Annotated in this window: 53 protein-coding genes and 1 tRNA gene (1 of these 54 running past the window's edge); 44 read left to right on the forward strand and 10 right to left on the reverse strand. The window is 56.5% G+C overall.

The annotated features are described in order from the left end of the window. Positions 1 to 192 precede the first annotated feature (192 nt). Entirely contained in the window at positions 193 to 978 is a 786-nt protein-coding gene (locus BOW52_RS04885) for a lipid-binding SYLF domain-containing protein (RefSeq protein ID WP_078482974.1), read from the reverse strand. 62 nt (positions 979 to 1,040) lie between these two features. Then, the gene (queG, locus tag BOW52_RS04890; RefSeq protein ID WP_078482975.1) at positions 1,041 to 2,129 is read right to left on the reverse strand and encodes a tRNA epoxyqueuosine(34) reductase QueG; all 1,089 of its coding nucleotides are present in this window, start codon (positions 2,127 to 2,129) and stop codon (positions 1,041 to 1,043) included. A 23-nt stretch (positions 2,130 to 2,152) separates the two neighbouring features. Here queG and BOW52_RS04895 point away from each other — a divergent pair, with 23 nt between their 5' ends. The 16 genes from BOW52_RS04895 (at position 2,153) to BOW52_RS04970 (ending at position 19,812) form a co-directional block, all read left to right on the forward strand. Next, a complete protein-coding gene (locus BOW52_RS04895; protein ID WP_078482976.1) occupies positions 2,153 to 3,637 on the forward strand; it encodes an NAD(P)H-hydrate dehydratase in 1,485 nt (494 codons plus the stop codon). Further along, a complete protein-coding gene (tsaE, locus tag BOW52_RS04900) occupies positions 3,634 to 4,092 on the forward strand; it encodes a tRNA (adenosine(37)-N6)-threonylcarbamoyltransferase complex ATPase subunit type 1 TsaE (RefSeq protein ID WP_236725644.1) in 459 nt (152 codons plus the stop codon). Before BOW52_RS04895 ends, tsaE begins: the two co-directional genes overlap by 4 nt. A 126-nt stretch (positions 4,093 to 4,218) precedes the next feature. Beyond that, entirely contained in the window at positions 4,219 to 5,541 is a 1,323-nt protein-coding gene (locus BOW52_RS04905) for an N-acetylmuramoyl-L-alanine amidase (protein WP_078483040.1), read from the forward strand. Between the two features lie 77 nt (positions 5,542 to 5,618). Then, entirely contained in the window at positions 5,619 to 7,427 is a 1,809-nt protein-coding gene (mutL, locus tag BOW52_RS04910; RefSeq protein WP_078482977.1) for a DNA mismatch repair endonuclease MutL, read from the forward strand. A gap of 4 nt (positions 7,428 to 7,431) precedes the next feature. Continuing rightward, the gene (miaA, locus tag BOW52_RS04915) at positions 7,432 to 8,370 is read left to right on the forward strand and encodes a tRNA (adenosine(37)-N6)-dimethylallyltransferase MiaA (RefSeq protein WP_078483041.1); all 939 of its coding nucleotides are present in this window, start codon (positions 7,432 to 7,434) and stop codon (positions 8,368 to 8,370) included. A 140-nt stretch (positions 8,371 to 8,510) separates the two neighbouring features. Beyond that, complete coding sequence (gene hfq / locus BOW52_RS04920; RefSeq protein ID WP_078482978.1) at positions 8,511 to 8,786, forward strand: RNA chaperone Hfq; 276 nt, start codon at positions 8,511 to 8,513, stop codon at positions 8,784 to 8,786. Positions 8,787 to 8,821: 35 nt separating this feature from the next. Continuing rightward, the gene (gene hflX, locus BOW52_RS04925; protein WP_078482979.1) at positions 8,822 to 10,141 is read left to right on the forward strand and encodes a ribosome rescue GTPase HflX; all 1,320 of its coding nucleotides are present in this window, start codon (positions 8,822 to 8,824) and stop codon (positions 10,139 to 10,141) included. A 57-nt stretch (positions 10,142 to 10,198) separates the two neighbouring features. After that, complete coding sequence (hflK, locus tag BOW52_RS04930; RefSeq protein WP_078482980.1) at positions 10,199 to 11,374, forward strand: FtsH protease activity modulator HflK; 1,176 nt, start codon at positions 10,199 to 10,201, stop codon at positions 11,372 to 11,374. After that, a complete protein-coding gene (gene hflC / locus BOW52_RS04935; protein WP_078482981.1) occupies positions 11,374 to 12,246 on the forward strand; it encodes a protease modulator HflC in 873 nt (290 codons plus the stop codon). Before hflK ends, hflC begins: the two co-directional genes overlap by 1 nt. A 71-nt stretch (positions 12,247 to 12,317) precedes the next feature. Then, on the forward strand, positions 12,318 to 12,509 hold the full coding sequence (locus BOW52_RS04940) for a DUF2065 domain-containing protein (RefSeq protein ID WP_078482982.1): 192 nt from the start codon (positions 12,318 to 12,320) through the stop codon (positions 12,507 to 12,509). A 49-nt stretch (positions 12,510 to 12,558) separates the two neighbouring features. Beyond that, positions 12,559 to 13,746, forward strand: coding sequence for an ATP phosphoribosyltransferase regulatory subunit (locus tag BOW52_RS04945; RefSeq protein WP_078482983.1), 1,188 nt, complete (start codon positions 12,559 to 12,561; stop codon positions 13,744 to 13,746). Positions 13,747 to 13,842: 96 nt separating this feature from the next. Continuing rightward, entirely contained in the window at positions 13,843 to 15,156 is a 1,314-nt protein-coding gene (locus BOW52_RS04950) for an adenylosuccinate synthase (RefSeq protein ID WP_078482984.1), read from the forward strand. A gap of 11 nt (positions 15,157 to 15,167) precedes the next feature. Next, positions 15,168 to 15,590, forward strand: a complete 423-nt coding sequence (locus BOW52_RS04955; RefSeq protein ID WP_078482985.1) for a hypothetical protein — start codon at positions 15,168 to 15,170, stop codon at positions 15,588 to 15,590. A gap of 591 nt (positions 15,591 to 16,181) precedes the next feature. Then, on the forward strand, positions 16,182 to 17,243 hold the full coding sequence (locus BOW52_RS04960; protein WP_172840170.1) for an ESPR-type extended signal peptide-containing protein: 1,062 nt from the start codon (positions 16,182 to 16,184) through the stop codon (positions 17,241 to 17,243). Continuing rightward, the gene (locus tag BOW52_RS04965; protein ID WP_078482987.1) at positions 17,159 to 19,477 is read left to right on the forward strand and encodes an autotransporter outer membrane beta-barrel domain-containing protein; all 2,319 of its coding nucleotides are present in this window, start codon (positions 17,159 to 17,161) and stop codon (positions 19,475 to 19,477) included. The genes BOW52_RS04960 and BOW52_RS04965 overlap by 85 nt, the downstream gene beginning before the upstream one ends. Next, the gene (locus BOW52_RS04970) at positions 19,420 to 19,812 is read left to right on the forward strand and encodes an autotransporter domain-containing protein (protein ID WP_172840173.1); all 393 of its coding nucleotides are present in this window, start codon (positions 19,420 to 19,422) and stop codon (positions 19,810 to 19,812) included. The genes BOW52_RS04965 and BOW52_RS04970 overlap by 58 nt, the downstream gene beginning before the upstream one ends. A 99-nt stretch (positions 19,813 to 19,911) precedes the next feature. Here BOW52_RS04970 and BOW52_RS04975 read toward each other — a convergent pair whose 3' ends face one another. Further along, positions 19,912 to 21,786, reverse strand: coding sequence for a cytochrome c/FTR1 family iron permease (locus BOW52_RS04975; protein ID WP_078482989.1), 1,875 nt, complete (start codon positions 21,784 to 21,786; stop codon positions 19,912 to 19,914). Positions 21,787 to 22,057: 271 nt separating this feature from the next. On the opposite strand from BOW52_RS04975, the gene BOW52_RS04980 reads away from it, so the two are divergent. The 3 genes from BOW52_RS04980 to lpdA are packed head-to-tail and all read left to right on the forward strand — an operon-like array spanning position 22,058 to position 27,603. After that, positions 22,058 to 24,937, forward strand: a complete 2,880-nt coding sequence (locus tag BOW52_RS04980) for a 2-oxoglutarate dehydrogenase E1 component (protein WP_320416283.1) — start codon at positions 22,058 to 22,060, stop codon at positions 24,935 to 24,937. A 10-nt stretch (positions 24,938 to 24,947) separates the two neighbouring features. After that, entirely contained in the window at positions 24,948 to 26,156 is a 1,209-nt protein-coding gene (gene odhB / locus BOW52_RS04985; protein WP_078482990.1) for a 2-oxoglutarate dehydrogenase complex dihydrolipoyllysine-residue succinyltransferase, read from the forward strand. 1 nt (position 26,157) lies between these two features. Then, a complete protein-coding gene (gene lpdA, locus BOW52_RS04990; RefSeq protein ID WP_078482991.1) occupies positions 26,158 to 27,603 on the forward strand; it encodes a dihydrolipoyl dehydrogenase in 1,446 nt (481 codons plus the stop codon). A 61-nt stretch (positions 27,604 to 27,664) separates the two neighbouring features. On the opposite strand, the gene BOW52_RS04995 is transcribed toward lpdA, so the two are convergent. From BOW52_RS04995 to BOW52_RS05005, 3 genes are all read right to left on the reverse strand, one after another. Beyond that, positions 27,665 to 29,149 carry a methyl-accepting chemotaxis protein gene (locus BOW52_RS04995; protein ID WP_078482992.1) on the reverse strand — a complete coding sequence of 495 codons (1,485 nt, stop codon included), beginning with the start codon at positions 29,147 to 29,149 and terminating at the stop codon, positions 27,665 to 27,667. After that, positions 29,125 to 29,394 carry an MCP four helix bundle domain-containing protein gene (locus tag BOW52_RS05000; RefSeq protein ID WP_135622045.1) on the reverse strand — a complete coding sequence of 90 codons (270 nt, stop codon included), beginning with the start codon at positions 29,392 to 29,394 and terminating at the stop codon, positions 29,125 to 29,127. Before BOW52_RS05000 ends, BOW52_RS04995 begins: the two co-directional genes overlap by 25 nt. Before the next feature lie 91 nt (positions 29,395 to 29,485). Beyond that, positions 29,486 to 29,572, reverse strand: a tRNA-Leu gene (locus tag BOW52_RS05005). 148 nt (positions 29,573 to 29,720) lie between these two features. On the opposite strand from BOW52_RS05005, the gene rnr reads away from it, so the two are divergent. From rnr to radA, 10 genes are all read left to right on the forward strand, one after another. Continuing rightward, entirely contained in the window at positions 29,721 to 32,135 is a 2,415-nt protein-coding gene (gene rnr, locus BOW52_RS05010) for a ribonuclease R (protein WP_078482993.1), read from the forward strand. Further along, on the forward strand, positions 32,132 to 32,842 hold the full coding sequence (locus BOW52_RS05015) for an OmpA family protein (protein ID WP_078482994.1): 711 nt from the start codon (positions 32,132 to 32,134) through the stop codon (positions 32,840 to 32,842). The genes rnr and BOW52_RS05015 overlap by 4 nt, the downstream gene beginning before the upstream one ends. After that, entirely contained in the window at positions 32,835 to 33,584 is a 750-nt protein-coding gene (gene rlmB, locus BOW52_RS05020; RefSeq protein WP_078482995.1) for a 23S rRNA (guanosine(2251)-2'-O)-methyltransferase RlmB, read from the forward strand. The genes BOW52_RS05015 and rlmB overlap by 8 nt, the downstream gene beginning before the upstream one ends. Positions 33,585 to 33,722: 138 nt before the next feature. Further along, complete coding sequence (gene rpsF, locus BOW52_RS05025; protein ID WP_078482996.1) at positions 33,723 to 34,130, forward strand: 30S ribosomal protein S6; 408 nt, start codon at positions 33,723 to 33,725, stop codon at positions 34,128 to 34,130. Next, positions 34,048 to 34,437: a primosomal replication protein N gene (gene priB / locus BOW52_RS05030; RefSeq protein WP_269087630.1), complete on the forward strand. Its 390-nt coding sequence runs from the start codon at positions 34,048 to 34,050 to the stop codon at positions 34,435 to 34,437. Before rpsF ends, priB begins: the two co-directional genes overlap by 83 nt. A gap of 25 nt (positions 34,438 to 34,462) precedes the next feature. Beyond that, positions 34,463 to 34,693 carry a 30S ribosomal protein S18 gene (rpsR, locus tag BOW52_RS05035; RefSeq protein WP_078482998.1) on the forward strand — a complete coding sequence of 77 codons (231 nt, stop codon included), beginning with the start codon at positions 34,463 to 34,465 and terminating at the stop codon, positions 34,691 to 34,693. Between the two features lie 96 nt (positions 34,694 to 34,789). Next, positions 34,790 to 35,239: a 50S ribosomal protein L9 gene (gene rplI / locus BOW52_RS05040; RefSeq protein ID WP_078482999.1), complete on the forward strand. Its 450-nt coding sequence runs from the start codon at positions 34,790 to 34,792 to the stop codon at positions 35,237 to 35,239. Between the two features lie 166 nt (positions 35,240 to 35,405). Next, entirely contained in the window at positions 35,406 to 36,803 is a 1,398-nt protein-coding gene (dnaB, locus tag BOW52_RS05045) for a replicative DNA helicase (protein ID WP_135622047.1), read from the forward strand. Beyond that, positions 36,803 to 37,891, forward strand: a complete 1,089-nt coding sequence (gene alr / locus BOW52_RS05050) for an alanine racemase (RefSeq protein ID WP_078483001.1) — start codon at positions 36,803 to 36,805, stop codon at positions 37,889 to 37,891. Before dnaB ends, alr begins: the two co-directional genes overlap by 1 nt. Next, positions 37,892 to 39,265: a DNA repair protein RadA gene (gene radA, locus BOW52_RS05055; RefSeq protein ID WP_078483002.1), complete on the forward strand. Its 1,374-nt coding sequence runs from the start codon at positions 37,892 to 37,894 to the stop codon at positions 39,263 to 39,265. Positions 39,266 to 39,280: 15 nt separating this feature from the next. Here the strand turns inward: radA and BOW52_RS05060 are convergent, their stop codons facing one another. The 4 genes from BOW52_RS05060 to BOW52_RS05075 form a co-directional block, all read right to left on the reverse strand. Next, positions 39,281 to 39,652, reverse strand: coding sequence for a PilZ domain-containing protein (locus BOW52_RS05060; RefSeq protein ID WP_078483003.1), 372 nt, complete (start codon positions 39,650 to 39,652; stop codon positions 39,281 to 39,283). Positions 39,653 to 39,677: 25 nt separating this feature from the next. Beyond that, a complete protein-coding gene (locus BOW52_RS05065; protein ID WP_078483004.1) occupies positions 39,678 to 40,352 on the reverse strand; it encodes an FHA domain-containing protein in 675 nt (224 codons plus the stop codon). A 66-nt stretch (positions 40,353 to 40,418) separates the two neighbouring features. Next, the gene (locus BOW52_RS05070; RefSeq protein ID WP_078483005.1) at positions 40,419 to 41,699 is read right to left on the reverse strand and encodes an HlyC/CorC family transporter; all 1,281 of its coding nucleotides are present in this window, start codon (positions 41,697 to 41,699) and stop codon (positions 40,419 to 40,421) included. Positions 41,700 to 41,736: 37 nt separating this feature from the next. Further along, on the reverse strand, positions 41,737 to 42,549 hold the full coding sequence (locus tag BOW52_RS05075) for a cytochrome C assembly family protein (RefSeq protein WP_078483006.1): 813 nt from the start codon (positions 42,547 to 42,549) through the stop codon (positions 41,737 to 41,739). Positions 42,550 to 42,776: 227 nt separating this feature from the next. Between BOW52_RS05075 and BOW52_RS05080 the strand changes: the two genes are divergently transcribed. The 15 genes from BOW52_RS05080 to BOW52_RS05150 form a co-directional block, all read left to right on the forward strand. Continuing rightward, the gene (locus BOW52_RS05080) at positions 42,777 to 43,544 is read left to right on the forward strand and encodes an MBL fold metallo-hydrolase (protein ID WP_078483007.1); all 768 of its coding nucleotides are present in this window, start codon (positions 42,777 to 42,779) and stop codon (positions 43,542 to 43,544) included. A gap of 59 nt (positions 43,545 to 43,603) precedes the next feature. After that, positions 43,604 to 44,962 carry a signal recognition particle protein gene (gene ffh, locus BOW52_RS05085; protein ID WP_078483008.1) on the forward strand — a complete coding sequence of 453 codons (1,359 nt, stop codon included), beginning with the start codon at positions 43,604 to 43,606 and terminating at the stop codon, positions 44,960 to 44,962. A gap of 131 nt (positions 44,963 to 45,093) precedes the next feature. Next, positions 45,094 to 45,345 carry a 30S ribosomal protein S16 gene (gene rpsP / locus BOW52_RS05090; RefSeq protein ID WP_078483009.1) on the forward strand — a complete coding sequence of 84 codons (252 nt, stop codon included), beginning with the start codon at positions 45,094 to 45,096 and terminating at the stop codon, positions 45,343 to 45,345. Between the two features lie 23 nt (positions 45,346 to 45,368). Next, positions 45,369 to 45,881 (forward strand): ribosome maturation factor RimM, encoded by a 513-nt coding sequence (gene rimM, locus BOW52_RS05095; RefSeq protein WP_078483010.1) that lies wholly within the window; start codon positions 45,369 to 45,371, stop codon positions 45,879 to 45,881. Between the two features lie 3 nt (positions 45,882 to 45,884). Further along, positions 45,885 to 46,634 carry a tRNA (guanosine(37)-N1)-methyltransferase TrmD gene (gene trmD, locus BOW52_RS05100; protein ID WP_078483011.1) on the forward strand — a complete coding sequence of 250 codons (750 nt, stop codon included), beginning with the start codon at positions 45,885 to 45,887 and terminating at the stop codon, positions 46,632 to 46,634. 38 nt (positions 46,635 to 46,672) lie between these two features. Further along, entirely contained in the window at positions 46,673 to 47,035 is a 363-nt protein-coding gene (gene rplS / locus BOW52_RS05105; protein WP_078483012.1) for a 50S ribosomal protein L19, read from the forward strand. A gap of 76 nt (positions 47,036 to 47,111) precedes the next feature. Next, positions 47,112 to 48,857, forward strand: coding sequence for a hypothetical protein (locus BOW52_RS05110; RefSeq protein ID WP_078483013.1), 1,746 nt, complete (start codon positions 47,112 to 47,114; stop codon positions 48,855 to 48,857). A gap of 39 nt (positions 48,858 to 48,896) precedes the next feature. Then, positions 48,897 to 49,373, forward strand: coding sequence for a methylated-DNA--[protein]-cysteine S-methyltransferase (locus BOW52_RS05115; RefSeq protein ID WP_078483014.1), 477 nt, complete (start codon positions 48,897 to 48,899; stop codon positions 49,371 to 49,373). Positions 49,374 to 49,441: 68 nt separating this feature from the next. Further along, entirely contained in the window at positions 49,442 to 51,337 is a 1,896-nt protein-coding gene (gene htpG, locus BOW52_RS05120) for a molecular chaperone HtpG (protein WP_078483015.1), read from the forward strand. A gap of 97 nt (positions 51,338 to 51,434) precedes the next feature. Next, a complete protein-coding gene (locus BOW52_RS05125) occupies positions 51,435 to 51,872 on the forward strand; it encodes a hypothetical protein (RefSeq protein ID WP_135622053.1) in 438 nt (145 codons plus the stop codon). A 146-nt stretch (positions 51,873 to 52,018) separates the two neighbouring features. Next, positions 52,019 to 54,076, forward strand: coding sequence for a methyl-accepting chemotaxis protein (locus tag BOW52_RS17860; RefSeq protein ID WP_078483017.1), 2,058 nt, complete (start codon positions 52,019 to 52,021; stop codon positions 54,074 to 54,076). 10 nt (positions 54,077 to 54,086) lie between these two features. Continuing rightward, positions 54,087 to 54,560, forward strand: coding sequence for a chemotaxis protein CheW (locus tag BOW52_RS05135; RefSeq protein ID WP_078483018.1), 474 nt, complete (start codon positions 54,087 to 54,089; stop codon positions 54,558 to 54,560). Continuing rightward, entirely contained in the window at positions 54,557 to 55,894 is a 1,338-nt protein-coding gene (locus BOW52_RS05140; protein ID WP_078483019.1) for a CheR family methyltransferase, read from the forward strand. The genes BOW52_RS05135 and BOW52_RS05140 overlap by 4 nt, the downstream gene beginning before the upstream one ends. Beyond that, on the forward strand, positions 55,891 to 56,595 hold the full coding sequence (locus BOW52_RS05145; protein ID WP_078483020.1) for a chemotaxis protein CheW: 705 nt from the start codon (positions 55,891 to 55,893) through the stop codon (positions 56,593 to 56,595). The genes BOW52_RS05140 and BOW52_RS05145 overlap by 4 nt, the downstream gene beginning before the upstream one ends. Next, positions 56,592 to 57,671, forward strand: partial view of a hybrid sensor histidine kinase/response regulator gene (locus tag BOW52_RS05150; RefSeq protein ID WP_078483021.1) — the 5' portion only. It continues 2,169 nt past the right edge of the window; only the first 1,080 of its 3,249 coding nucleotides appear in the window; the start codon lies at positions 56,592 to 56,594; its stop codon lies off the right edge, out of view. Before BOW52_RS05145 ends, BOW52_RS05150 begins: the two co-directional genes overlap by 4 nt.

Genomic DNA, 57,671 nt, shown 5'->3' on the forward strand with positions numbered 1-57,671 from the left:
GGGGCGCCGTAGGCATAAACGGTCGCGTTAAGTATTTGCCGCTTGCTTGGGCTTGGATGCCCAAAACAAGCTTCCGCAAAAATAGCGACTCCCCGGTTGAATTTCCCCGGCCTATAGCTTGTATCGCGATCGAAAAAACAACCGCGATTATGATAAATGTCATCCATGACATGGTAGAGGTGTTCCTGTTGTCTATATATCGAGAATGCCCTTGCCTGGATTGGGATTCGATTCGGGTGCTTTAGGTGCGGCACGTTTCTCTTTCTCGGCGGCAGCCTCTTTGACAGCCATCTCCAGCTTGGCCGCTTCACCTAGCTCCAGAGTGGAGCGCAGGCGCTCGACGATCTCTGATGAGGGAGTTGCCTGATTGTTGAGAATTGCATCGACCTCGACCCCCTCCTCATAGAAGGCGGCGTTGGCATCATCATCAAACTGGAATGAGGCGCCCTGTAGTGAGACACCGGCGAAGAGGCCGCTGCTGCGTGAGTAGGAGTAGATCTCGCTCTCCATCTCGGTATCGGTGGCCGCCTCAGCCGAGCGACCGACTGGTCCAGCGGCGATACCGGCATCGGCACCCAGGGTGTGTTTGCCGCTTTTCATGCTCTCGAGGCTCTTGTCGCTCTTGAAGATCAGGATCACATCGGTCGACTGCGCACCGACCTGCAGGCCGACGCTGCCACCAGTGAGGGTGACGAAGGCGGGATTGCTCCAGTGACCATCCTCACTGCGCACCATCACCACGCCACTACCGAAACGGCCACCGATAATAAAACCGACCTTGACCATGCCGGGAATAACGGCGATCGCCTTGGCGTTTTTCAGCATTCCCGGTGGGATGCCCTCTTCGGGGATGGAGAATGATTCGGTGACAACATCGATCGCCTCTTTGATCTTTTCACGCTGCTCGGTGCTGGCGTAGCTGGTAAAGGGGAGGGCGAATGCCACGATAAATGCGGCAAGGCGTTGGGTCAGGGCCATGTTTCTCTCCAAATTGTTATTGCGCCGATAGTAGAGGAAAGCGCAGCGCAGACCAAATGGGGCTACTGGCCCTGCTGTGACAGTGCCCAGGCTACATGCTCTCGGACCAACTCTGATGGATGGCTGGACTGGGATCGCAGCGCTTGGCGGATCGATTCGCTGCTGGCAGCGTTGCCCATGGCTACTGCGATATTGCGCAGCCAGCGCTGGTGACCGAGACGTCGAATGGGTGAGCCCTCGGTGCGCTGCAGAAATTCCGTCTCACTCCAGTCGAAGAGTTCGATCAGGCTCGCATTGTCGAGATCATTGCGTGGCAGAAAGTCCGCCTCACGGCTCATCTGTGCAAATCGGTTCCAGGGACAGAAGAGTTGGCAGTCGTCGCAGCCGTAGATGCGATTACCGATCTGAGCACGATACTCGAGTGGGATAGCACCCTGCAGTTCGATGGTGAGGTATGAGATACAGCGCCGCGCATCGAGTTGGTAGGGGGCGGTGATCGCCTGGGTGGGGCAGACCTCGATACAGCGCTGGCAGGTGCCGCAGTGGTTGGCCGCAGGTTCTACGGTTGGCAGCGGCAGGTCGGTATAGACCTCGCCGAGAAAGAACCAGGAGCCGTTCTGTTGGTTGATCAGGTTGGTGTGTTTGCCAACCCAGCCAAGCCCCGACCGTTCGGCCAGCGGTTTCTCAAGTACTGGTGCGCTGTCGCTGAAGACCCGGTAGTTGTGGCTGCCGATCGCCGCTTCGATACGCTTGGCGAGCTGTTGCAGTCGTTTGCGCATCAGCTTGTGATAGTCACGACCCAGCGCATAGCGCGAGATATAGGCCTGCTCACCCTGCTCGAGTAGATCTATCGCTGACTGCATACCCTGTTCAGGCCAGTAGTCGAGTCGTGCGGTAATCACGCGCAGGGTGCCCGGGTGGAGCAGTTCCGGTCGGCTGCGTTTCAGGCCGTGTGCGGCCATGTAGGACATCTCGCCGTGTTCGCCCGCTTTTAGCCACTGCTGCAGATGTATCTCGGCAACATGCAGGTCGGTGTCGCTGATGCCGATCTGATCGAAACCTAGCTCAGTGGCCCAGTTGGCAATCGATGCCGCAAGCTGCGCCAATTCGTCTGTGGATAGGTTAACTGTGGTGGGTGGGCAATTTTCCATCGTTATGGAACTATACTACTGGCATGAAACGGCTACCTTACAATATCTACTCCCCCGCTCAGGTGCGCGAGCTTGATCGGCGTGCCATTGAGAGCTTTGCCACGCCCGGTTATGAGTTAATGAAGCGTGCCGGTGCGGCGATCTTTAGTCTGATCCGCACCCGCTGGACCGAAGCAACACGTATCGCAATTCTCTGTGGCGGTGGTAACAACGGTGGTGATGGTTATGTTGCGGCCCGCCTCGCACATGAGGCAGGGCTTCGTGTTGAACTGATTGCCATCGAACCGGTGGCAAATCTGCAGGGAGATGCAAAGCTCGCTGCCGATGATGCAATCGCGGCGGGTATCGCGACTCAGCCCTTTTCTGCAGGTTTGACTGAACACGCCGATCTGATTGTCGATGCGCTGTTTGGTATCGGCCTCGACCGTGAGGTCACTGATATCTGGCGCGAGGCGATTGATGTGGTCAATGCCGAACGTGTGCCGGTGTTGGCGGTCGATATACCCTCCGGGCTCCACGCCGAACACGGTGAGGTGCTGTGGGCGGCGATCAAGGCCGATGTAACCCTGACCTTTATAGGGCTCAAATCGGGGCTGATGACCGGCGTTGGCCCTGATCACAGCGGTGAACTTCACTTCGATGATCTGATGATCCCCGAAGGGTGTTACGAGGATATTGTTCCAACCGGGCGACGTATCGATTACGACGGACTCTCCCATCTGCTCACACCTCGGCGTGCGACTTCGCATAAGGGTGACTTCGGTCATCTGCTGGTGGTGGGCGGTGACTACGGTATGGCCGGTGCGGTGCGTCTCGCAGCCGAAGCGGGACTGCGTAGCGGTGCTGGTCTGGTTTCAGTCGCTACTCGTCGTGAGCACTGTACCGAGCTGTTGGCGGCACGTCCCGAGCTGATGTGCTACGGCGTCGAGAATGCCGATGATCTACTGCCGCTACTGGAGCGCGCCACGGTGGTGGCGATCGGCCCTGGACTCGGTCGTGGCGATTGGGGGGCAGAGCTACTGGGCCGAGTGCTTGAAAGTTCGCAGCCGCTGGTCGTTGATGCCGATGCACTCAATCTATTGGCGCTCGATCCAACGCATCGCGGTAACTGGATTATGACGCCCCACCCTGGTGAGGCAGCACGACTACTCTGTCTCAACACCGAAGAGGTGCAGACCGATCGACACCACGCGATCCGCGAGCTGGTACACCGTTACGGCGGTAGCGCTATTTTAAAGGGAGCCGGCACATTGACGGTGACCGAGGATGGCATGATCGCCCTCTGTAATGAGGGGAACCCTGGTATGGCCTCGGGTGGTATGGGTGATCTACTCACCGGTATCGCCGCAGCCCTGCTGGCACAGGGGTTCCGTCTCGCCGATGCGGCGCGACTCGCCACCGCGATCCACGCCCGCGCCGGTGATCTGGCGGCAGCCTCGGGTGAGCGTGGTCTGCTCGCCAGCGATCTGTTCGACTATCTGCCGACACTACTCAATCCCACCAGGTGAATCCGTTGCGTATCGAAGGTGAGGCTGCCATGCAGCAGCTGGGAGAGCGGCTGGCTGCTGCGCTGCAGGCGGGTGCGACAATCTATCTGGTCGGTGATCTGGGGGCGGGTAAGACCACCCTGGTGCGCGGGGTGGTGCGTGGCATGGGATATCAGGGGGCGGTGCGTAGTCCTACCTATACGTTGCTCGAGCCCTATTCGATTGGTTGTCGCCAACTATTCCATCTCGATCTCTACCGCCTCGCTGATCCTGAAGAGCTGGAGTTTCTCGGGCTGCGCGATCTGATTGAGCCCGACTCAGTCATATTTGTAGAGTGGCCTGATCATGGTCGAGGCTTTCTTCCGCAGGCCGATCTGGTCATTACCATCGAGTATGCTGGTGAGGCACGACTGCTCAAATTTGAGTCGAGAAATGAGGTGGGTGTAACTATCGCAGCGGCCTGCAATGGTAAGTAAAGTTACCCTGGTTTTCTGAGGCTTGCGCCCATTTCATGACGCATAACCTGATAAGTGTTGTGTAATTCTCTGTTTTGTAGATAATATTGGTGAAAATATACCGGTAGGAGGATGCCGGAGATATTCATGAAACGATTCACCATTCTACTGTTGCTGTTGTTAATTGCGCCGACCGGCTTTGCCGCAGCCGTCGAGGTGAAGGATTTCCGACTCTGGAATGCCCCCGATAAGACACGCCTGGTCTTCGATATCAGTGCACCGGTCGAACACAACCTCTTTACCTTGCCCAATCCCGATCGCGTCGTAATCGATCTCAAGAGTACCAAACTCAAAACCAAGTTCAGTCAGCAGAAAGGCCCGGTTCTCGCCTCGATTCGTAGCGCACCGCGCAATAAGGGCAAGGATCTGCGTCTGGTACTCGATCTCTCCAAGAAGGCCAAACCAAAGAGTTTCCTGCTTAAACCAACCCAGGAGTATGGACATCGTCTGGTGATCGACCTGGAATTTGCCGCTGAACGTGTCACCAAGAAGAAGAGTGTGCCGGTCAAGGCGGTGAAATCGCTTGCCAAGCCAGCTGCATTGCGTGATCTGGTGATCGCCATCGATGCAGGTCACGGTGGTGAGGATCCGGGCGCGAAGGGGCGTCGTGGTACTCGTGAGAAGGATGTGGTGCTGGCGATTGCGCGTCAGCTCGAGAAGCTGCTCAAGCGTGAGCCGGGCATGCGGCCGGTGATGATCCGTAACGGCGACTACTACGTCGGTCTGCGCAAACGCACCGAGAAGGCACGTCGAGCCAATGCAGACCTATTTGTCTCGATCCATGCTGACGCCTTCCGCGACCGTCGCGCCCGGGGTGCCTCGGTCTACGTACTCTCCTCACGTGGTGCGACCAACGAGGCGGCACGCTGGCTGGCCGATAGTGAGAACGCGGCCGACTTGGTAGGCGGTGTCAGTCTCGACGATAAGGATGATCTGCTCGCCTCGGTGCTGCTTGATCTCTCACAGACCGCCACCATCGAGGCGAGTCTGGAGGTTGGTGACAAGGTGCTGCATCAGCTCAAGGGGCTGGGGCGGGTGCATAAACGCAGGGTGGAGCAGGCCGGTTTCCGCGTGCTTAAGTCGCCCGATATCCCCTCGATTTTGATCGAGACCGCTTTCATCTCCAATCCGGAGGAGGAGCGCAAGCTGCGCGATCCACGCCATCAGAAGAAGATGGCGGCCGCCATTCTCAAGGGGGTGCGTGCCTACTTCTCAAACAAGGCCCCGGCGGGAACCATCATTGCTTCACGTCAGCCGCAGAGTCACACCATTCGCAGCGGCGATACGCTGGGTCATATCGCCGCACGCTACCATGTCACTGTTTCGACACTGCGCAAGGCGAACCGTATCAACGGCGACAGGATTCGTGTTGGTCAGGTGTTGAAGATCCCCACATCGGGCGATACCTGATTCCATGCCCCCGCGCTGGTGGGGATTCGTTGCAGGCTTGTGGCAGAATAGCGGCACTCTGAATAACGAACCTTGTCATGTCGATCCAGCGTCTCCCCCCACAACTAATTAACCAGATCGCCGCCGGCGAGGTGGTCGAACGTCCCGCCTCCGTGATCAAGGAGCTTCTGGAGAACAGTATCGATGCCGGTGCCACGCGGATCGATATTGATATCGAGCAGGGCGGTATGCGACTGATGCGTATCCGCGATGATGGCTGCGGCATTCCACGTGAGGAGCTACCGTTGGCCCTGAGTCGCCACGCCACTAGCAAGATCGGCTCGCTCGAAGAGCTCGAGAGTGTGGTCAGCTTCGGTTTCCGTGGAGAGGCATTGCCGGCGATCGCCTCTGTATCGCGTTTCGAGATTACCTCGGCAACCGAAACGGGGGGACGTGGCTGGATGTTGCGCAGCGAGGGGCGCGAACAGGAGCAGGAGAGTGCGCCTGCTGCCCATCCCGTCGGCACCACTATAGAGGTACGCGATCTCTTCTTTAATACCCCGGCACGACGCAAATTCCTCAAGACAGAAAAGACTGAGTTTCGCCATCTTGAAGATGTAGTGAAGCGCCAGGCGATGGCGCGTCCCGAGGTAGCCATCCAGCTGCGCCACAACCAGCGGGTGGTGTGGCAGACGCGCGTTGCCGAAGAAGTGGAGGAGCAGCAACGACGCATGGCCTCGCTGGTCGGTGATGCCTTTATGAGTCAGGCACACCACATCGACTATGAGGCGGTCGGACTGCGGCTGCACGGCTGGATCGCCGATCCCACCTTCTCGCGTAGTCAGGCTGATCTGCAGTTCTTCTATGTCAATGGACGTCCGGTGCGAGACAAAGTGATCGGTCATGCAGTGCGTCAGGCCTATGCCGATGTGCTCTATCACGGCCGCTTCGCTGCCTTTGTACTCTTCCTTGAACTCGATCCAACTCTTGTCGATGTTAACGCCCACCCGGCCAAACACGAGGTCCGCTTCCGTGAGCAGCGACTGGTGCACGATTTTCTCTATCGCACCATCCACGAGGCACTCGCCTCGGTAAGGCCCGGTGAAGGAGCGGAGCAGCAGCCCCCTTCTGGTGAGGCGCTGCAGCCGCCTGTTAGTCACGGTTATCAGGGTGCGATTTCGTCGCAGGGTGGATCGAGCGGACGCTATCAGCAGCAGCGTATGCCGTTGGCGGTGAATGAACAGGTCGAGCGCTACGCCTCACTACACACCACAACCGAACAGGCTCCTGCCGCTGTTGAGGGTGAGCATGAGGCGACCGAGACGCCGCCACTGGGCTATGCCGTGGCGCAGCTGCACGGCATCTACATCCTTGCCGAGAATGAGCAGGGGATGATTGTGGTTGATATGCACGCCGCTCATGAACGCATCACCTATGAGCGGATGAAAAATGCGTTGGCGGGTGATGGCATTACCAGCCAGCCGCTGCTGGTACCGGAATCGCTCAACGTCACCCGTGCCGAGGCCGATCTGGCCGAGAGTTCGACGGAGCTGTTCAGTGGGCTTGGCTTTACGGTCGACCGGCTCGGTCCCGAGGCGTTGGTTGTGCGTGAGCTGCCAGCATTGCTGCGTAACGCCGATGTCGGTGCGCTGGTGCGCGATGTGCTGGCTGATATCAATGTGCACGGCTCCAGTCGTCGTCTGCAGGAGGCGATGAACGGGGTGCTGGCGACCATCGCCTGTCACGGTTCAGTGCGCGCCAATCGCCGTCTGACTATTTCGGAAATGAACGCGCTGCTGCGTGATATGGAGCAGACCGAACGTAGCGGTCAGTGCAACCACGGCCGACCTACCTGGGTGCAGCTGAGTCATACCGAGCTCGACAAGCTCTTCCTGCGTGGCCGCTAATCCAATGGCTGGCAAACGACCCACCGCGCTCTGCATCATGGGGCCGACCGCCTCGGGCAAGACCGATCTGGCGGTCGAGCTGGTGCGTCGACTCCCCTGCGAGCTCATCAGTGTCGACTCGGCACTGGTCTATCGTGAGATGGATATAGGCACCGCCAAGCCCGATGCCGAGACGCTGCGTGAGGCGCCGCACCGACTGATCGATATTCTCGACCCCGCAGAGAGTTACTCAGCTGCGCAGTTTCGTGAAGATGCACTGCGTGAGATGGCCGAGATTACCGCCGCAGGCCGAATACCGGTGTTGGTGGGTGGCACAATGCTCTATTTCCGTGCCCTGGAACACGGTATGGCAGAGATGCCGGCTGCCGATCCGGAGGTGCGTGCTCGACTTGAGGCGGATGCGGCGGCGGTGGGCTGGGTGGAGATGCATCGCCGTCTGGCAGTAGTAGATCCAATCTCCGCAGCGCGTATTCATCAAAATGACCCGCAGCGCATCCAGCGCGCACTTGAGGTCTATGAGATCAGTGGTGAGTCACTGACTAGCCACTTTGAGAAAGGGGCGGCGGCGGAGCTGCCGTTTAATTTAGTAAAAGTCATTGTTGCACCTACGGATCGTGAGCGGCTGCGGGAGCGTATCGCACTCCGTTTCCACCTGATGCTGGAGCAGGGTTTTGTCGCCGAGGTGGAGCGGCTCTACGCACGTGGTGACCTCGATACCAACAAACCCTCGATTCGCTGTGTCGGCTATCGCCAGGTGTGGGACTTCCTCGAGCAGCGCCTGAGCTACGATGAGATGGTGGAGCGGGGCATTATTGCCACCCGTCAGCTCGCTAAACGCCAGTTCACCTGGCTGCGTAGAGATGAGCAGGCCGTCTGGTTTGAGACCGGTGCGCCGAAACTGGTAGAAAAGGTGTTGAAAATGGTACCTTCTGCCCCAAGCTAGCAGGGTACAGTCTATATATTGTGCTAGACTTTCTTGGCGTAAATGGAATTTTTTCTGGAACTTATTGAGATTATTAGTATTTTTTTCGTTTTGTTGGTGGTGAATCAGCAGTATGAATATAAAAAAAAGGAGAAGTGATTATGAACAAAGGGCACTCGCTTCAAGAACCCTTTCTTAATACGCTCAGGAAAGAGCGTGTACCGGTTTCGATTTTTTTGGTCAATGGCATCAAGCTTCAGGGACAGATCGAATCATTTGACCAGTTTGTTGTGCTGCTGAAGAACTCAGTTAGTCAGATGGTGTATAAACATGCCATTTCCACTGTTGTACCTGCACGTAACGTCCGCTTTCAGCCGGGCGCCAACGGTCAGGGCGGTGCGGGTAATGACGGCGCTCCTGAGCCGGGTAACGTCTAACCGATCAATTCCGCCGTCGCGCGGGGGAGAGCTGTTTGTTTGAACGCCCCCGGAGCGGCGAGCGTGCCGTTCTAGTCCATCTGGATATCCCACCAGATTGCGATGCCAGATCCCTGGAGGAATTCAGGGATCTGGCTCGTTCTGCGGGTGCAGATCCAGTCGCTACCATTACTGGATCGCGTGATCGCCCCGATGCCAAATACTTTGTCGGTAGCGGCAAGGCGGAGGAGATCAAACTCTGTGTTGATCGTGATGGGGTCGAACTGGTGCTGGTTGATCACGCCCTCTCTCCCTCTCAGGAACGAAATCTGGAGAGCATGCTGCAGTGCCGGGTGCTTGATCGTGCCGGTCTGATTCTCGATATTTTTGCCCAGCGGGCGCGTAGCTTTGAGGGTAAGCTGCAGGTCGAACTGGCACAGCTTCGTCATCTCTCAACCCGTCTGGTACGGGGCTGGACCCACCTTGAGCGTCAGAAGGGAGGTATCGGTCTACGTGGTCCAGGTGAGACGCAGCTCGAAACTGACCGCCGACTGCTCGGCGCTCGGATCAAGACACTCAATGGACGACTGGAGAAGGTCGAGCGTCAGCGCCATCAGGGACGACGGGCACGTAACCGCGCCGAGGTACCGACCGTTTCGCTGGTCGGTTATACCAACACCGGCAAGTCGACCCTCTTCAATAAGGTGACCGGTGCAGCGGTCTACGCCAAAGATCAGCTCTTCGCCACCCTCGATCCGACCCTGCGACGCCTCGATCTGCCGCAGGCCGGTTCGGTGGTGTTGGCCGATACGGTCGGCTTTGTGCGTCAGCTGCCGCATGATCTGGTCGCCGCCTTCCGTTCCACCCTGCAGGAGACGCGTGAAGCAGATCTTCTGCTGCATATCATCGATGCCCATGATGAGGAGCGTGACAGCACCATCGCCGAGGTCAACAGCGTACTGGAGGAGATCGGTGCCGATGAGGTGCCGCAGATCGAGGTCTTTAACAAGATCGATCTGGCCGATGCATCTCCTCGGATACAGCGCGATGAGCAGGGTCGAGTACGCCGGGTGTGGCTCTCCGCCGTTACCGGTGAGGGGCTTGAGCTTCTGATTGAGGCGTTGGCCGAGAACTTTATCAATGAACGTGTGGTCGGAGAGACGGTGCTTACATCTGCTGAGGGTCGCCTGCGTGCACAGCTGTTTCAGCTCGATGCAGTGGAGCATGAGGCTCACGATGAGCAGGGTGGCTGGCGTATTTCGATCAATATGCCAAAACGAGATTTTGAGCGGCTGCAGCGCGAGTCGGGCCTGTGCCTGATCGAGACGGTCGGTGAGAAAGAGGAGCGCCTTGCGGCAGCCGCGCAAGGTCAATAGAATCCCATCTCTGCGTGCCGTGATCGGCGCGTCGAGTCATATAACTTGGAGTAGACGATGGCCTGGAATGAGCCTGGTGGTGACAACAAAGACCCTTGGGGTGGACGTGGCGGAGGCCAACAGCCACCCGATCTGGATGAGGTAGTTCGCAAGCTGCAGGAGCGCGTCTCCAAGCTCTTCGGCGGTGGTGGAGGCGGTAGCGGCGGTGGTGCCACCCCCATTCGCCCCAGTGGTGGCGGTATCTCTATCGGCCTTGGTCTGATCGCGGCGGTTATCGGTGTGGTCTGGATCTTCTCCGGCGTCTACATTGTCGGTCCGGCAGAGCGCGGCGTGGTGACACGCTTTGGTGCCTTCGCCGAACCGCCCACCATGCCCGGTCCTCACTGGCACATGCCCTTCCCGGTCGAAACGGTGGAGAAGGTCGATGTCGATCAGGTCCGTTCGGTGCCGATGAAGGCGCTGATGCTGACTCAGGATGAGAACATCGTCGCCATCGAACTGGCCGTTCAATATAAGGTGAAGGATGCTGGAGCCTACCTGTTCAGTGTCCGCGATCCTGACCTAACCCTGCAAGAGGTCTCCGAGACCGCCGTGCGTGAGGTGGTCGGTCGATCGGAGATGGACTTCGTACTGAAGGAGGGTCGCAGCGATGTGGTCGCCCGTACCAAGGGGCTAATTCAGGAAGCACTTGATCAGTACAAAACTGGTCTGATTGTTACCAGCGTTAACCTGCAGGATGCACAGCCACCCGAGCAGGTGCAGGGCGCGTTCGAAGATGCGATCCGAGCCCGTGAGGATGAGGAGCGCTTCAAGAACGAGGCCGAAGCCTATGCCAACGATATTATTCCTAAGGCGCGTGGTGGTGCTGCTCGTCAGCGTGAAGAGGCCAACGGTTATAAAGAGTCTGTTATTGCTGAGGCACAAGGTGAGGCAAGTCGCTTTGAACAGCTGCTGACCGAGTATCAGAAGGCACCTGAGGTGACTCGTCAGCGCCTCTATATCGATGCGATGGAGTCGGTGTTGAACAAGAGCAGCAAAGTGCTGATCGATGTTGAAGGGGGCAATAGTCTGATGTATCTGCCACTCGACCAGATGATGAAGCGTGGTGCACTAGGTAACTCGGGAGAGAGCGCAACGCGCGGCTACCGTCCTGAGCCGCAGGGTGGTTCGTCGACACCGAGAAGTAGTGGTACACGCGCCCGTGACACGCAGCGCAGCCGGGAGGTTCGCTAATGTTCCAGAATAGATCACTAATAGGTTTCATTTCGCTGGTTGTGCTGCTGATTGTTGGGCTTTCGGTTTTTACCGTTGATCAACGTCAGCGCGGAATCCTTTTCCGTCTGGGTGAGATTGTCGATACCAGCCTCGAGCCAGGTCTGCACTTCAAGCTGCCGTTTGTGAATAACGTGCGCAAATTCGATGTGCGTATCCTGACCCTCGATGCAGAGCCAGAGCGTTTCCTCACCTCGGAGAAGAAAAATGTCATCGTCGACTTCTTCGTTAAGTGGCGTATCACCGATATCGCTCGCTACTACAAGGCGACTACCGGTGATGAGCGCCAGGCTTCCATTCGACTCTCACAGATCATCAAAGATGGACTGCGTGGCGAGTTCGGTAAGCGCACCATCCAGGAGGTGGTCTCGGGTGAACGTTCTCAGATTATGGATATCATCACCGTAGAGGCGAACCGTGGTGTAGCCGAGTTCGGTATCGAGGTGGTTGATGTGCGCATCAAGCGTATCGATCTGCCGCGTGAGGTCAGTGACTCGGTCTACCAGCGTATGCAGGCCGAACGTGCACGTGTGGCGAAGGACTTCCGCGCCCGTGGTGCTGAGGCGGCGGAGCGTATTCGTGCTGATGCCGACCGTCAGCGTTCAGTTATCGTCGCCAAGGCCTATAGTGAGGCGGAGAAGATTCGCGGTGAGGGTGATGCGACCGCAGCGGAAATTTACGCCAAGGCCTATGAGAAGGATGGTGAGTTCTACGCCTTTACACGTAGTCTCAATGCCTACCGAAATGCCTTCCAGAGCAAGGATGATGTGGTGGTGCTGAAGCCTGATTCCGAGTTCTTCCAGTACTATAAAGACGCCAACGGCAAGCGCTAAGCGCAACCCATCAGGCGATCATTAAGTCCGGGCCCACGTGGCCCGGCTTTTGTGTCGAAAGCCCGAGAAATATGATTGACTGGAACAACCTGTGGGTAGCCACCGCACTGATGCTGATTATCGAAGGTCTGTTGCCCTTTCTCAGTCCGGATGGATTGAGACGTGCGCTGATCACGATGGTGCAGATGAGTGATCGTGCCCTGCGCATTACCGGGCTGGTCAGTATGATTATTGGCGTGGCACTGCTCTATCTGGTGAGATAGTGCCTGCTCCACATAAATTTGAAACGAAACTGAGTAATAGAGACTCGTTATGAGTGAAGAGAATCGCTGGTTACTACCGGAAGGGATCGATGAGGCACTGCCCGAACAGGCGCAGGCGCTAGAGGCGCTGCGGCGTCAGGTTGTCGATCTCTACAATAGCTGGGGCTATGAGCTGGTGATGCCCCCCTTTATCGAGTATCTCGACTCGCTGCTCACCGGCACCGGTCACGATCTTGAACTGCAGACCTTCACCGTCACCGATCAGCTCAGTGGGCGTCTGCTCGGTGTGCGCGCCGATATGACGCCACAGGTGGCGCGTATTGATGCCCATCGTCTGCGTTCCGATCTCCCGACCCGTCTCTGCTATCTCGGTACCGTGCTCAATACCCGTCCCGAAGGTTTCTCGGGCACCCGTAGCCCGCTGCAGGTCGGTGCCGAACTCTACGGTCACTCTGGCATCGAGAGCGATGTGGAGATCCTTAGTCTAATGCTCGAGACGATGCGTCTCACCGGGGTGCAGAACGTACATGTCGATCTGGGCCATGTTGGCATTTTCCGCGGGCTTGCCCGTCAGGCAGGGCTCAATGGTGCGCAGGAGGCAGCTCTGTTTGAGGCGCTGCAGCGCAAGGCGAAGCCGGAGATCGATGCCTTTTTCGATAAGCTCTCGATTGATGATTATGTCGAGGAGATGCTGCGTGCACTGTCCGACCTGAATGGTGATGCCACGGTGCTGAAGGAGGCCGGGGAGGTGCTCGAGCACGCCGGGGCTGATGTGCGTGGTGCGCTCGATGAGCTGACCGCCATCGCCCGCATGATGGAGGCGCGCCTGCCCAATACGCCGCTCTACTTTGATCTGGCCGAGCTGCGTGGTTACCGCTACCACACCGGCATCGTCTTCGCGGCGTTTGTTCCCGGACGTGGCCAGGCGATCGCCCAGGGTGGTCGTTACGATGAGATCGGCAAGGTGTTCGGGCGTGCGCGTCCGGCGACTGGCTTTAGCGCCGACCTGAAGACGCTGGTGGCACTGGGCGAGCAGGCGGCAACGGCCGAGTGTAACGCCATCTTTGCTCCCGCCGATGGTGATAGTGATTTCCATCAGAAGGTGTTCGAGCTGCGAGCCCAGAGAGAGCGGGTTATCCATGAACTCTCCGGTCAGCAGGGCGACGCGAAGGCGATGGGCTGCAGCCGAGTTCTGGTCGAGCAGGGCGGTGATTGGGTGGTCGAACCGCTCGATTAAGCACCGGCCTGAAACTGGTGGTAGAATGCTGCGGTTTTGTGTCGTTACGACACTCCTAAATTCAAGAATTTACATATTCCGAGAAGAGAAGAGATTATGGGTAAGAATGTCGTTGTAGTCGGTACTCAGTGGGGCGATGAAGGCAAGGGCAAGGTCGTAGACCTGCTGACAGAGCGCGCCAGCGCCGTCACCCGTTTTCAGGGCGGCCACAACGCCGGACACACCCTGGTCATCGACGGTAAGAAGACCGTCCTGCACCTGATCCCATCGGGCATTCTGCGTGAAGGCGTTGAGTGCATGATCGGCAACGGCGTGGTGCTCGCCCCCGATGCGCTGCTCAAAGAGATCGACATGCTGGAGGCAAGCGGCGTACCCGCCAGTAAGCGTCTGCGCATCAGCGAGGCGTGTACCCTGATCCTTCCCTACCACATCGCACTCGACCAGGCGCGTGAGATTGCGCGTGGCAAGAAGGCGATCGGCACCACCGGTCGCGGTATCGGTCCCGCCTATGAGGATAAAATCTCTCGTCGTGGCCTCAAGGTTGGCGACATGATGGATAGCGAACGTTTCGCCGCACGTCTTGCCGAGGTACTCGAATATCACAACTTCGCTCTGGAGCACTACTTCAAGGTGGAGAAGGTCGATTTCCAGAAGACTCTCGATGAGGGACTGGCGATGGCCGAGCGTATTCGTCCGATGGTCGCCGATGTGACCGGTCTGCTGCACAAGTATCGCGCAGAGGGTAAAGACATCATGTTCGAGGGTGCCCAGGGCACCCTGCTCGATATCGACCACGGCACCTACCCCTACGTCACCAGCTCCAACCCGACTGCGGGTGGTGCGGCGACCGGCACTGGTGTCGGTCCACGCGATCTCGACTACATCCTCGGTATCACCAAGGCCTACACCACCCGCGTCGGTGCCGGTCCCTTCCCGACCGAGCTCTACGACGGTGAAGAACTCAACGATCCAATCGGCAAACACCTCGCCGATCAGGGCCACGAGTACGGTTCGACCACTGGTCGCCCACGTCGTTGCGGCTGGCTCGATGCGATCAGCCTGCGTCGCTCGGCACAGATCAATAGCCTTACCGGCATCTGCCTGACCAAGATGGACGTGCTTGATGGCCTTGAGAAACTGCTGATCGCCACCGGCTACGAGTACGATGGCGAGATCATCGACGTACCACCGATCGGTGCCGATGCCTACGAGAAGTGCAATCCGGTCTACGTTGAAGTTCCCGGTTGGAGCGAGACCACCGTCGGTGTTCGTAACTACGACGAGCTGCCTGATAACGCCAAGGCCTACATCAAGAAGATCGAAGAGCTGATCGGCGTTCCGGTCGATATCATCTCAACCGGTCCAGATCGCGCTGACACCATCGTCATGCGCGACCCCTACTCGATCTAAGCCGAACGGTCATGGCCGAAAAACTGGTCATCTCTCTCGACGGCGCCTCACAGCTGGAGTACGACCGCAGTCACGAACTGGCTGAGTCGCAGCTCGAGGCGCTGGCGAAGATGGATCTCGAGATGAACAAAGGCATCACCCTTGCTGGTGATCGCTATGAAGAGCCTAACGCGCTACAACGCGCCCACTTCACCGCCCTGCATCTGATTCGTGCCGTTAAAGAGAGCAACGAGTCGCGTGCAGTAATGATGCTCACTTATCTGGCGGTGCGTATTCCTGATCTGCGTCAGGTGCGTATTGTGAGTAAGGATGAAATCTACGACTATCAGTTTGTCTTCGATCGCGACTTCGTACCGGAGTCGACCATGACCTTCACCCCAATCGATCTGCTGCGCCCCAAGGAGGGGAGTGATGGATCGGGTGGTATTCACTAGATAATCCTGAACAGGGCCTCGCAAGAGGCCTTGTTCATCTGGGGGTTATGAAAAACTGAAGTGTGCCGAGCTGTCCGCAGGTGACCGCTTGCCCCTCTATATAACCACTTCGTCAGCAGCAGGCGTCTCAAATCGGTCCGACTTCTGAAAAGACCGCTTTGTTTTGCCACTTTCCAATAGTCAGCTGCGGTTCGCTTCAATATGATTAGCGCCGAAATGCAGACACTGCTACTCATTAGCGATGCCTGCGTTATTTTATATTTCTCGGCCTACCTGAACGCTGGGGCTATGGAAGCAAACAAACCAGGGAGATGGTGAGCCAGTGATGCAACCACATCCGTTCGTATCGAATTTCCGCTCTGTGCACTACGTCAGACGATCCGCATCCCTCACTTTGGGCGGCGTCGATGTTGATTGCACCTCTACCAATACAGGTTAGCAATGCTGTCCGGTTATCAGGTGAGTTGGTAACAGACCGTTAAGCCGTATTAGGGAATAGGTATCAATTCTGCTCTCCGCATCTGATGCGGTGCGCAGAGGCCCGGTCTGTATTTTTCAATGCAGTGTTTGAAATCAGTTAAGGAAGAAGAGATGAATCGCGTCTATCGCACCGTTTGGAATTGTACCCGTAAGATCTGGGTGGTCGCTGGCGAGCGAGACAGTACCGGTGGTAAAGGGAGAGGTGTTTTTTCCAAAGCGGTTTCTGCGCTGAGCCCTGCACGATACTTGGGGCGTCCCGCGCTGATGGCGGTTGTGCTCTGTGGGGCTGCGCCAAGTTATGCCGGTACCAGTTCATGGGTCGGTGGTACGGGTGACTGGAGTGAGCCGACCAACTGGAACAACGGTGTTCCAGTGAATTACACACTGAATGCCTATATCCAGAATGGGGGGACCGTCCAGGTTACATCGGGGAGCTGGGGGGGTGGTGAAATCCGTGTTGGCTTTAATGCGGGGACGACCGGAACGGTCACAGTTGAGGGAGACGATGCGGTATTGGGTGTCGGGTACTTCGGTTATGTGGGGCATTTTGGAACCGGTACCCTGTCTATCGGTAATGGTGGCCGGGTGGAGGGCGACAATCTCGTTCTTGGTATGAAGGCGAGCGGTTCGGGTATTGTCACCGTTGATGGATTGGGTTCGATGCTTGATGACGGAGGGTCGCACTATGTGGGGATGGAAGGGAGTGGCAGTCTGACACTGAGCAACGGCGGCTCGGTGAGGGTAAAGTCTGGAGCAGGTAGTGTTGCAATAGGCTCCTCAGGTGTACTCAATATCGGTGCAGCCGCTGGTGACAGTGCAGTTGCTGCGGGTAGTGTGATAGCAGCAGAGGTTCGTTTTGGTAGTGGTACCGGAGCGCTGGTGTTCAACCATACCGATTCAAATTACCTCTTTTCACCCGCTATCACAGGCAGTGGCTCGGTCTCGCTCTACTCCGGAACGACAACCCTCTCGGGTAGCAACACCTACAGCGGCACCACCACCATCAATGGCGGCACCCTGAAGGTCAACAACGGCAGCGGAAGCGCCACCGGCGCGGGCAGCGTGAATGTGAACGGTGGCGGCACACTGTGGGTGGTAGCGGTACGATCAGCGGTGCCGTCAGTGTGGCCGATGGCGGCACCCTGGCGGCAGGCAACTCACCTGGCCATCTGACGGTGGGGTCGTTGATCCTCAACAACGCCTCGGTGCTCGACTTCGAACTTGCTGCACCGACCGGTATGGCTGGTGTCGACAGCGATCTGATCACCGTCACCGGCGATCTGACGCTGGATGGTATTCTCAATGTGACCGATCTGGGTGGTTTCGACTTTGGTCTATCACCGGGCGATAGCGGTCGATACGTGCTTATCAACTACGGTGCCGCGCTGACCGACAACACCCTTGAGTTCGGCACCGGCCTGCTCGCCGGTTACAACTACACCATCGATACCACCCTCGGCCAGGTGGCGCTCGACGTGGACTACACTGGCCTGCAGTTCTGGGATGGTGGCGATAGCAGTGCCGATGACACCGTCGATGGGGGTAGCGGTACCTGGGCGGCGGCAACCAGCAACTGGACCAGTGAGAGCGGTAATCTCAATCGTGCCTGGAACGATCTGACGGCGGTTTTCTCCGGGAGCGCCGGGACAGTAGAGGTCGATGGAACTCACACCGTTTCAGGTCTGCAGTTCGCCACTGACGGCTATACCCTGAGCGATGTCGACAGCAACGGCTCAATCGAATTGGCCGCTGCCGGGGTTGAGGCGCGTGTCGATGAGGATGTGGCGGCCATGGTGGCGGTCACGCTTAGCGGCAGCGGTGCGCTGAGTAAAACCGGAGCGGGCTCCCTGACGCTCACGGCAGACAACAGCTACTCAGGTGGCACCACCATTAGTGGCGGTACGCTGACGATCGGCAGTGGCGGCACCAGCGGCAGCATTGCCGGCAATATCACCAATCACGGTCTGCTGCGTTTCAATCGCTCCGATAGCGTGACCTTTGCTGGTGATATCGGTGGTTCCGGTTCGGTCGGACTGCTCTCGGGTACCACCCGTTTCAGCGGTGATCTGAGTGGCCTCAGCGGTACGCTCAGCGTCGATGGCAGCACGCTCTCGGTGGTCGATGGTGAAACGCTGAGTCTGGGTGGTGACTATTCGCAGGCGGCAGACGCCACGTTCAGGAGCGGCGTGTCGGCGCCGGATAGTTTCGGCATTCTCTCTGTTGCAGGCACGGCCACCTTCACGTCGGAGGCCAGCATTGATGTCGATGTCGCCGATGTGAACAGCCTGGCGATTGGCGACACCCTGACGGGGGTAATCAGCGCTGGCACGCTGAACGCCTCCACCTACAGCGTTACCGATGACAGTGCCAGCTTCTACTTCTTCCCTGCGATCGAGGGCGATCGCGTCGATCTGTTGGTTCTCAACGGAACTCCGGTGTTTGACAGCGTCACCAGTGCCAATTTCCAGAGTGGTCTTGATGCTGCGCGGGTGCTCGATACCCTGTTCGATGCGGGAATGAGCGGCAGCGATACCGATAATCTCGTGATTGCGCTGGGACAGCAGGCCAACGCACAGGCGGTGAGCGCCGCGGTTGCCGAGACGCTTCCGCTGCTGGTCGGCGGCGGACCCAGAGTAGCCGCCAGTGTGATGCACAGCGTCAACCGTGAGATCGGCAAACGTCACAGAGCGGGGTGTGGTCGTGCCTCAGGCACTGACTATCTCACCGATTGTGAGGTGTGGCTGAAGCCGATCGGAAGCTGGAGTGACCAGGAGCATCGTGACGGGGTGGATGGTTTTGATGCCGATAGCCACGGCCTGGTCGGTGGCATTGATGTTGAGCTTGAGAACGGCTATCGCGTCGGGCTTGCGCTCTCCTATATCGATAGCGAGGTCAGGGGGCGTGGACTCGCCTCCGGCAACACGACCGATATCGAGGCCTATCAGACGGCGCTCTACGGCAGCCACAGCTCGGTTAACGATCCCGGATTCGAGTTCGACTGGCAGATCGACATCGGCCGTAACGTCACCGATAGCCATCGCAATATCACCTTCATCGATCGTACCGCCAAGGCCGACTACGGCAGCGACACCACTCATATCGGACTCGGCGTCGGCTATCGGCTGGTGCAGAGCCGGGGAGTCGCTATTTTTGCGGAAGCTTGTTTTGGGCATCCAAGCCCAAGCAAGCGGCAAATACTTAACGCGACCGTTTATGCCTACGGCGCCCCGTTCGCTCGCGCTCTCAACTACGAATATGCAGACGGCGTCGACTATCGCGGACTAACCGCCTTCGCTTCGCTATCCATGGCGGTTAGCGCGAAAAGACCCGCTTTATCCCTGGCATCCGGTTGGATTATGCCAACATCCGTGATGATGAATATACCGAAACGGGTGCCGGGGCGCTGAACTTGAGTGTCGAGGGTGAGCGGAGCGAAGAGCTGATCGTGATGGCGCAGGGCGATCTGGTGCATCGTCTTGGCAGTAGCACCATGCTGTTGGCCAACGCCGGTATCGGCTACGACCTGCTCAACGATACTACCAGCCTGACCGCCTCCTATGCCGGGGGCGGCACCGCCTTTACCACGACCGGCATCGATCCCTCACCGTGGCTCGCGAGGGTCGGTGCGGGCGTCTCAATCGCAGCCGGTGATCGTGCCGAGATCACTGCGAGTTACGATCTGGAGGGGCGCAACGACTTCCTGCAGCAGACCGCAGCTCTCAAGTTCAGTTGGATGTTCTGAACCGGGCTTGCTGTTGAACGTGCCGTTCTGGCGCAAACGCGTAAAGAGAGAGGGTCTCAAAAGAGGCCCTTTCTACTTAATGATTGTAACTACGGGCAACTAGGCAACGGCATTACTCCGAACCCTGCGCCCCCAGATCAAACCAACAGTCACCGCAATCATGGCACACTGAATCAGCAGTCCCTGGGTGTTGTTCGACAACCCGACCAATTCAATGAACGGCATGTTTAGTGGGTCGCTGGGAATGTTCCCCGCCTCCTGCAGTGCCTCGATCCCTTTGCCAGCAAAGATCACTGCCATGATGAAGAGGAACAGGCCGGTGAAGCCGAAGAACTGGCGTAGTGGTAGTTGGGTGCTGTAGCGCATCACCAGCCAGGCGACGACCAATAATACGGCGGTGGCGGAGATCATTCCGGTGATGACCATGTTGTGGCCAGCAGCATCGGTCTGCACCCAGATCGCCTGGTAGAAGAGGATGGTCTCGAACATCTCACGATAAACGCTGATGAAGGAGAGTCCGGCCAGTGACCAGAGGGTGCCGCTACCGAGTGCGCGGCCCATGGTCTGGTCGATGAACTTCTTCCACTGTACGGCGTTGGTCTTGCTGTGCATCCAGAAGCCGACAAAGAAGAGGATGCCGGCGGCGGTGAGTGCGGCGATGCCTTCGCTCATCTCTCTCAGTGCACCGCTGATGGTGAGCAGATAGGTTGATACCCACCAGGTAGCGGCTCCGGCGATCACCGCTAGAACCCAGCCGGCGTGCAGGTAGGGGAGGCCATCTCGACGGCCGGTCTTGATCAGTACTGCCATCAGTGCGGCGAGTACCAGAATCGCTTCGAGTCCTTCACGTAACAGGATAATGAAGGCGCTGCCGAATGCACTGCCACTGGAGAGGCTCTTCTGCATCAATAGATCGTGGGCAACGGCGAGCATCACGTCGATCTGCTGCTGACGTTTGGTCGCCTGCTTGATGCCAAGATCCTTGCGCAGGTCGTTGCGATAGGCGCCCATCTCCGTCTCGATCTCTTTGCTTAGCTCGGGTGCCTTGAGAGAAAGAGTCGCCTCAACCATCTCAAAGCCCTCGAGATAGGCGGTGACGGCGAGTTTCTGTGCCTGTTCATGATCACCCTCAACATAGTGTTGCAGGCTAGATGCAAGCAGCTCTCGACTGAGTGTGAGTGGCGTACGTTTGCCTCTGAATAGTGAGCCGGGGTGGTTGCGGTAGGTGGAGAGTGCGACCAGACCCTTGGTGCCGAAATGCAATTCGGCATCGGCCGGGGTGGTGGTTGTAATCTGCTGAAGGGTGTTGAGTCCGTTAACGCCCTCTGATGTTGCTTTGACGTTGGTGTAAGGGAGTGCGCCGACGTAGAAGGCGAGTGACCAGCGCTCATGGTCGCTCAGCTCATTGAAGGGGCGCATGCCGGTCTCGCTCACGCCGAGGGTGATGGTGTTGTAGAGGCCAAACAGAGTGCGCTGCCGGTGGCGTTCGATATCGAGAAAGTTGGTGGGGGCCGGTTCCATGCCGTTTGCAGCAGTGCCGTCGCCTAACCCCGTCTCACCATGACAGGCTGCACAGTTCTCTTGATAGAGCTGCTGGGCGAGGAGAGTGTCGGGTGCTTTGCCGGGAACTGAGACCACTTCGTAGGCGTTCATCACCTGTCGACGCATCGCAGCGGTCAGTTCAATAATAACGCTGCTCTGCTGGCGGGCGTTGATTGTATCGACCAGCTGTTGCGCATCAATTTTCAGCGCCGGTTTGATCTCGCTCCAAGGTAGCGTCGCGATCGATTCTGAGATTGCACTGGAGAACTCAACCATCTCGTTGTACTCACCTCTGTTGATGATCTTGCCGTTCTCAACCGCCTCGGCGTAGTCGACGCCTACGTAGTCGAGCAGTTGCAGAAGTTGTTGAGTTTCGCTGGCATACGCGGGGAGGGTGAGCCACATCAGGATGGCTGTGAGGAGTTGTTTCATCGAATCGTTCTCAAGGCTTACAGGGGGAATTGTTGTAAATGATTGTAATTCTCATTAGCGTTGTTTGTCAAATCTCTGAGGTATGAGCTAAAGAGGTCTGGGTAGCGGTAAACACTATTTGGTAGCGAAGTGCTGTGATCGGGTGGCTAACGATTATTTATCGGTCGATTAATTGCTTGCGCAAATGTTTGCCATAGCCTAGGTTCACTACTAACGCGGGTACTGGCTGGATCCGTGATTAAGATGCCGCCGTAGGGGCAAAGGTGGAGGCGTGGCAGATAAGAAAAATGGGCAACAATCTTCAGGTGCAGACTCGGCGATAGAGGTGCCGCCATCTATTCAGGAGCGGTGGCAGTCGTCGATGTTTGATGGCGGAAACGCCGCCTATATCGAACAGCTTTACGATAATTTCATTAAAGACCCCGATCAGCTCGATGAGCGGTGGCGAGCCTTTTTTGAGCAGCGCATCAGTGAATCGGATGGTCCCGACCGCTCCCATCATGGTGTGCGTGAACAGTTCCGCCACTTCAATCGTCAAACCAACGCCGTCTGTGAGCTGAGTAAGGAGGAGGCGGAGCAGAGTCGTAAACAGGTGCATGTGCTGCAGCTGATCAACGCCTACCGCTTCCGTGGCCACCAGCTCGCCGCTATCGATCCCCTCGGTCAGCGCGAAATCCCCGATATTCCTGAGCTGCGACTCGATCACCACGGCCTCTCCGATACCGATTGTGAAACGCTCTATAACACCGGTTCACTGGTCGGCCCGGAGCGGGCCACGTTGAGCGAGATTCTCGATATCACCCGTTCGACCTACTGCGGTTCGATTGGCACCGAATATATGCACATCCTCAGCACTGCTGAGAAACGCTGGATCCAGAACTATCTGGAGGGACAGCGTGGCCGACCGATTCTGGAAGAGGAGAAACGTCGACGTCTGCTGCGTCGGCTGATAGCAGCAGAGGGGATGGAGCGCTATCTTCACCGTCGCTACGTGGGACAGAAGCGCTTCTCTCTGGAAGGTGGTGACTCACTGATTCCGCTGCTGCATGAGGTGATTCAGTGCGGCGGTGAGCAGGGGATGAAGGAGATGGCGATTAGCATGGCCCATCGTGGTCGTCTCAATGTGTTGATCAACGTGATGGGCAAAACCCCCGCGCAGCTTTTCGAGGAGTTTGAAGGGACTCAGCAGGAGAACAGTACCGGCACCGGTGATGTGAAGTACCACATGGGTTTCTTCTCCGATATCAATACCGCAGGTGGTCAGGTGCATGTGGTGCTCGGTTTTAACCCCTCTCATCTGGAGATCTCAGCGCCGGTGGTGGAGGGATCGGTACGCGCACGTCAGGAGCGGCGCGATGATAAAAACGGCAAGCAGGTGGTGCCGATTCTGATCCACGGTGATGCAGCCTTCTCCGGGCAGGGTGTGGTGATGGAGACCTTTAATATGTCGCAGTCACGCGGCTACTCCACCAAGGGCACCATCCACATCGTGATCAACAATCAGATCGGGTTTACCACCAGCAGCCAGGAGGATGCCCGTTCCACCCTCTACTGCACCGATGTGGCGAAGATGGTTGGCGCACCGATTTTCCATGTGAATGGCGACGACCCGGAAGCCGTTATCTTTATCACTCAGCTAGCGGTCGAGTACCGGATGAGATTCCACAAGGATGTGGTGATCGATCTGGTCTGTTATCGCCGTCACGGACACAGTGAGGCGGATGAGCCGATGGCGACCCAGCCGCTGATGTATCAACGCATTCGGCAGATGCCGACCACCCGCGATATCTATGCGCGCCGCCTGATCGAAGAGGCGTTGATTGATGGTGACTGGGTTGATCGCGAGATCGAGAAGTATCGCGAGGCGCTGGCGGCGGGTCACAGCGTGGTCGATACGGTGCTCGACAATGGTGAGGCGAAGTACCCCTTCCACCACGACTGGAGCCACTACGGCCTGCTTGAGGATGCAGAGCCCGAGACAACCGCCGTACCACTTGAACGAATCCAACGGCTCAATGAACGGATGCAGCAGCTACCGGATGACTTCGAAATTCATCCCGGTGTCGGCAAGATTCTGCATAATCGCCAGAAGATGGCGCAGGGTGAGCTGGCGGTCGACTGGGGCTTTGCCGAGACGATGGCCTACGCCACGCTGGTCGATGAAGGGACGCCGGTTCGTCTCTCGGGACAGGATTGTGGCCGCGGTACCTTCTTTCATCGCCATGCGGTGTTGCACGATCAGCGTGAAAACCGTCTCTACGTTCCGCTACGTAATATCTCCGACGAGCAAGCCAACTTTCTGGTTATCAACTCACTACTCTCTGAGGAGGCGGTGCTCGCCTTCGAGTATGGCTACGCCACCACCGAGCCGCAGACCCTGACCATCTGGGAGGCGCAGTTTGGTGACTTTGCCAACAATGCCCAGGTGGTGATTGATCAGTTCATCAGTGCGGGTGAGCAGAAGTGGAACCGCCTCTGTGGTCTGGTTCTACTGCTGCCGCACGGTCTGGAGGGGCAGGGGCCGGAGCACTCTTCGGCGCGTCTTGAACGTTTTCTGCAGCTCTGTGCACAGCGCAATATGCAGGTGGTGGTACCGAGTTCAGCAGCGCAGATCTTCCATCTGCTGCGCCGACAGATGCTGATGAAAGCACGCAAGCCACTGATCGTGATGAGCCCCAAGAGTCTGCTGCGCCACCCGGAGGCCTCCAGTCCGATCGAGAAGTTGACCAGTGGCAGCTTCAAGATGGTGCTGCCCGATGGTGATAATCCATCACCAGCGAAGGTGCGCCAGGTCATCCTCTGTAGTGGCAAGGTCTACTACGATCTGCGCGCAGCGCGGCAGGAGCGTAAACGCAACGACGTTGCCATCATCCGTTTTGAGCAGCTCTATCCCTTCCCTGAGGCGGAGGCGAGTGCTGAGCTGGCGCGTTATAAAAAGGCTAAACGCTTTGTCTGGTGTCAGGAGGAGCCTAAGAATCAGGGCGCCTGGTACGCCAGTCAGCACCACGTGCGAAATGTGATTGGTCACGACAACTATCTGGAGTATGTCGGACGTCGTTCGCTCGCCGCTCCTGCCGTGGGTTATGCATGGCTCCATAAAAAACAGCTCGAGGATCTCGTCAACGAGGCACTCGGTCAGTCGATGAAATAAAGGATCAGTTATGAGTATCGAGATCAAGGCTCCCGATTTTCCCGAGTCAGTCACCGACGGTACGTTGGTGACCTGGCACAAGCAGGTCGGTGATAGTGTGCGGCGCGATGAGGTGCTTGCTGACATCGAGACCGACAAGGTGGTGTTTGAGGTGGCGAGCCTTGAGGCGGGGGTAGTCGAGTCGCTGCTGGTAGAGCAGGGGGCGGTGGTGCTCTCGGGACAGCTGATTGCCAGGCTCGGGGCTGCACAGGCCGATGCGGCCAAGGCGCCCGTGGCTGCGGCGGCAAGCGCAACAGTCGAGACGGTGGAGGACGAATCCGCAGAAGAACCGCTGCTCACGCCATCGGCGAAAAAGATGATTGCTGAACAGGGGCTTGATGTTGCACAGATCAGTGGTAGTGGTAAGGATGGTCGGGTACTTAAAGAGGACGTACTTGCCTATCTGGAGAGTCGTGATGCTCAGCCTGTAACTAAACCACCATCACAACAGGCTGTTACTGCAGAGCCGTTGGTGGGTGATCGCAGTGAAAAGCGGGTGCCAATGACACGCCTACGTGCGCGCATTGCAGAGCGACTACTTGAGGCGCAGAGCAGTGCCGCGATTCTGACCACCTTTAATGAGATCGATATGTCGCAGGTGATGGCACTGCGTTCACGTTATCGCGATCAGTTCGAAAAGCGCCACGGTGTACGTCTCGGATTCATGTCCTTCTTTGTGAAGGCGGCAGTGGAGGCGCTGCGTCGTTTCCCCGAGGTGAACGCCTCGATCGATGGTAACGACATGGTCTACCACGGCTTTGTCGATATCGGTATTGCGGTTGGTTCGCCGCGCGGGCTGGTCGTACCGATCCTACGCGATGCCGACACGCTCAACATGGCGCAGATCGAACAGAACATTACCGACTTTGGCCAGCGTGCCCAGGCCGGTTCGCTCTCTATTGATGAGATCACTGGCGGTACCTTCAGTATTACCAACGGCGGTGTTTTCGGTTCGCTGCTCTCAACACCGATTCTCAACCCGCCACAGAGCGCCATCCTCGGCATGCACAAGATCGAGAAGCGGGCGGTAGTGGTGAATGACGAGATTGTGATTCGACCGATGATGTATCTGGCCCTCTCCTACGATCACCGCATTGTCGATGGACGTGAAGCGGTGCAGTTCCTGGTGACGATTAAAGAGATGCTCGAAGATCCGACCCGCCTGCTGCTGGAGGTTTGAGATGGCTGATACTGAAAGTTATGACGTCATTGTTATCGGCGGCGGACCGGCCGGTTATGTAGCTGCGATTCGATGTGCACAGCTTGGGCTGAAGAGCGCCTGTATCGATGCAGGTGTCGATGAGCAGGGTGAGCGTTCACTCGGTGGTACCTGCCTTAATGTCGGCTGCATTCCTTCCAAGGCGCTGCTGAGCTCCTCGGCGCTCTATGAGCAGAGCGTTCACCATTTGACTGAGCACGGTATTAAAACGAGTGGTGTAACACTCGATCTGAAGCAGATGATGGGGCGCAAGCAGCAGGTGGTAAAGGAGCTGACCGGTGGAATTGCCGCGCTGTTTAAGGCCAACGGGGTGACCTCGATTGCCGGGCGCGCACAGCTACTGGCTGACAAGCAGGTGAAGGTTGTACCGCTGGAGAAGGGGCGTTCGAAAACCCTCTCCGCGCAGCAGATCATCCTCGCTCCCGGATCGCAGCCAAACGAACACAAGCAGGTTCCGTTTGATGGTAAACGGGTGGTCGATTCAACGGGCGCGTTATCACTGAGCAAGGTGCCGAAGCGGTTGGCGGTGATCGGTGCCGGGGTTATCGGTCTCGAGCTGGGCAGTGTCTGGCGTAGACTGGGAGCTGAGGTGGTACTGATCGATATCTGCGATGGACTGCTGCCGATGATCGACAAACCGATGGCACGACAGGCGCAGAAGCTCTACCAGCAGCAGGGCCTCAATTTCCGTTTCGGTTGTGCCGTGGTTGGTAGCAAGGCGAAACGTGGTGGCATTGAGCTGCAGCTCGAGACGAAGCAGGGGAGTGAGAGCGAAACCTTCGATCAGGTGATTGTTGCTGTGGGACGCAGTCCTACTACCAAGGGGCTGCTGAGTAAGGACTGTGGTGTGGTGCTCGATAAGCGCGGTGCGATCGAGGTCGATGGACAGTGCCGTACCGCAGTGGATGGTATCTATGCCATTGGTGATGCGGTGCGCGGTCCGATGCTCGCCCACAAGGGATCAGAAGAGGGAGTGATGGTGGCGGAGCTGATCGCCGGTCACCACGCCGAGGTCGACTACGGCACGATCCCTTCAGTGGTCTATACCGAACCGGAGATTGCCTGGTGCGGTCAGACTGAGGCGGAGCTGAAAGCGGCGGATATTAAATACAAGGTCGGCAGCTTCCCCTTTGCCGCTAACGGTCGGGCACGTGCCGGTGGCGATAGCAGTGGCATGGTGAAGGTCGTTGCCGATGCCAAGAGCGATCGTGTGCTCGGCGTGCATATGCTCGGTCCCCATGTCTCGGAGCTGATTGGTCAGGCTGTAAACACCATGGCCTATCGCGGTAGCAGCGAGGATTTAGCACTCACCGTTTTTGCTCACCCTACGCTTTCAGAGTCGCTACACGAGGCAGCGCTCGATGTTCTTGGGAATGCGATTCACAAGGCACGACCGGGAAAGCGCTAAGCGATGCGGCGTTAAGGAGACTGCTCAGGGGCGGCATGCTAACCCTGAGCAGGGGCAGTCACTACACGCTGTATTTTGATATCCGGTGCTCTAGCTCAGCAGCGAGCCCTTTAAGCTGCTCGCTGGCGGCAGCCGTACTTGCAGCACCCTCGGCAGTCTCCTGAGCAACATTGGTAATAATTGTTACGTTCTGATTTATCTCTTCGGCAACGGCACTCTGCTCCTCAGCGGCGCTGGCGATTTGCAGGTTCATATCGTTGATGTGGGTAACTGCTGTTGCAATGCCCTCCAGAGACTGACCTGCCATCGCAGCCTGCTCAACACTTGAGTTGGCCTGAGCTCTGCCGCTGTCCATAACGTGGACGGCATCGCGTGTACCTTTCTGCAGTGTTTCAACAATACCGAGAATCTCTTCGGTTGAGTCCTGGGTTCGTTGTGCGAGTGATCGTACCTCGTCGGCAACCACCGCAAAGCCACGCCCCTGCTCACCGGCGCGGGCCGCCTCAATCGCGGCATTGAGTGCCAGCAGGTTGGTCTGTTCTGCAATGCCGCGGATCACATCTACAACGGTGTTTATGTTCTCTGCATCACTCTCGAGTTTCTGCATGGTCGCTGCCCCGCGTTCAACCTCTTCGGCAAGCAGATTGATAGCATTAATAGCCGATTCAACCACCTGCTTGCCAGTGCTGGTCTCCTCGTCGGCCGTTTGTGCGGCCTGAGAGGCCATGCTGGCGTTGGAGGCGACCTCATGTACGGTGGCCGACATTTCGGTCATCGCCGTGGCAACCTGCTCAGTCTGGATTCTGGTGTTCTCAACCCCGGAGCTAGTCTGGGCGGTAATCACGCTGAGCTGGCTGGCGGAGTCGGCGGTCTGATCCGCTGCCTGCCGGACATCTGCGATCGAAGCCTGGAAGCTCTCCAGCAGTTTGTTGAAGGCGTCGGCCATCTCGCCGATCTCGTTTTTGTTGACGATGTTGGCGCGTTCACGCAGGTCGCCACTACGCTGGACATTGGTCATCACCGACTTTAGACGGTTGATCGGATTGACCAGCGCTTTGGAAACAATCAGTGAGAGTCCGACCTGAATGAGCAGGATAATGCCGCCCAGGATCCAGAGTTTGAAGGCCTGCTGATAGAAGATCTCCTCGACATCGTCGATGTAGATTCCGGATCCGACAATCCACTCCCACGGTGTATAGCCCTTCACATAGGAGACCTTGGGTACAGGCGCGTCGCTTCCCGGTTTGGACCAGTAGTAACTGACAAAGCCGGCACTACTGGTTTTGACAACATCGACAAACTCGACAAAGAGTCGCTTACCTGTCGGATCCTCAACCTGGGAGAGTGGTTTGCCATCCAGCTCGGGTTTGATGGGGTGCATGACCATGGTCGGCTGCATGTCGTTGATCCAGAAGTACTCATTCGCGTCGTAGCGCAGCCCCTTTACGGCGTTGATCGCCTGGTTCTGTGCCTGTTCGCGGGTTAAGGCACCGCTCTGCTCCTGTTTGCCGTAGTGAGCGATTAGCTCATAGACGGTTTCAACCACCGCTGACCGCCATGGATAGCGAAGCGAAGGCGGTTAGTCCGCGATAGTCGACGCCGTCTGCATATTCGTAGTTGAGAGCGCGAGCGAACGACGAAATGGCGTGTTTTTAGCTTTCTGTCCTCATAGAGGCTGCTTCGTAGCTCCTGCATTGAGATTGCACCGACCACGATCATGCCGATGGCTGAGATGACGATAACGAAAAGAAGCTTATGAAAGACGCGCAGGTTGGTCAGTAGGTTGTTCATGTAGGCTCTAAATAGTTGAATGGATGATAGGTGTTGCAGCCATAAAAAAAACCCGCACGCAGAGTGATCTGCGTGCGGGTTTTTATTATTTTGGTGCCGAGAAGAGGACTCGAACCTCCACGGGGTTTCCCCCACTAGCACCTGAAGCTAGCGTGTCTACCAATTTCACCATCTCGGCATACTGAAGCGGCGCACCACTTCAGGAGCGCGAACTGTACAAGGAGCTTTTTTCCTTGTCAACGAGGTAGAGGGGGCATAAATCGTGCCGAGGGGTTAGAATAGCGCCACTTAATCATGGCTTAGCGCCACAGGAACCAGTTTAAAGCATGGCAAAACGTCGACCAAAGAAAGACCCCAACCTCTCTCGCGAAGCAGAGAAATATGATAATCCCATCCCAAGCCGTGAGTTCATCATGGATCTGTTGGAGGAGCGGGATAAGCTGCTGAGTCGTGATCAGATTGCCGATGCACTCGGTATCGATGATGAGGATCGGGAGGAGGCGCTACGCCGCCGTCTGCGTGCCATGGAGCGTGATGGTCAGCTGATCTTCAACCGTCGCGGCGGTTACGGATTGGCGAGCAAGATGGATCTGGTGCGCGGTCGTGTCATTGGCCATCCCGACGGCTTTGGATTCCTGGTGCCCGATGAGGGGGGGGATGATCTGTTCCTCTCGCCACGCCAGATGCGCCAGCTGATGCATGGCGACCGTGCCATGGCTCATATCACCGGCGTCGATCGCCGTGGTCGTCCCGAGGGGGCGATCGTGGAGATCCTGGAGCGCTCTACCCAGCAGGTGGTGGGACGCTTCTACGATGAGACGGGTGTCGGCGTGGTCACACCCGATAACAAGCGACTTACCCTCGATATACTGATTCCACCCGAGAGTCAGGGCGGAGCCGAGCATGGTCAGTTTGTACTGGTAGATATCGTGCAGCAGCCAAGCAAGCGCAGTCAGCCGATTGGACGTGTGCTTGAGGTAATGGGCGATCACATGGCGCCGGGCATGGAGATCGATGTGGCGATTCGCAGCCACGATCTTCCACTGGAGTGGCCCGACGAGGTGCTGCTCGAGATCAACGAACTCTCCGAGGAGGTGCCGGAGTCGGCCAAGGAGGGACGTGAGGATCTACGTGATATCCCGCTGGTAACGATCGATGGTGCCGACTCACGTGACTTCGATGATGCGGTCTTCTGTGAGCGCAAACCGAAGGGATGGCGTCTGCTGGTGGCGATCGCCGATGTCTCACACTACGTGAAACCGGGTAGTGCGCTCGATCGTGAGGCCTACGCGCGCGGTAACTCGGTCTACTTCCCGGAGCGAGTGATTCCAATGCTGCCAGAGATCCTCTCCAATGGTCTCTGCTCGATCAACCCCAAGGTTGATCGTCTCTGTATGGTCTGTGAAATGTACATCACCGACGAGGGCAAGCTGCTCCGTTCACGATTCATCGAGGGTGTAATGCGCTCCCATGCGCGCCTCACCTACAGTGAGATGGCGGCGATGGTGGTCGACAAGGATAGCAAGACGCGCGATCAGCACCGCGATCTGCTGCCGCACCTCGATGAACTCTACAAGCTCTATAAGGTGATGGCGAAGCAGCGCAAGCGCCGTGGTGCAATCGATTTTGAGACCACCGAGACACGCATCACCTTCCGCGAGGATCGTAAGATCGATCGTATTGTGCCGGTTATTCGCAATGATGCGCATAAGATCATTGAGGAGTGCATGATCGCTGCGAACGTGGCAACGGCCAAGTTCCTCGCTCGTCACAAGATGCCGACCCTCTACCGTATCCACGATACCCCCAAGGAGGCAAAGCTCAACGATCTGCACGAGTTCCTCGGTGAGCTGGGTCTCTCGTTCAAGGGCAAGAAAAAACCTGAGGCGAAGGCCTATGCCAAACTACTCAAGCAGGTGCAGGATCGTCCCGATGCGCACCTGATCCAGGCCGTGATGCTGCGTTCGCTCTCGCAGGCGAAATACAACCCGACCAATATCGGTCACTTCGGTCTGGCACACGAATACTATCTGCACTTCACCTCACCGATTCGTCGTTATCCTGATCTACTGGTGCATCGTGCGATCAGCCACGTCATCCATAAAGAGAAGACCACCGGGGTGGTGAAACGAACCCTGAAAAGATTGGTCAAAGCGGGCAGTGGGCGTGAGTTCATCTACAGCACTCCCGATATGGAGAGCTTTGGCGAGCACTGTTCGCAGACCGAGCGCCGTGCCGATGAGGCGACCCGCGATGCGGTCGATTGGCTCAAGTGTGAGTACATGTTGGATAAGGTAGGTGAGGCCTATGAGGGCATCATCACCAGCGTCACCTCATTCGGTATCTTTGTCGAGCTTAACGACATCTATGTTGAGGGTCTGGTCCATGTGACCTCGTTGAAGAACGACTACTATCACTTTGATGCCTCGGGGCACCGCCTGCGTGGCGAGCGTACCGGTCAGGACTATCGTCTTGGCGATAGCGTACGGGTGAAGATCGTCCGGGTTGATCTTGATGAGCGCAAGATAGACTTCGAACTTGATGGTGAGACCGTCGAGCGAGAGGCACCGAAGAAGAAGCGCCGTCGCAAGCGTCGTTCCGGTGGTAAGGGTAGAAGCGAGGGTGAGAAGAAGCAGGGCGGTGAGAAGCCAGCTGCGAAGGATGACTCTGAAAAGCCAGCGCCGAAGAAAAAACGCTCAAGACGTAGACGTTCTAATCGAAAGAAGAGGAGCGATTCATGAAAAGAGTAATGCGTATTACTGCAGTGGCCTGCGCACTCACGTTGGCTGGTTGTGCCGCCGATGATCCAAATCGACGCGCCAAGAGTGGAGCTGCGATCGGTGCCATTGCCGGTGCCGTACTGGGTCATCAGGTGCAGCACTCGACCCGCGGTCGGGTAGTTGGTGCCGTTATCGGTGCCGTGGCAGGTGGCGCAATCGGTAACTACATGGATAACCAGCAGCGCGATATGGAGCGTGAGCTGGCTGAGGAGCAGCAGCGCAACGAGCTCGAGATAGAGCGTATGCGCGACGATAGTCTTAAGATTGGGGTCTCCAATGAGATCTCGTTTGACTCCGGGCGTGCCAATCTCAAACCTGCCTTTGAAGATACGCTCAACAAGGTGGCCGATGTGATTCGCAAATATGATCGCACCGTTGTGCACGTGGTCGGTCATACCGATAGTGTCGGATCTGATGCCTATAATATGAGTCTTTCTCGTCAGCGCGCCGATCGTGTCGCTGACTACCTCGCTCGTCAGGGGGTGAACTGGGATCGTCTGCGTACCGAGGGTCGCGGTGAGCGTGAGCCGCGTGCCGATAACGCCACTGCAGCGGGTCGTCAGCTCAACCGTCGTGTCGAGATCGTGGTCAAGCCAGTTGTAGAGGGTCAGGAAGATCGCGCCTACGAGCCGCCAGCGGCGAGCCGTCCCGCCTCCTGGAATGGCTGAGGAGATCGTCGGCGGAATCCACGCCGTTACAGCTGCCCTGCGTCACGATCCACTCGGTGTACTTGAACTCTGGGTCGATCGTCAGCGCCACGATGGCAAGCTGCAGTCACTGCTCTCGGATGCCGAGCAAAACGGTATCTCGGTGCAGGAGGTTCCTCGCAAAACCCTCGATGGCATGGCGCGCGGTCTACGTCATCAGGGAGTCGTGGCGCGTTGTAAGCAGCGCGTAACCACTCTTGATGAGAGTGCGCTTAACCAGCTGCTTGATGGACTTGAAGCCCCCCCTTTTTTATTGATCCTCGATGGGGTTACTGACCCCCACAATCTGGGTGCTTGCCTACGCAGTGCCGATGCGGCGGGTATTCACGCCGTTATCGCCCCCAAAGATCGTGCTGTGGGCCTCACCCCGGTAGCGCGCAAGGTCGCCTGTGGCGCTGCCGAGAGTGTGCCCTTTGTGCAGGTGACCAATCTTGCCCGCACCCTGCGTGCACTGCAGGATCGCGGTGTCTGGCTGATCGGTGCTGCGGGTGAGACCAAGCACCAGCTCTACTCCACAGATCTGAAAGGGCCGCTGGCCGTGGTGATGGGGGCTGAAGAGAAGGGGCTGCGGCGTATTACCCGTGAGGTGTGTGATCTGTTGGTGGCGATTCCGATGCAGGGCAGCGTAGAGAGTCTCAACGTCTCGGTGGCCACCGGAGTATTGCTCTTCGAGGCGCGCCGCCAGCGCGATGCGATCGCCTGATTTCGGCTAAATTGCACTAGCCAATCCATTAAAGTAGAATTCCCGCTCTTTACCGTCGGGTAGACACCCTATGTGTCTGCCTTACTCCTTGCTCTTCGCCAATTGGGTGGAGGGCTGTTTAATCCGAAAGGGGAAACAATGAAGCACTATGAAGTAGTTTTTCTGGTCCATCCCGACCAGAGTGAGCAGGTTCCCAGCATGATCGAACGCTACCGCGGTATCGTCGAGTCTAAGGGCGGCAACGTCCATCGTCTCGAGGATTGGGGGCGTCGTCAGCTGGCCTATCCTATCCAGAAAGCGGTTAAGGCCCACTACGTACTAATGAACATTGAGTGCGATAGCGATAGCCTTGATGAGCTCGGCAACGCCTTCCGTTTCAACGATGCTGTGCTGCGCAATATGGTCATTAGCTGTGATGAGGCGCTCACCGAGCCTTCAATCCTGGCCAAGGCCAATGAGCGTGATGAGGCGCCGCGTGCTCCTGCTGCTGCAGAAAGTAAGCCTGAAGCAGCTGCCGAGAAGCCTGCGGAGAGCAGCAACGACTGATATCGATAACCGCCTGGTGCTGAGAGGCATGGTTGCAAAGAGACCCGAGCGGCGCCAATCGCCAGCCGGGATTCCAATTAACCGTTTCCTTTTTGAGCACAACTCCAGGCAGATGCTCTCTGGGATGGAGCGAGAGATGACTTTTCGGATCATGGTCACAGCAAGTGGCGAGGATCTGGATCGACAGCTTCGAAACATCACTACCGGACAGCAGCTGCAGATCGAGGGGTGTCTCGGCCGGGCAGGTCATAGAAACGAGGAGATACGGCTGGTATTGCATGCCGAGCGTATCGAACCACTGGATTAAGAATTAGGAATATAGGGGAATAACCATGTCTCGCTTTTTTCGTCGCAAGAAGTACTGCCGTTTTACGGCTGAGAATGTCAAACAGATCGACTACAAAGACATCGCTACACTGAAGAACTACGTCACCGAGACCGGCAAGATCGTTCCAAGCCGGATCACCGGTACCAAGGCGCGTTACCAGCGTCAGCTCTCAACCGCGATTAAGCGCGCACGCTATCTGGCACTGCTGCCTTACAGCGACGCACACAATCACTAAGTTTTGAGTGGTTACCGGCACTCTCATTGAGAGGCTGGTTGGAGCGGCCCTAGCGGCCGGTGAAACAGAATTCGACCATAAGAGTGGTATCAGAAGATGGAAGTAATTTTACTGCAGAAAGTGGCAAACCTGGGCAACCTTGGCGACAAGGTCAATGTTAAGCCTGGTTTTGGCCGTAACTACCTCATCCCCAGCAAGCGCGCCGTTGCTGCAACCGAGTCTAACGTTGCTGAGTTTGAGGCGCGTCGTGCCGAGCTCGAGCTGGCACAGGCCGATGCTCTGGGTGCAGCTGAAGCACGTCGTGACGCGCTGGCTGAGATGACCGTTACCATCAACGCCAAGGCGGGTGCCGAGGGTAAGCTGTTTGGTTCAGTTGGTAATATCGACATCGCCAATGCAATCGTTGCAGCGGGTGTTGAGGTTGCCAAGAGCGAGGTTCGCCTCCCGACGGGACCTATCCGCAATGCCGGTGAGTTCGACGTGGTGCTGCATCTGCATGCCGATGTTGAGACCAGCGTTAAGGTGGTTGTTGTAGCAGAAGAGTAAGGTCAGTTTGGCGGTTACGATCGCCGACCCTACTTAGCCGCGCGGCGGGCAGAGTTATCTGTCCGCCGCGTTGCGTTTACGGCTCATAAATGGACCGTTGATGGTGTAATATCGATCCTTTCCGATGTCGGACCGCGACATAATTACAATTAGTACGAGAGAGTCCATGGAAGAGATACCCCTACCCATGAGTGGCTTCGATGCCGATGTCGAGGCGTTGAAGGTTCCACCCCATTCGATTCAGGCCGAGCAGTCGGTGCTGGGTGGTCTGATGCTCGATAACGAGTCCTGGGATCAGGTGGCCGATCGGGTGGGTGATGATGATTTCTACCGTCGCGACCATCGCAAGATCTTTGCCGCTATCAAACAGCTCGCTCAAGAGGGTAATCCCTTTGATGTGGTTACCCTCTCCGAGTGGCTGGAGCGCAATAGTGATCTGGCCGAAGCGGGTGGGCTCTCCTATATCGGTACCCTGGCCAATAACACGCCGAGTGCCGCCAATATCAAGGCCTATGCCGATATCGTGCGTGAGCATTCGGTAGTTCGCCAGCTGATACGGGTCGGTACCGATATTGCTGATAGCGGCTACGTGACCGAGGGACGCAACAGCAAGGAGCTGCTTGATCATGCTGAGCAGCGCGTATTCCAGATCGCTGAGCAGGGTGCGCGTGGTAATCGCGGCTTTACCAGTATCAAGGATCTGCTGACCAACGTGGTTGATCGTATCGATCAGCTGATGGAGAACGACGATCCGATTACGGGCGTCTCGACCGGTTTTGATGACTTCGATGAGAAGACATCGGGTCTGCAGCCCTCCGATCTGGTAATCGTCGCCGGTCGTCCCTCGATGGGTAAGACCACCTTCGCCATGAATCTGGCCGAGAACGCTGCGATCAAGAGCCAGACTCCGGTGGCGGTGTTTAGTATGGAGATGCCGGGTGAGCAGCTGGCGATGCGTATGGTCTCCTCGCTGGGACGCATCGATCAGCACAGTGTGCGTACCGGTAAGCTCGATGATGATGATTGGCCGCGGCTCACATCAGCGATGCAGATCCTCGCCGAAGCGCCACTCTTTATCGATGACACCCCGGCACTCAGTCCGACCGAATTGCGTGCCCGTGCGCGTCGACTCAAACGTGAGCACGGTCTCGGTATGATCGTGATCGACTATCTGCAGCTGATGCAGGGTAGTGGTAACAGCAAAGAGAATCGTACTGCAGAGATCTCAGAAATCTCCCGAAGTCTGAAGGCACTGGCCAAGGAACTTAACGTTCCGGTGGTTGCACTCTCACAGCTCAACCGTTCGCTGGAGCAGCGTCCTAATAAACGCCCCGTTATGTCGGATCTGCGTGAGTCGGGTGCGATCGAGCAGGACGCCGACGTGATCGTCTTTATCTATCGCGATGAGGTCTATAACGAGGAGAGTCCAGACAAGGGGACCGCCGAGATTATTATCGGCAAGCAGCGTAACGGCCCTATTGGTACGACACGCCTCACCTTCCTCGGGCGCTATACACGTTTTGAGAACTTTACCCCCGAGTTTTATAGCAACGAGGAGTATTGATGAGTCGGGGGGCGAAGGCGGTTATCGATCTGCGAGCGCTACGATCAAACCTGCAAACAGCTCGTCGTGCCGCACCACAGAGTCGCGTGATGGCAGTGGTCAAGGCGAATGGTTACGGCCATGGCCTGTTACGTGTTGCTCAGGCACTTGAAGCGGCGGATGCGCTGGCGGTTGCCAGTGTTGATGAGGCGGTGGTGTTGCGAGATGGAGGTATTAGCCGGCCTATCGTGGTGCTTGAAGGGTGTTTTGATCAAGAGGATCTGTCGCGTGCAGCAGAACTCGACCTTCAGTTGGCCCTGCATGCTGAATTCCAGCTACAGCTACTGGAGCAGTGTGAGCTGTCTGGTCCGGTAACGATCTGGATCAAGATCGATACTGGCATGCACCGTCTCGGTTTTTCACCCGAATCAGCTACTGCTGCCGGTGAGCGTGCAATGGCGAGTGGAGCTGTCTCCAAGCCGCTACGCTGGATGACCCATCTTGCCTGTGCAGATGATCTGGCAGACTCACGTACCTTTACCCAGCTGGAACGCTTTGCAGATGCGCTGCAAGGTATCGAAGGCGAACGATCCATCGCCAACTCCGCAGGAACGCTTGGCTGGCCAGCGGCACAGGCCGACTGGGTGCGCCCCGGTATTATGCTCTACGGATCCTCTCCCTTTATCGCTGGTAGTGCATCCGCCTCGGGTCTCAAGCCGGTGATGATTCTCACGACACGAATCATTGCTGTGACAGCGCTGAAAATGGGTGATGAGGTCGGTTACGGCGCAAGCTGGGTCTGCCCGGAGGATATGGTAGTTGGTGTCGCGGCGATCGGTTACGGTGACGGATATCCGCGCCATGCGCCGTCCGGGACGCCTGTGGTGGTCAACGGTCGGCGTCATCCGCTAATCGGGCGTGTTTCTATGGATATGATTACCATCGATCTAAGTCGTGCACCCAACACTCAGCCCGGTGATCCGGTTGAGCTATGGGGTGCACAAATCTCGGTTGATGAAGTGGCTGAGGCGGCCTCAACCATCTCCTATGAACTGCTCTGTGGTGTGACGACGCGTGTCCCTGTCACTGTGGTTGACGAGGAGAGTTAGGTGGCCAAGGTTAAGAATCTCTACAGCTGCAGCGAGTGTGGTGCGCAGTCCCCCAAATGGGCGGGGCAGTGTGGTGATTGCGGTAGCTGGAATACGCTGGTTGAATCTGTCGCGGTGGCTAAGAGTGGCTCATCAAAGAGCAGTCGCTTTTCGGGTTATGCCGGTGTGACGAGTGAGGCGCAGATACAGCCGCTCTCAGCGGTGGTACCCGGAGAGGCGCCACGCAGTCCGACCGGTATGGCAGAGCTCGATCGAGTGCTGGGTGGAGGTCTGGTCACGGGCTCGGTTACCTTGATCGGTGGTGATCCCGGTATCGGTAAGTCGACCCTGCTGCTGCAGGCGATGTCATCTCTGGGTGAAAGACTCTCTACTCTCTACGTCAGTGGTGAGGAGTCGCCCGAGCAGATCAGTCTGCGCGCCCATCGTCTGTCTCTTTCTACTGAGGGCGTACGGCTGCTGGCAGAAACACGTGTCGAAGGTATTCTCGCCCACGTTGCCAAGGAGCGGCCGCAGGTGTTGGTGGTCGACTCGATTCAGACCATCTTCAGTGACGAGCTGCAGTCGGCCCCTGGCTCGGTGGCGCAGGTACGAGAGAGCGCCGCGCAGCTGGTGCGCTTTGCCAAGCAGAGCGGCACGGTACTGTTTCTGGTTGGGCATGTGACCAAAGAGGGGCAGCTGGCCGGGCCGCGCGTGCTGGAGCATATGGTCGATGCAGTGCTCTACTTCGAGGGTGATAGTAGTTCACGCTATCGTGTCATTCGTGCTGTGAAAAACCGCTTTGGTGAGGTCAACGAGTTGGGTGTTTTTGCCATGACCGATCGTGGTCTACGCGAGGTGAGCAACCCTTCTGCGATCTTCCTCTCGCGCCATGAAGAGCCGGTCCCTGGCAGTGTCATTATGGTAACGCTGGAGGGGAGTCGGCCGATGCTGGTCGAGGTGCAGGCGCTGGTCGATGAGAGTCATATGTCAGCGCCACGCCGCCTGACGCAGGGGCTCGACCAGAACCGACTGGCGATGCTGCTGGCGACGCTTCACCGTCACGCCGGCATCGCGGCGTATGACCAGGATGTCTATGTCAACGTCGTTGGTGGTGTACGGGTCGCAGAGACAGCTGTCGATCTGGCGGTGTTGCTGGCGGTAGTCTCATCGTTGCGAAGCCGACCGTTACCCAACGATCTTGTGGTGTTTGGTGAGGTCGGGTTGGCGGGTGAAATTCGCCCAGTTCAAGGTGGTGAAGAGCGGCTGCGCGAGGCGGAGAAACACGGCTTCAAAAACGCTATTGTGCCGAAGGCAAATGCACCCAAACGTGGTCGTGGTGGGGAGATGAAGGTGACGGCGGTTACACGTCTGGCTGAGGTCTTCGAACAGCTCTAGTCAGCGTTTGCAGGCTTAGGCGGATAGTGCCGCCAGCTCACGGTCAAGCAGATCGGGGTTGCCAAGATTTAGTTCGATCAGACGGCGCAGGTGGGTGATGCTCTCAACGTCGATATGCTCACAGTGCAGGCCGATGATCTTCTCTGAGAGATGAGCCACGGTTGTATCCATGCAGATGGTGGTGCTGTCACCATCGAGCTGAAGTTCGAGTGAAAACTGTTCGCCGAGCTTCGTCTGCCAACCTGATGGGCAGGCGATCAGTGCACCTTTGAGTGAGATATCGAGTAGCTCACTACGACCCTCACCCGATGCGCCCTTCAGTGTTACCTCGGCCTTGAATGGGATGCGGCTAAACTGGCGTTGGTCGTTTGACGCTTGGTCGGACATCTCTCTGCTCCTGTGTGGCAGTCGACTACTGCTTCTCTAGGTAGAACTGTAGCTTGGTTTCGCCAATCGTAATGGTCTCGCCATCCTTGAGCTCGTGGCTGCTCTCGCCAATCGATATTCCGTTCACCATCGGCGCGGTGTCGCCCTCTAACATGGAGAGGTAGTAGCCGCCGTTACGGTGGGCGATCGCAGCGGTCTGTTTGCCGGGAATGCCAACGCGGGTGATACCCTGTTTTAGCGCCATGCTCTTGCCAAACTGTTTGCCCGACATGATCTGTAACCAGCCCAATGGTGCAGATTCAGGTTCTGCAACGGGTGCTGGCGGGGTAGGTTCTGGTTCGTCGATGACTGGAGCCGTGGTGCTCTCTTCCTCTGCACTCTCTTCATTTTCATTCTCCTCCTCTTCGGGAAGGGTCTCTGCAGAGTAGCGGAGGGTGTGCTTGCCAATATAGATCTCGTCGCCTTCGATCAGAAGGCGATCATTAACGGGGTTGCCGTTAATAAAGACGGACTCTCTACCGCTCTCATCGAAGATTGAGGTGCTGTCGGATCCGATTGATATGCGTGCATGGCGTGGCTCAATCGCGAGGCTGTCGATAAAGACATCGCACTCAGGATCACGACCAACCACAACCTCGCCATCGGCGAAGCTGAAAACCTTGAGGTCTGTTCCCTTGAAGCTCAGGGTGAGTGTTGCCACTTATGATTCCACGTCTCTTTTTTAGCTGAGTATATCTTATTGAATGGCTGAGGCTATAGCTGAGTTTTAGCTACCGTCGCTACCATCTTCTTCGATGATCCGACTGGTGATGCGGGCCGTTTTCACCACATTGTCAGCGCTCTGTACAATCTCGATCGGATAGCCGTTAACCAGCAGGCTGGTGCCTGTCTGGGGAATCGATTCCAGGTGCTCGAGAATCAGACCGTTGAGTGTCTTGGGGCCTTCGCTGGGTAGTTGCCACTGCATGGTGCGATTGAGTTCGCGAATCGAGGCCGAACCGTTAATCAGATAGCTGCCGTCGCTCTGTGGATGAATCTCACGGTTGTCAGAAGGGTCGGTGGTGAACTCGCCGACGATCTCTTCAAGCAGGTCCTCCAGTGTTACCAGCCCCTGGATGTCACCATACTCATCGACCACCAGCCCGGTGCGCTGTCTATTGTGCTGGAAATTGAGCAGTTGCCGATTCAGTGAGGTGCTCTCGGGGGTGAAGTAGGCGTCGGTAATTAGCTTGGTCAGCTCCTCACGGTCAAAACGTCCCTTGTTGATCAGGTGTAGGGTGCGACGCAGATGCAGCATGCCGACCACATTATCGATATTGTCCTGATAGACAGGTAGGCGCGTGTAGGGGCTATTGGTTACCTGACTGAGGATGGTGTCCCACTCATCCTCCAGGTCGATACCGGTAATCTCGCTGCGAGGCACCATGATGTCCTCAACGGTGACATCTTCAAGATCGAGGATGCGGATCAGCATCTTCTGACGTCGGGCTGGAATCATCGCCCCCGCCTCGCTCACTACCGTGCGCAGCTCCTCTTTGCTGAGCGAGAAGTCGGCGGTCTTGTCGGCTGAGACACCGAATAGTTTTAGTAGACCATTGACCAGCAGGTTAACGACCCAGACTAATGGATAGAGAATTTTTAGCAGTGGTATGTAGATCAGGGCAGCAGGGAAGGCGACTCGCTCTGGGTAGAGGGCGGCGATCGTCTTGGGGGTGACCTCAGCGAAGATCAGGATAACCAGTGTCAGTAGACCCGCAGCGATTGCGATGCCCGCTTCACCCCAGAGGCGCAGTGCGATCACGGTTGATAGTGACGAGGCGAGGATGTTGACGAAGTTGTTGCCAAGCAGAATCAGGCCAATGAGACGGTCGGGTCGTTCCAGCAAACGGCTGGCACGCATTGCACCCGGGTGTTTGTCTTTGGCCAGATGGCGCAGACGGTAACGGTTGAGGGTCATCAGGCCGGTTTCAGAGCCGGAGAAGAAGCCTGAGAGGATGATCAGGAATATCAGGGCTCCAAAGAGAACACTGGTAGGGATGTCGTTCAAGAGGCGCTATTTTCTCGTGTATGGAGGAGGGTGGGTGCTAACCCATGATCAGTTCGAGAACGATCTTGCTACCGAAGTAGGCGAGCATCAAGGTGATGAAGCCGGTCAGAGTCCAGCGAATCGCAACCCGACCTCGCCATCCAAATTTGCGACGTCCCCATAGTAGGGTGGCAAAGACGATCCAGGCGAGGATTGAGAGCGCAGTCTTGTGCACCAGGTGCTGGGCAAACATATCTTCGATAAAGAGTGCGCCGCTCAGCAGGGCGAGGGTCAGCAGGGTAAAGCCGAGTCCGATCATCTGGAACAGTAGTCCCTCCATGGTTTGTAACGGAGGTAGTGATCGAATCAGTCCGCCGGGGTGGCGATGACGTAGATGGTGGTCCTGCACGGCGAGCAGCAGTGCCTGCACGGCCGCGATGGTCAGCAGGCTGTAGGCAAGAACAGAGATCAGTACGTGTAGTTGCATCTGCCAGGAGTTGATCGTCAGCAGGCTGTCGGGGCTCGGTATAAGCAGGGCGGCTAGTAGGGTGATCGCGGCAAGCGGCAGTAGTGCAATGCCCAGGTTTTCTACGGGGCGACGAATCGAGGCGAGCAGCAGTAGCAGTGCGATCAGCCAGCCAATGAAGGTTGAGATGTTGGTGAAGTTAAGGTTGATGCCGTTATCGGTCAGGATCAACTCATTGAGTATCAAGGCGTGGAGTAGTGCTGCGATAAAACCGGCGAGCAGCAGGGGGCGCTTTGTCATGCCAGCGCTCGGACCAGAGGGTTGGAGCAGGCGCATGCCAAATAACCCTGCGGTTGCAAGGTAGAGTAGAACGGTAATTCCAGCTATTAATAGTGTGTTGAGCATGGCGCATACTTTACCGCAGCTTCAGCTCAATGGCATCACCTGAAATGTGTGGTGCGAAATTTAACAATCTAGGCCGAGAGGGGTTGGTTGATGGGATGTTTATATCGTTGGTTGGCATGCTCTGCGCTATGATTTGGCTAAATTTGCCGCGATTGTTGAGGTGCGTGGAAAATGCTCCTGTTTTGTGTCACGATCTGTTGCGATCATAACTATAACGGTTAATAAATATGCAGTTACGGGTACTGGGTTGCAGTGGAGGCATAGGCCAGGAACGCAGAACGACCTGCTTTCAGGTCGATAACGATATCCTCATCGATTCTGGCACCGGTGTAGGTGAACTGAGTCTCGAAGAGATGTCAGCGCTGCGTCACATCTTTCTTACCCATTCACACCTTGACCACATCGGTGGGCTGCCGCTACTGATCGATAGCATTTTTACCAAAATTCAGGAGCCGATCGTTATCCACGGTCTTGAGGAGACGATACAGGCGCTAAAAGATTTTATTTTCAACTGGGCGATCTGGCCCGACTTCTCAATGTTGCCGCATGAGAAAAAGCCGGTGATGCGCTTTGAGGTTATGAAACCGGGCGAGACGGTTGATGTTGGTGGTCGGAAACTCGAGATGATTGAGGTCAATCATGTGGTGCCCGGAGTGGCCTACTGCGTGGAGAGTGATGCCGGTGCGATTGCCTTTAGTGGCGACACCACCACCAACGATACGCTCTGGGAGGCGCTCAATAAGAAGGAGCGGCTCGATATCCTGATCGTTGAGACCGCCTTCCCCGATGAGCTGCTCGACCTCTCCAAGCTGGCCAAGCACTACTGTCCTTCACTGTTGGCGGAGGACCTGAAGAAGCTCAAACACAACCCCAGTATCTATATTTCCCATCTCAAGCCGGGGGGAGAGGTGAAGATCCTCTCTCAGCTCGAGTCACAGGTCGATGAACATCGTCGCCTACTGCGGCTCTCAAATGGCGACGTATTCGAGTTATAATCCCCCCTTTCTCGGTCGGGGTCTCTCTCCGGCCTGTATTGATGTGATACGGAATAGCTATGTTTGAGAATCTTACCGAACGCCTGTCGCGGACGCTGAAGGGTCTGCGCGGTCAGGGGCGTCTTACCGAAGATAACGTCAAAGAGACACTGCGCGAAGTGCGCATGGCGCTGCTGGAGGCCGATGTTGCGCTGCCGGTAGTGAAGGCGTTTGTAGATCGAGTGCGCGAGCGTGCGGTTGGCCAGGAGGTGATGCAGAGCCTCACCCCCGGCCAGGCGCTGGTTAAGGTCGTCAATGATGAGCTGGTTGGTGTTATGGGTGAGGCCAATGACGGCCTCAACCTGGCGACCACGCCACCGGCGGTGATATTGATGGCGGGTCTGCAGGGTTCAGGTAAGACCACCACCGTAGCCAAGCTCTCTCGCTGGCTCAAAGAGACACAGAAAAAATCGGTAATGGTCGCCAGTTGCGATATCTACCGCCCGGCGGCGATCGATCAGTTGCAGACCCTCGCTGGTGAAGTAGGTGCTGAGTTCTTCCCCTCGGAGATTTCGCAGGATCCAGTCGATATTGCTCAGGGTGCAATCGACCGTGCGCGTAAGCAGCATCTCGATGTGGTCATTATTGATACCGCAGGTCGACTCCATATTGATGAGCAGATGATGGGCGAGATTCAGCGTCTGCATGCAGCGATCAACCCGATCGAGACCCTGTTTGTGGTCGATAGTATGACCGGTCAGGATGCGGCCAACACCGCCAAGGCGTTTGACGACGCACTGCCGCTGACCGGTGTGGTGCTGACCAAGACCGATGGTGATGCGCGCGGTGGTGCGGCACTGTCGATTCGCCAGATCACCGGGAAGCCGATCAAATTCCTTGGCGTTGGTGAGAAGAGTGGCGCGCTTGAACTCTTTCATCCCGATCGTGTTGCCTCTCGAATTCTCGGTATGGGCGATGTGCTCACGCTGGTCGAAGAGGCCGAGCGGAATATCGACAAGGATAAAGCGGAGAAACTGGCGAAGAAGCTCAAGAAGGGTAAGGGCTTCGACCTGGATGATTTCCGTGAGCAGATGCTACAGATGAATAATATGGGTGGTGTTGCTGGTCTGATGGATAAGCTACCGGGTGTGGCTGAGCTGCCGCAGGCGGTCAAGAGTCAGGTTAACGATAAAGAGATTGGCCGTCTGATCGCGATTATCAATTCAATGACCCCGAAGGAGCGTAGCTTTCCTAATGTAATCAAGGGCTCGCGTAAAAAGCGTATTGCTAACGGTTCAGGTACCCAGATTCAGGACGTAAATCGTCTTCTGAAGCAGTTTATGCAGATGCAGAAGATGATGAAGAAGATGAAGGGTGGCGGTATGGCGAAGATGATGCGTGGTTTGAAGGGACGCATGCCCCCGGGTATGCCGTTCTAGCACGTCCTACTTAATGTCTTGGAAAAAGAGTTCACCTTTGGGCGAAAAAAGCGTACTATTGCCGGCTTACTTCCGCACGGCTACACTTTTTTGGGTGTGATTTGCCGGTAAATGATGAGGATTTTTGAGTAATGGTCACTATTCGTATGTCGCGTGGCGGTGCCAAGAAGCGCCCCTTCTACCACATTGTGGTAACCGATAGCCGCAACCGTCGCGACGGTCGCTATATCGAGCGTATTGGTTTCTTCAACCCGGTAGCCAAGGGTGGAGAGGAGAAGCTTCGTCTCGACCGTGATCGTGTCGACCACTGGGTTGCACAGGGTGCACAGACCAGCGAGCGTGTCTCCAAGCTGATCAAGCAGCACGAAGCAGCGCAAGCCTGATAGTGACTGCGGCGCGTGGTTAGATGACGCGGCGTAGCAGCGAGTATGTCGATGTGGGCCGTATTAACGGCCTGTTTGGCGTAAAGGGTTGGGTCAAGATCTACTCTCATACCCAACCTCGCGAGAATATTGTCACCTATAAACCCTGGCTTCTACGTCTTAATGGGGAGCTGAAAGAGGTGAAGGTGGCCGAGGGGAAGCGGCACGGCAAGGGGGTAGTAGCCCGCCTTGAAGGCGTCGAAGATCGGGATGCTGCCCAGCTGTTGATGGGTGCTGAGATTGCGATTCGCCGCGAGCAGTTTAAAGCGCTTCAACCCGATGAGTATTACTGGGCCGACTTGGTCGGTCTGAAAGTTAAGAACAGCGAGGGAGTCGATCTGGGGGTGGTAGACCACCTGCTTGAGACGGGCTCCAACGATGTTTTGGTCCTGAAGGGTGATCGTGAACGATTGGTCCCCTTTATACAGGGCGATGTGATCGAGGTGATTGATCTCGAAACGGGTGAGATGGTTGTCGATTGGGATCCGGAGTTTTAGCCGGTGCGAATCGATGTTGTAACGCTCTTCCCGGAGATGGTGGTTGGTGGTTGTAGTTTTGGTGTGACGGGTCGGGCGATCGACCGTGGTCTACTTGATCTGCAGACCTGGAATCCTCGAGACTACACTACTGATCGGCACCGCACCGTGGATGATCGCCCCTATGGTGGCGGCCCCGGCATGGTGATGAAATATGAGCCGCTGCACGATGCGATCGGAGCGGCACGAGGCTCCAACGGCGAACAGCCGCACACCATTTTGATGAGTCCGCAGGGACGGCAGCTCGATCAGAACGGTGTTTTGGAACTTCTGCAGCGCCCCAGGCTGATCTTGGTGGCGGGGCGATACGAAGGGATCGACGAGCGAGTCGTTGAGACCGAGATCGACGAGGAGTGGTCGATCGGTGACTATGTGTTGAGTGGTGGAGAGTTCGCTGCCATGGTCATGATAGATGCACTGACCCGGATGTTGCCGGGTGCTCTGGGCGATGCAGAGTCGGCACAGCAGGACTCCTTTATGGATGGACTGCTGGACTGTCCACACTACACGCGACCCGAGCAGATGGCGGGAATGGATGTACCGGCAGTACTGATGAGCGGAGATCATGCGGCGATACGTCGCTGGCGGCTCAAACAGTCACTGGGACGTACTTGGTTACGTCGACCGGATTTACTGCAGGACGTTGCTTTGGACAAGGAGCGTCGGCAGTTGTTGGATGAATTCATGAGCGAGCACGGCAAGGTGTCGGGCTGACAGAATTAGTTAAATATTGATTTTAGTGGAGTAGAACCATGAGTAATATCATTGCACAGCTTGAAGCCGAGCAGATGAAACAGGATGTGCCGGCATTTGGTCCCGGTGATACCGTCGTTGTGCAGGTTAAGGTTAAGGAGGGCGATCGTGAGCGTCTTCAGGCCTTCGAAGGCGTTGTTATCGCCAAGCGTAACCGTGGTCTCAACTCGGCCTTCACCGTTCGTAAGATCTCCAATGGCGAGGGTGTTGAACGTGCCTTCCAGACTCACAGCCCACTGGTTGACAGCGTTACCGTCAAGCGTCGTGGTGATGTGCGTCGTGCCAAGCTTTACTACCTGCGTGGCCTGACCGGTAAGAAGGCGCGTATCAAGGAGAAGCTCGATATCCGCCGCAACAAATAAACGGATCTCAATCTGAAACGCTAAATGCGGGCGTCCTGTGAAAACAGGGCGTCCGTATTTTTTTTGGGTGTTGCCTATGAAAATGCTATCGCAAGTCCAGACTCCTCTGCGCCTGTTGTCACTGGTGCTACTCCCCCTTATTTCGCAACCACTGTACGCAGAGACCGATGCACAGCTGCTCGATGAACTTGAGTTGATTGCTGCACGTGGTGAACCTGCGCTCGCGGCACGACTGCTTGAGCGTGTTGATCCCGCAACGGGGGTGGGGTCTTCGATGTGGCTGGAGTGGCAGTGGCAACATCTTGATCGTCTGGCGAGCGAGCAGCAGTGGCAAGAGTTGATGGCGCTGAGCGATGCGATGATCAAACAAGGGGCAGAGGCGTCGGCACAGTTGCTTCAGCTTCGGGTTAAGGCGTTTCTGGCATTGAACAAGCCGCAATTGGCGCGTGCCGAGCTACAGCGACTTATCTGGCTCAGCCTTGAAGGGACAGACAGTGATCGTGTGCAACTGTTCCGACAGCAGGTGATTGAAAGTTACCTGCAGGAGGCGCGTTTTGACGATGCGCGTGCTGCCATGGTGCGTTATCAACAGGACTATAACGACGAGAGTTATCAGTGGCGTCTGGTCGCAGCGGAGACGCTGCTGCGCAGCGGTCGATTTGGTGCGCTTGAGCCACTGTTGGCACAAACAGAGGGCGAGTCTTTCGAATTGTTACAGATGCTCGCGGCACTGCGTAGTGGGTCACGTTCTCCGACGCTGATATGGAGCGATGCTCTGGCGGTAAGTGAGCGTGAAGGTGTGAAATCACCGCGCCATTTTCTGGGTGTGGCGGTCGAAGCGGCCCAACGAAGCAACGATCTGAGTGGCTTAACTACGGCATTGGAACGCTATCTGGCGCTGGATGACGAGCAGAGCAGTTTCTTCAATTATCACAGCAACGATCTGTGGCAGGCCTATCAAACCTATGGCGAGGTGATTGCGAATGGGGCGCAGTTGCTGATCGGTCAAGATAGTGAGTGGCTAACTGAGGCGCAGCGGTTGCGGGAGACTGCGCCGCTGGAGTCTCGAGCGCTCTACGCATCGGTTTTACTGAACGCCAAAGCAGAGATGCATCAGCAGAATGCTCATACCGCCTTCGCCAGAATGGTCGGAGAGATACCAGAAGCGATGACACTACTGAAGAGGCTCTACCTCGATCGTACCCATATCTCCGATATCAAACGCCTGCCGGAGTCGGTGCGTTACCAGCTGGTCGAGGCAGGAATGGCTCAGGCTGATTCAGCGCTGCTCGATCTGATCGTTGAACTCGAAACAGCACCAGAGGGGGTTGTGAAGATCGATTGGCAATTGGCTCGAGCCGAGAGTCTGCTCTCGATCAAGCGGAATGATAGTGCCGTTTCAGAGCTATGGCTTGTCGTTGATAGTGATGAGTCGTTGGATGAGCAGCAATTTGGTCAAGTGATGGCGCTGCTGGGTCAAATGCGCGTCCTTGGGCAGTGGCAGGTGGCGATCCAGATGCAGCGCCAGTTAATCGAAAATAGCGTCCAGCCCGAGCGGCTACAGCAGCTTCGTTTCGGTCTGGCCGATCTCTATCGGGGTGCGGGCATGAATGAGCAGGCAGCGATTAGCTATCTCGCTCTGGCGCGGCCAGGGGCAGATGGTGTGCTGGAGCCTTCTGCATGGATCGCGGCGCTTGAGGCGGCTGAGGCACTTCAGGCAGCGGGTCTCTCTGAGGATGCTGTGACACTCTATCAGCGTCTGCACGACGCAACCTCTGACCCACTGAGGCGTCAGTTAATCGAACGCCAGTTAGGAAGCTGAGTAGCGAGGCAGACTGCAGTTGATACGCTAGCTATTAGGGTGAGATACGGGGCCGTCGTTGCTACGCCAGTAGGGCGGCTGGGGATCGGTATCGTCAATCAGGCGTTAGCACGAATAGAATTTCTGCCATCGCAGCAGCCCGAGCAGGATCCCGATTCAAATCTGGCCGAACAGGCCGTGACTGAGTTGCTGAACTATTTTAATGATCCAGCGGCTCCATTTACTCTCCCACTCGATCTTCACGGCACCGATTTTCAGTGCCGTGTATGGAGCTACCTGTGCACGCTTAAGGTTGGGAGTCGTGTCAGCTATGGAGATGCGGCAAAGAGACTTGCAACGGCAGCACGAGCGGTGGGTGGCGCATGCCGGGCAAATCCACTGCCGATCATCATTCCCTGTCACCGTATCGTCTCGGCACAGGGGTGGGGCGGTTACGCGGGTGAGGTGGACGGCAATAATCTCGACATCAAACGCTGGCTACTCGAACATGAGCTGCAGATAGGGACTCGCTCTTGAAATTCATCAGGATGCACCCATCTCTAGCGGGCGTATAAGAGTAAATTATTAAATGAGGGGTTTTATAGATGAGTACCGACGCACATAAAGAGACATTGGGCTTTCAGACCGAAGTGAAGCAGCTGCTACAGCTGATGATCCACTCTCTCTACTCCAATAAGGAGATCTTTCTCCGCGAGTTGGTCTCAAACGCCTCCGATGCCTGCGACAAGCTCCGCTTCGAGGGGCTCTCCGATGACGCCCTGTTCGAGGGTGATACCGATCTGAAGATCAGGGTCGCCTTCGATAAAGAGGCACGAACGGTCACCATTAGTGATAACGGTATCGGTATGAATCGCCAGGAGGTGATCGATAATATCGGCACCATCGCCAAATCGGGAACCCGCCAGTTCCTCGATTCACTGACTGGCGATCAGGCCAAAGATGCCCATATGATTGGCCAGTTTGGTGTCGGCTTCTACTCTGCCTTTATCGTCGCCGACAGGGTGACGGTGACCACCCGTCGTGCCGGTCTGACTGCCGAGCACGGTGTGCGATGGGAATCGACCGGTGAGGGTGAGTTCACCCTCGAGACCGTCGACAGCGCACAGCGCGGCACCGAGGTAGTACTGCATCTGCGCGAGGAGGACGATGAGTTCCTCGACGGTTGGCGTCTGCGCTCCATTATTCGTAAATACTCCGATCACATCACCCTGCCGATCATGATGGATAAAGAGGCAGGAGCTGAAGATGAAGAGGCGCCTGAGGAAGAGGAGAAGGTCAATAGCGCCTCTGCACTCTGGGCGCGCTCACGTAGCGAGGTCAGTGAGGAGGAGTACACCGAGTTCTACAAACATGTGAGTCATGACTTTGAAGAGCCGCTGACCCATATCCATTCTCGTGTCGAGGGCAATCTTGAGTACACCTCGCTGCTCTATATCCCCAAACGAGCACCGTTTGATCTGTGGGATCGCGATCGTCGCAATGGCATTAAGCTTTATGTGAAGCGGGTCTTCATTATGGATGATGCCGAACACCTGATGCCCAACTACCTGCGCTTTGTGAAGGGCGTGATCGACTCCAGCGACCTGCCGCTAAATGTCTCGCGTGAGATTCTGCAGCACAACAAGGCCGTTGATTCGATGCGTAACGGCTCGGTGAAGAAGGTGTTGGGTTTGCTCGAAGGTGTTGCCAAGAACGATGCGGAGAAGTATGCGATCTTCTGGAAGGAGTTCGGCAAGGTGATGAAGGAGGGGCCAGCAGAAGATTTTGCCAACCGTGAACAGATCGCCAAGCTGCTGCGCTTCTCCACTACTGAGACCGACAGCGAGGAGCAGGACGTTTCACTCGAGCAGTATCTCTCTCGCATGAAAGAGGGGCAGGATAAGATCTACTATATCGCTGCCGAGAGTTTTGCCGCAGCTAAGAATAGTCCCCATCTTGAGATCTTCCGCAAGAAGGGTATCGAGGTGGTGCTGCTGACCGATCGTGTTGATGAGTGGCTGGTCTCGAGCCTGACCGAGTTTGACGGCAAGGCGCTACAGTCTGTTGCGCGTGGTGAGCTCGACCTTGGCGAGCTGGAGGATGAAGAGGATAAAAAGGCCAAGGAGAGTGTCGAGAAGGATTTCTCTGAGCTGCTCGGTCGCGTTAAAGAGAGCCTTGGTGAACAGGTTGATGAGGTTCGCATCACTCACCGCCTGACCAGCTCTCCAGCCTGCCTGGTGAGTGGTGAGGGCGGTATGGGAGCCAATATGGAGCGTATCCTGCAGTCGGTGGGGCAGGAGATTCAGGCCTCGAAACCGATCCTCGAGCTCAATCCCGAGCATATGCTGGTGAAACGTCTTCGCGATGAGCAGGATGGTGATCGCTTCGGTGACTGGAGTTCGATTCTGTTCGATCAGGCGCTATTGGCCGAAGGTGGTCAGTTGGAAGACCCCGCCTCATTTGTGGCGCGTCTCAACCAGCTATTGATCGAACTCTCCTAAGTATTAAAAATGTGATCGTTATACGAGGGCGGCTTCGGCCGCCCTCGTTGTGCGTGGCGATCATTTGAATAGTAGTGATGAATAGATGGAAGAGGTTATGCATACACGAGGATCGAATATTCGAGCATTTCTGACGCTTCTGTTGATGGTGGTGCTGTTAAGTGGCTGTAGTGCCGGTGTCGATCTGATCGAAGGAAGTTTTACCGCGTTGGGTGATATTTCAGCCAATCCTGCTGCCTTTGAGGGAAAAAAGGTGCGAGTGAAGGGTAGAGTCGTCGTCTCAGGCAAGATGCCGTTTGCCTCAACCAGCTTCTTTACTCTAGTCGATGAACAGGGTGATGAACTGAGCGTTATCACCGAGCAGGGAACACCGGCAAACGAGATGCAGCTCTGGAGCTATGGCGTGATCGAAAATATAGCCATCGTTCAAGGCATAGGTATGGGGGGTCATTTAAAGGAGCAGCGCCGTATCTGTCAGCCAAACTGGGGTGATTGGCATACAACGCAATTGCTCTCCTGTTGGCTCGAAGAGTGAAGCTCTAGTTGCAATAGAGACACAATCTGAGCGCAAAGGGCCATATTTTCTTCGAAATCGAACCGTAATCGCCTTGCATAGGCTGTGGCTAAAAGGTAGTTTATCCCGTTAAATCAACGATTAATAACAGCAAGTAGAGTAGGGATATGACACTCAGGGCTCGTTTTACCTCAATCTCCATTATTTCAACAATTCTGACAGCATTGATTGTCTTTTTTGCCGGTCAGATGTTGTTGGAAGATGCCGAGGGGCGCTTTAATGATGCGACGGTTCGAGGCAAGAGTGTGCTCTGGTCCAAAATTGTTGCCAATCGCCTGAGTGGTTTTGAAACGGCCATTGCCGATGTGACGCGAGACCACGCCACCCTTGAGGCGTTGATGACAGGTAATGGCGATGTGGTCAAAGAGAGTCTTGATACCACTCATCTGGCTCTCTCCTCGGCCGGCATTTTAGAAAAACTCGCAATCCTCGACCTAGAAGGCAACGTGATCTATGCGGCGGGCAGTAGTTTTAGTGGTAGGACTCAAGTTCCGCTGTTTCAGGATGCGATCGCTGAAGAGAAGATCATGCTCGGTATGGTGCGCGATGACGATGGTGATATCTCCAATGCAGTCGCCTTTCCCCTCTATCTGCGCGGTAAACTGCTCGGTATCGGCCTCTATCTGAAGAGCCTGCAGTCATCCATTGACGATTTCCAACGAAATGACTCCTCAGAGGTGTTTGTCTACAGCGAGGCGGGTGAGGTGGAGCTGGTGGGAGGGCAGAACTTCCTCTCTGAGGTGGCGGTTGAGATGCCGGCACTGGGGGAGCGTATCGCGCAGATCCTGGATGACGGTGACGATATCTACACCGTCAGCATTATTCCCGTCAGTGACTACACGGGTATCCCCTTTGGCCATCTGGTGATCGCTCACAATTCAACTGAGGCCTATGCACAGCGCAAGGAGTTTCAGGAGATTGAGTACAGCGTTATTGTCATTACCATCCTACTGGCTGCGGTCATACTGCTTTGGTATATCCGCCGCTCCTTCCTGCCGCTTGATGAGTTGATTTATGTAAGCAAGCGTATCGCGGCCGGTGAGACCACCGCACGGGTCGATATCAAATCGACTGATGAGATCGGTAAACTCGGTTACGCTTTCAACAATATGGCACAGCGAATGCAGAGCAATATCGAGCGTGAGCGTGAGACGACGGAAGTGATGCACGGCAAGGTGGAGACGATTTTAAATGTAGTTATTCCCGCCTCAGAGGGTGATCTCACCGGCGAGATGATGAGCTTTAGTGGTGATGACAGTATCGATCACCTTGGATGCTCTATTGCTGTCATGATCAGCAATCTCGAGGCGCTTGTCGCCAAGGTGCAGGAGTCGGGCTTTATGGTCGGCTCATCGGCGACCCAGATCGCAGCCACATCGAAGCAGCATGAGGCGGCGGTTACCGAGCAGGCAGCCACTACTACCCAGATCAAGGCGACGGTCTCTGAAATCTCGACCACTGCGCGTGAGCTGCTCGATACCATGAGTAATGTGACTCAGGTCTCCGAGGAGACCGCCAATGCGGCTACCGATGGTCAATCGGCACTGATGTCGATGGAAGAGACGATGCACCATATGATGGAGGCAACCTCAGCAATCAGCGCCAAGCTGGCCGTACTGAGTGAGAAGGCTGGCAACATCAACAGCGTTGTTACGACCATCACCAAGGTGGCCGATCAGACCAACCTGCTCTCACTCAACGCCGCCATCGAGGCGGAGAAGGCGGGTGAATATGGCGCAGGCTTCTCGGTGGTTGCAACTGAAATTCGACGTCTGGCCGATCAGACGGCTGTCGCGACCTGGGATATCGAACAGATGGTTAAGGAGATGCAATCAGCCGTCTCCTCTGGCGTGATGGGTATGGACAAATTCTCTGATGAGGTACGCCAGGCGGTTGAGAACGTACATCAGGTCGGCTCACAGCTGGCACAGATCATCGATCAGGTACAGATGCTGACCCCCAGCTTCGAGCAGGTGCATGATGGCATGCAGTCGCAGTCACTCGGCGCGGAGCAGATCAACGATGCGATGAGCCAGCTGAGTGATGTGGCACAGAACACCGCCGAATCGCTGCGTCAGTCGGGTACCGTGATAACCCAGCTCAACGATGCTGCCCGAGGGCTGCAGGATGGTGTCTCCCGCTTCAAGGTGAAGAAGAGCAGCTGAGGCCCTCTCAATGCAACTGCTGCTTTTTCGCATCGCTGATCAGCGCTACGCCCTGGATATCAAACAGGTTGCGGAGATAGCGCCATTGACGCGACTCTCACATCTGCCCCAGGCCCCGGATTACATTGCTGGGGTGATGAACTATCGGGGCGAGCCGGTACCGGTAGTCGATATCTGTCATCTGGCTACCGGCAGCACCTGCGCAAAACGGATGAGCACCCGCACCGTACTGGTTAACTACCCACTCACCGATGGTGATATCCGTGTGCTGGGATTGTTGGCGGAGGGTGCAACTGAAATCCTGCAACGCGAGCGTGATCAGTTCAGTGATCCCGGCGTAGTACAACCCAATGCGCCCTATCTGGGTGATGTACTCAATGAGGCGGGTGAGATGATCCAGCTGGTCGATGTTGATGCGCTGCTTAATGATGAGGTGCGCGCCATCATTTTTACCGATCGTGCTGATGTGAGTGGCGCTTCATGAGTCAGCAAAAGATCGAGTCACTACTAAAACAGCGGATTGGTCTAAATCCGTCCTCAGTCGGTTCGGTGACGATTGAACATGCGGTTCGCAAGCGTATGTCGAGTGGTGGGATAGAGGATATTACTCGCTACGTCGAGCTGGTGAGTGAGTCGCAGAAGGAGTTCGAACTACTCATTGATGAGGTGGTGGTTCCTGAAACGTGGTTTTTCCGCTCAGCCGAGGCGTTTGATTCGCTGGTGCGCTATGTGCGAGATGAGTGGTTGTTGCAGAACCCTGGAAAGTGTTGTCGTCTGCTGAGTATCCCCTGTTCCAGCGGTGAAGAGCCTTACTCAATGGCGATGGCCCTGCTCGGTGCGGGGGTGCCGGCAGGTAGTTTCCATATCGATGCGGTCGATGTCAGTCAGCATAATCTGCACAATGCGAAAAAAGCGATCTACGGTAACGGCTCGTTTCGTTCGCAGGATCTGAAGTTTCGTGATCGTTATTTTAGCCGCAATGATGAGCATCACTATCGACTGCATCGCTCGGTTAGTTCAGTGGTCAGCTTTCACCACGCCAACCTGTTTGATACCGACCTGATGCGAGATGCGGCCAGTTATCAGGTGATATTCTGTCGCAATCTGTTGATCTATTTCGATCGCAGCACGCAAGTACGTGCCGTCTCCGTGCTACGAGGATTATTAGACGCCGAGGGTGTGCTCTTTATGGGGCATGCCGAAACGGGCTCCTTTCTCAAGGGTTGGCATCCGTCACTGCGTTTTCCGCTCTCCTTTGCCTATCGAAAATTTGATGATGGGGCGTTGAGTGGCCGCAAAAAACGTCTCTTCCAGCCGCGCAGCCTAAAGAGTCAGCTGGAACCAACAAGATCAACAACAGCGCATACGAAAACAGCAGTTAGTGATGCGCCTCTACCCTTTGCAGGTGAGGCTCCCAAGCAGCGTTCAGCTTCGGAAGAGCCGCTGCAGCGAGCGGCCCGGGTGGCAACGGTTGAGGTGGAGGTGAATCAAGAAATCTCAATCGAGCAGGCTCGTGCTCTTGCCGATAATGGTGATATGCAAGCTGCTTCAGTCTGCTGTCAGCAACTTATCGATATCAACGGCAGTGATGCAGAGGCATTTTACCTGCTCGCTACCATCCATCAGGCGGATGGGGATCTTGGCGGTGCTGAGAGTCTGCTGCGCAAAGCGCTCTATCTCGATCCTGGACACTATGAGGTGGTAGTTCACCTGGCAACCATCATGGAGCGTCAGGGTGACCTGGATGCCTCAAGGCGTTTTCGCCAGCGCGCAGAGCGCCTGGGTGATCGCCTCAACAGTGGAGTGTCGGTCGAATGATATCGGAACAGGAGAGCGATCTGACAACGATCGACGACTGCTGGAACCGGATTGGTGTCTGGAGCCGTGAAGAGTCACGCTGTCCGGAGCTTGAGCGCTACGTGCACTGTCGCAACTGTCCCACCTTCGCCAGAGCCGGACGACATGTGCTTGAGAACCGGGTTGCCGATGACTATATGCGCGAGTGGGCCGATATCTACGCGCAGAACAAACAGACCCGCGCCATCGATAATCGTTCGGTGGTGATCTTTCGCATCGGTGATGAGTGGTTTGCGTTGCCGACGAAGAAGATTCGGGAGATATCAGAACTTCGTGAAATCCACACCATTCCCCACACCCTCTCCAAGGGGAGTACGTGTGTACTGCGAGGTCTGGTGAACGTGGATGGAGAGCTCAAACTCTGTGTTTCGCTGGGAAATCTGCTGGCACTGGATAAAGGCACCCTGACCAATAATCGCGTGATCAATATTTCACACCAGCGGATGATCGTTGCCAGCTATGAGGGGGGCGATTTTGTCTTCCCAGTGAGTGAGGTCACCGGTACCTATCGCTTCCATGAAGATGAGATGAGAGCGGCACCCGCTACTATCGGCCAGGCCAAGGGAACCTATACCGAGGGGATGGTCGAATACAACGGTAAACAGATCGCCTGTCTTGATGACGAACTACTCTTCTACTCGCTAGAGAGGGGGCTTGCGTGAGCGGCGGTGATCTAAGCGGTTTCTCGATGTTCGATCTCTTCAAACAGGAAGTGGATAGCCATAACCAGACCCTAAATGAAGGGTTGCTGGCGCTCGAGCAGAACCCCAGTGCCGTTGAGGGGATCGATGCGTTGATGCGAGCTGCTCACTCGATCAAGGGTGCTGCACGCATGGTCGGCGTCGAAGTTGCCGTCTCCATTGCCCATGTGATGGAAGATCTGCTGGTTGCCGCACAACGCGGTGACCTGCAGCTGGGTACTGAGCATATCGATGCGCTGCTCAAGGGGGTCGATCTACTGGGGCAGATCGGTACGCTCGATGAGGACGGTGTTGCCGGTTGGAGTGATGCCAATAGCGCAGCCGTTGAGGCAGCTACCGCTCAACTTGCAGCAATTGTTAGTGCCGATACTGAACAGCCCGTAGCGGCGAAGGCCGCGCCAGAGCAGTCTCCCACCGTAGAACCTGTCCCAGCGAAATCGCAGCCTGCCATCTCTGCTGCCGACGCGACCATGCTGGGACTGTTCCGCCAGGAGGTGGAGGCCCACAACAAGACCCTCACCGATGGTCTGCTGGCACTCGAGCAGGATCCCGGTTTGCTTGATGATCTGGAGTCGATGATGCGTGCCGCCCACTCGATCAAGGGTGCGGCACGGATGGTCGGTGTCGATGCAGCGGTGGGCGTGGCGCACGTGATGGAGGATCTGTTTGTTGCAGCCCAACAGGGGCAGCTCCTGCTTGCGACAGAGCATGTCGATGAACTGCTGAAGAGTGTCGATCTGCTTGGCCAGATCGGTGAACTCGACGGTGAGTTGATTGCGAGTTGGAGCGAGCAGAATAGTGAACAGGTTGCGACACGAGTCGCCGCACTTGAAGCGCTGCTGGCGGGTGAGGAGAGCGAGCAGAAATCAGCGCCAGAACCTGTTGCGAGCACGACAGCACCAGCAGCGGTCAACCTGGCCGATGCCACCATGCTGGGTCTGTTCCGTGTTGAGATCGAAACCCATAACAAGACCCTCACCGAGGCACTGCTGGCACTGGAAAAGGCCCCCTCGTCGGCGGAAGATCTGGAGTCGATG

Origin of the sequence: Solemya pervernicosa gill symbiont (assembly GCF_002020875.1) — a bacterium.
In the GTDB taxonomy this organism is placed as follows: domain Bacteria; phylum Pseudomonadota; class Gammaproteobacteria.

Coding starts and splice junctions, on each gene's coding strand:
- rplS (WP_078483012.1), top strand. CDS start 46,673: ATGAGTAATATCATTGCACAGCTTGAAGCCGAGCAGATGAAACAGGAT.
- hfq (WP_078482978.1), top strand. CDS start 8,511: ATGAACAAAGGGCACTCGCTTCAAGAACCCTTTCTTAATACGCTCAGG.
- BOW52_RS04955 (WP_078482985.1), top strand. CDS start 15,168: ATGGCCGAAAAACTGGTCATCTCTCTCGACGGCGCCTCACAGCTGGAG.
- BOW52_RS17860 (WP_078483017.1), top strand. CDS start 52,019: ATGACACTCAGGGCTCGTTTTACCTCAATCTCCATTATTTCAACAATT.
- BOW52_RS04960 (WP_172840170.1), top strand. CDS start 16,182: ATGAATCGCGTCTATCGCACCGTTTGGAATTGTACCCGTAAGATCTGG.
- BOW52_RS04895 (WP_078482976.1), top strand. CDS start 2,153: ATGAAACGGCTACCTTACAATATCTACTCCCCCGCTCAGGTGCGCGAG.
- ffh (WP_078483008.1), top strand. CDS start 43,604: ATGTTTGAGAATCTTACCGAACGCCTGTCGCGGACGCTGAAGGGTCTG.
- BOW52_RS04975 (WP_078482989.1), bottom strand. CDS start 21,786: ATGAAACAACTCCTCACAGCCATCCTGATGTGGCTCACCCTCCCCGCG.
- lpdA (WP_078482991.1), top strand. CDS start 26,158: ATGGCTGATACTGAAAGTTATGACGTCATTGTTATCGGCGGCGGACCG.
- htpG (WP_078483015.1), top strand. CDS start 49,442: ATGAGTACCGACGCACATAAAGAGACATTGGGCTTTCAGACCGAAGTG.
- BOW52_RS05080 (WP_078483007.1), top strand. CDS start 42,777: ATGCAGTTACGGGTACTGGGTTGCAGTGGAGGCATAGGCCAGGAACGC.
- priB (WP_269087630.1), top strand. CDS start 34,048: ATGAGGCGCCGCGTGCTCCTGCTGCTGCAGAAAGTAAGCCTGAAGCAG.
- rimM (WP_078483010.1), top strand. CDS start 45,369: ATGACGCGGCGTAGCAGCGAGTATGTCGATGTGGGCCGTATTAACGGC.
- BOW52_RS04905 (WP_078483040.1), top strand. CDS start 4,219: ATGAAACGATTCACCATTCTACTGTTGCTGTTGTTAATTGCGCCGACC.
- rplI (WP_078482999.1), top strand. CDS start 34,790: ATGGAAGTAATTTTACTGCAGAAAGTGGCAAACCTGGGCAACCTTGGC.
- hflK (WP_078482980.1), top strand. CDS start 10,199: ATGGCCTGGAATGAGCCTGGTGGTGACAACAAAGACCCTTGGGGTGGA.
- BOW52_RS05110 (WP_078483013.1), top strand. CDS start 47,112: ATGAAAATGCTATCGCAAGTCCAGACTCCTCTGCGCCTGTTGTCACTG.
- BOW52_RS05140 (WP_078483019.1), top strand. CDS start 54,557: ATGAGTCAGCAAAAGATCGAGTCACTACTAAAACAGCGGATTGGTCTA.
- mutL (WP_078482977.1), top strand. CDS start 5,619: ATGTCGATCCAGCGTCTCCCCCCACAACTAATTAACCAGATCGCCGCC.
- BOW52_RS05075 (WP_078483006.1), bottom strand. CDS start 42,549: ATGCTCAACACACTATTAATAGCTGGAATTACCGTTCTACTCTACCTT.
- BOW52_RS05060 (WP_078483003.1), bottom strand. CDS start 39,652: ATGTCCGACCAAGCGTCAAACGACCAACGCCAGTTTAGCCGCATCCCA.
- rlmB (WP_078482995.1), top strand. CDS start 32,835: ATGGCTGAGGAGATCGTCGGCGGAATCCACGCCGTTACAGCTGCCCTG.
- rpsF (WP_078482996.1), top strand. CDS start 33,723: ATGAAGCACTATGAAGTAGTTTTTCTGGTCCATCCCGACCAGAGTGAG.
- miaA (WP_078483041.1), top strand. CDS start 7,432: ATGGCTGGCAAACGACCCACCGCGCTCTGCATCATGGGGCCGACCGCC.
- hflC (WP_078482981.1), top strand. CDS start 11,374: ATGTTCCAGAATAGATCACTAATAGGTTTCATTTCGCTGGTTGTGCTG.
- rnr (WP_078482993.1), top strand. CDS start 29,721: ATGGCAAAACGTCGACCAAAGAAAGACCCCAACCTCTCTCGCGAAGCA.
- odhB (WP_078482990.1), top strand. CDS start 24,948: ATGAGTATCGAGATCAAGGCTCCCGATTTTCCCGAGTCAGTCACCGAC.
- BOW52_RS05015 (WP_078482994.1), top strand. CDS start 32,132: ATGAAAAGAGTAATGCGTATTACTGCAGTGGCCTGCGCACTCACGTTG.
- dnaB (WP_135622047.1), top strand. CDS start 35,406: ATGGAAGAGATACCCCTACCCATGAGTGGCTTCGATGCCGATGTCGAG.
- queG (WP_078482975.1), bottom strand. CDS start 2,129: ATGGAAAATTGCCCACCCACCACAGTTAACCTATCCACAGACGAATTG.
- BOW52_RS04940 (WP_078482982.1), top strand. CDS start 12,318: ATGATTGACTGGAACAACCTGTGGGTAGCCACCGCACTGATGCTGATT.
- BOW52_RS04885 (WP_078482974.1), bottom strand. CDS start 978: ATGGCCCTGACCCAACGCCTTGCCGCATTTATCGTGGCATTCGCCCTC.
- BOW52_RS05145 (WP_078483020.1), top strand. CDS start 55,891: ATGATATCGGAACAGGAGAGCGATCTGACAACGATCGACGACTGCTGG.
- rpsR (WP_078482998.1), top strand. CDS start 34,463: ATGTCTCGCTTTTTTCGTCGCAAGAAGTACTGCCGTTTTACGGCTGAG.
- rpsP (WP_078483009.1), top strand. CDS start 45,094: ATGGTCACTATTCGTATGTCGCGTGGCGGTGCCAAGAAGCGCCCCTTC.
- BOW52_RS05135 (WP_078483018.1), top strand. CDS start 54,087: ATGCAACTGCTGCTTTTTCGCATCGCTGATCAGCGCTACGCCCTGGAT.
- BOW52_RS05000 (WP_135622045.1), bottom strand. CDS start 29,394: ATGAACAACCTACTGACCAACCTGCGCGTCTTTCATAAGCTTCTTTTC.
- BOW52_RS05125 (WP_135622053.1), top strand. CDS start 51,435: ATGCATACACGAGGATCGAATATTCGAGCATTTCTGACGCTTCTGTTG.
- alr (WP_078483001.1), top strand. CDS start 36,803: ATGAGTCGGGGGGCGAAGGCGGTTATCGATCTGCGAGCGCTACGATCA.
- BOW52_RS04950 (WP_078482984.1), top strand. CDS start 13,843: ATGGGTAAGAATGTCGTTGTAGTCGGTACTCAGTGGGGCGATGAAGGC.
- BOW52_RS04945 (WP_078482983.1), top strand. CDS start 12,559: ATGAGTGAAGAGAATCGCTGGTTACTACCGGAAGGGATCGATGAGGCA.